The following is a 42,913-nucleotide window of genomic DNA, read 5'->3' on the forward strand; positions in this document are numbered from 1 at the left end:
GACAGCCTCTTTATTCCCAGAGCCTGAACCCTGAGGAGATCGTTCTACCGATCCGATAATGAGGCGCGGAAGCGATCCGGAAAACCAACTCGCCGCCGCCGGTGAAGGGGCTTCTATGCGAACCACCCCATAGCGTCAAGCAACTTTTATCAGGCCGTTATTTTTCTGCCTTACTTGCCTCGCGAAGCCCGAAAAATAAGGGCCAGCTCTCGCAGCCCCTGCCCGAATCAGTTGTTGTTGTCGGTCAGAATCCTCGCCGTCAGCAGCGGCGCGAACAGCTGATTCAGAATCGCGACAAACTTGCTGACCGGATTCGAGGCCGAATTCGCGATATAAATCAGGTCCTTGTCCTGCATCGGGAAATTCTGGGCGATGATGTAGCTCTCGGGATTCATCAGATTCAGACGATAGATCATCGGTGGCTCGCCCGCTGCGATCGCCGCAGCATCGTAGCGGAACAGGAACACCGCCTTGGGATCCGCCTGCGCATCATTGGGACCGCCAATGCGAGCCAATGCTTCGGCCAAGGACAGTCTCGGCGACTCGAACGGCACCTGCGATACCTTGCTGGTCGCTCCGAAGGCGCTGAAGCTGCGCGGCTCGATGACGAGTTCGATCCGGTCTCCCGGCAAGAGTGCCACATCGTCGCTGCTACCCGGGCGGATGTCGCCGAGCCGCATCTCCGCATATTGTCCGCCGCGGCTCAGGCGTATGACGGTGTCAGCCGCCGACGCCTTCGCGCCGCCTGCGCTCGCTACCGCATCGAGCAATCGCTCCCGCGCCGCCGTCAAAGGGATACGGCCGGTGCGCGTGACATCGCCCAATATGTAGATGCTGTTGCCGGGACTGTTCACCACCGTCACGAGCGCCTGCGGGCTCTGCGACTTGCCCTGCAGCGCCTGCTCGATCATCCGCTGCACGTCATAAGGCGTCGTACCCGCGACCATCAGCCGGCCGATATAGGGAAGACGGATCGTGCCATCGGCCGCCACCGTGACGACATTCAACGGCTGTGACCGTACGCTGGCGTCGGTCGCATCCTGGATCACCCCCATCTGGGCGCCGATGCCGCCGGTCAGGTTCTGGGTGCTCGCACCGAAGAGCGTCATGCCAACTTCATAGACATTGACCTGCAAAGCATCGCCCGGCGCGATCCTGTCTACTCGCCCTTCCCGCGACAGCGCCGCGAGCTGACCCACACCCCGCCCTGCCGGCTGCACCGCCAGCAGGCGCTTGAACGCCGCACCATCGAGGTCGACCACCTGGAACTTCAGTTCGGCTTCGGGATCCTTCGCCCCGCGCATGACCTGGCTTCCGGTTGGACCGCTCGAAGGGAGCGTCGCGCACCCGGACAGCAGGACCGCCAGGATCGACATCGAGCCGATCATTCGGAGGCGGAGAGAGGGGCTTGCGGGCATGGCAGACCTTGTGTCGTGATTAAGGAAAATTGTCGGGGGCGAGGAGAAGCGCGGGAGCGGCACGGCCGTCAAGCGCAAATCCTTTCCCTATGGCCGGCAGACGAACCGGGCGGCAGCATCATGCGGCGCGCATCTGGAGACCGTGGTGGACCTCGCAGGCTTCGACCACGCTGTCATAGAAGGTCAGGTTACCGCCATAGAGCACCGCCCCTCGCTCGCAATATTGCTGCAGCGTATGCGGATCGTGGGAGACCATCACCAGCGTCCCCTCCTCGCGGCGCTTCATCAGCTCTTCCTGCGACCTCTGCCGAAAGCGCTCGTCGCCAGCGCTGGTGACCTCATCGATCAGATAGCAGTCGAAATTGATCGCCAGCGAGATGCCGAAGGCCAGGCGGCTGACCATGCCCGACGAATAGGTCAGCACCGGCTGGTGGAAATAGACGCCGAGCTGGGCGAAATCTTCGACATAATCGAGCACCTGCTGCTCGGGCTGACGATAGATACGCGCGATGAAGCGGACATTGTCGCTGCCCGTCATGTTCGCCTGGAAGGCGCTGGCATAGCCGATCGGCCAACTGGTCGTCATGGTCCGCTCGATGCGTCCGGTGGTAGGCTGATCGACGCCGGCGATAAGCCGCATCAACGTGGACTTGCCAGCGCCGTTGGCGCCGCAGATTCCGATGCTCTCGCCGCGCTTGATCTCGAAGCTCAGATTGCTGAACACCTGCTTGCTGAACTTGCGGATATGGTAGGTCTTCGAAACATTGTCGAAGCGGATCATTCGAACGGCCTTCTCTTCAACACGCAACGCGGACCGACAAAATGCTGGACGAGTACCGTCCCGCCTGCAATGCGATCGAACATAGACGATGGCTGCGCAAACGCAAAACCCACGCTTCGCGATCGACGGCCGCATGCTCGACCGCCCCGGAACCGGCGTCTCGACCTATGCCATGGCGCTGGATGATGCGCTGCACCGCCTCGGGCACAGCGTCGAACGGGTCCTGGATCCCAGCTGCGGCGGCCCGATGCAGCGCGCACCCCGGGCCGACCGCTGGCTCCGCTGGGCCGACGCAATGATCGAACGACCACGCCCGCTCAAGGTTCGACAGTCGGAGGCCGGCCAACGCCTATGGAGCCGGGATCTGTTCCGCCTCGCACAGGTCCATTTCGATCTGCACGGCACACTCCTACGGCTGCGCACCAATGGCAGGCCCGGCGTCGTCCACTGGACCTATCCCCTGCCGATCCGGCTCGATGGCTGGATCAACATCTACACGGTGCATGACGCCATACCGATGCTCCACCCGGAGCTCAGCCAGATCGACGCGCTGCGCCATCGCGCCCTGCTGGGCGCGATCGCCGCACGGGCGGACCATCTGATCACCGTGTCCGACGCCGCCCGAGACGACATCGTGGCGACCCTCGACTGCCCACCCGACCGTGTATCCGCCTGCCCGCCCGGCCTCGAAGCGACGGAGGCTGATACTTCCCCGCCGTCGGGACTGCAGGCCGGCCGCTTCCTGCTCGCGGTGGGCAGCGTCGAGCCGCGCAAGAATCTCCTGCGCCTGGTCGAGGCCTGGCGCCGCAGCGGTGTGCCTCATCCGCTTGTCGTCGCCGGCCCCGACGGATGGCGCGCAGACGAGATTACACCGGCGCTGGACGGCGTACCCGGACTCATCCGCATGCCTTATGTCGAGCGGCCTGTGCTGCTGGCGATGATCGCCTCGGCACGCGCCCTGCTCTTCCCGACGCTGGCCGAGGGCTTCGGCCTTCCGATCATCGAGGCGATGCAGGCGGGAACGCCGGTGCTCACCTCCTGCGGTGGCGCGACCGAAGAGGTCGCAGGCGGCGCCGCGTTACTGGCCGATCCCCATTCGGTCGAGGATCTCGCCATGGCGATCGGCCGGCTCGAAGACGAGACTCTGCTGCGACGCCTCCGCTCCGGTGGCCTCGAGCGGGCCCGGCATTTTACGCTCGATGCCTTCGCCGCGCGGCTCGGCGCGCTGCACCGGCGGCTGGGAGCAGTCTGACCGTCACCGGCTGGCAAAAGCGGCGAGGACGGTCTAGTCGCCGGACAGCGACGGACGGAACGGAAGCGGATGACAAGGCTCAGCATCGGAATAGACGGCTATAATCTCGCGCTGCCGCGCGGTACGGGCGTCGCCACCTATGGCTTCGGCCTCACCGAGGCGATCCGCGAGATGGGGCATTCGACGCTGGGCGTGTTCGGCGTCGACGTCGGCACGCACAGCGATACGCGCGAACTGTTCTTCTACGACAGGGTCGGCCGCGAGCGGCAGCCCGAGACCAAGCGACAACGTCGCCGACGGACCCGCCGCGAACTGCTGCAGATGCTGCGCGGCGCCACCGCCGCCGAAGTGCCGATGACCGAGCGGGTTGAGAAACGGGCCTTCGCGGAGAAGCTACCGGCGTTCGACCGCCTCGTCAGCCTGGGAGGATTGTTCGAGATCGCCGACCGCCGACTGCAGCATCTGAACAGCTTCCTGACGCTGCACATCGCCAATCCCCCCGACATCATGCACTGGACCTATCCCGTCCCGGTGCGCATCGCGGGGGCGAAGAACGTCTACACGCTGCACGACCTCGTGCCGCTGAAACTGCCGTACACGACGCTCGACCGGAAGGATAATTACCACCGCCTTATCCGGCAGTGCGTCTCGGTCGCCGACCATATTTGCACGGTCTCGGAATCAAGCCGAAATGACATCCTGCAGCTGTTCCCGGACGTTCCCGCCGACAAGGTGACGAACAGCTATCAGACAGCGCCGGTCCCCCCAGCGCTCCTCGATCGTGATCCCGCCGAGGACGCACGGTTCATCGAGGGCATGTTCGCGCTGCAGCATCGTGACTATTTTCTGTTCTTCGGAGCGCTCGATCCGAAGAAGAACCTGATCCGGATCATCGAAGCCTATCTGACCAGCCAGTCGAAGACGCCGCTCGTGATCGTCGGCGCCCGGCATTGGGGGACCGAGCAGGAGAGCCGGGTCTTCGGCGGCGGCGGGATCGCGCTATATGGCGGACCCACCGCGAACACTATCCGCCAGCTCGACTATCTGCCCCGGTCGATCCTCCTGCGCCTCGCTCGTGGGGCGAAAGCGGTGCTGTTCCCGTCGCTCTATGAAGGCTTCGGCCTGCCTGCGCTCGAAGCAATCCGCCTGGGGACGCCGGTCATCTCGTCGACGACGAGTTCACTGCCGGAGGTGGTCGGCGATGCGGGGCTGCTCGTCGATCCCTATGATAGCAATGCGATCGCAGAAGCGATCCGCGCGCTCGATACCAACCCCGCGATTGCCCAGCGGCTGATCGAAGCTGGGCCGGCACAGGTCGCGAAGTTCAGCGAAGACGCCTATCGCCAGCGCCTTGCCGCCATGTACACAAGGGTGCTTCAGGCCTGATCGGGCCAGCGGCTACGCGCTTCGATGCCATGCGCGTCGAGGGCCTGCAGCTCGGCCAGCAGCGGTTCGAGCCGGTCGAGCGGCCAGGCATTGGGGCCATCCGACAGCGCCTTTGCAGGGTCGGGATGGGTTTCCATGAACAGGCCTGCGATGCCGACCGCCACTGCGCCGCGAGCGAGCACCGGCACATATTCGCGCTGTCCGCCTGACGATGCGCCCAGCCCGCCGGGCAGCTGCACCGAATGGGTTGCGTCGAACACGACAGGGCACCCCGTGTCGCGCATGATGACGAGCCCCCTCAGATCCGTAACCAGATTATTGTAGCCGAAGGAGGTGCCGCGCTCGGTGACGAGAATCTGCGCCTCGCGGCCGGCGGCCTCTGCCGCCGCACGCGCCTTGGCGACGACATGCGCCATGTCGTGCGGCGCCATGAACTGGGCCTTCTTGATGTTGGCCACCTTGCCGCAGGCGCCCGCCGCCTCGATCAGATCGGTCTGCCGCGCGAGAAAGGCAGGGGTCTGGACGATGTCGACCACCTCGGCGGCAGCGCGCACCTGTTCTGCATCATGGACGTCGGTGAGGAGAGGCAGCCCGGTTTCGGCGCGGACTTTCTCAAGAATACGCAGCCCCTCTTCCAGGCCGGGGCCGCGAAAGGAGGCGTTAGAGCTGCGGTTGGCCTTGTCGAACGAGCTCTTGAAGACGATCATCATGCCGAGCCGGTCGGCAATGACACGGAGCCGCTCGGCAACACCGAGCACGAGCGCTTCGGATTCGATCACGCAGGGGCCCGCAATCGCGAAGAGCGGTTCGTTCAGCCCGATCGGGCGGCCCAGCAAATTCATCGTCTGTCCTTTTGCACCGCGACCGGCACTGGCCGGTGCCGGTTTCTAGGCGCGGCGCTCAACCCTGTGCAATCGCAAAGCGCGGCCCGAGGACGAGGTCGGCGGGCTGCTCGCCCGGCGCCTCCTCGAAATGGCGATGATCCGCAGGCGACAGCAGCCAGCCGCGCCGTACCAGCCCGTCGCCGACGTCGGACCGCGCGGTGAGCCAGACGGTGGCGGGCGACAGCACGAGACCCACCGCGACCGGCAGCGTCCACAGCATGCCGTCGATACCCGCAATCATTGCGGCCGTAAGACCAAGCCCAAGCAGGATGTGCCAGCGGTAGAAGCGCATCACCTCGACGAAATCGAGCCCGTCGACCTCGCGGCGCTGGGGCGACCAGCCGCTCCGCCGACCGCGCAATATGTCGACGATCGCGAAGGTCTGGGTAAGCATGGTGACGGGGGCCATCACGACCGAGATCAGGATCTCGAGCAGCGTGCCCTTCACGACGTTCCGCCAGCCGCCCATCTGCCGCAGCAGATCGCGGTCGAGCGGCAGCGACAGCAGTGCCGCGACCTTTGGCCCGAGCAGCATCAGCAGGGTCAGGCCGAGCAGCCAGCCCGAAGAGATCAGCACATAGCCGTCGAAATCGGCCCGCAATGTTTCGAAGATCGCCGCACCGATCAGCAGCAGCCACAGCGGCGACGTCAGATAGGCCGACGCGCCCATCAGCAGTTGCAGCCGGTTGACCCAGTGAAATCCGGCCGTGTCGAGCAGGCGCAGATGCTGGAGATTGCCCTGGCACCAGCGCCGGTCGCGGATCGAATGGTCGATCATCGTCGGCGGGAATTCCTCATAGCTGCCCTCGGGCATCGCCACCATGTGCACCGCCCAGCCGCGCCTGCGGAGCAGCGCCGCCTCGACCATGTCATGGCTCATAATATGCCCGCCAAGAAGACTGTCTTCCGGCAGTTCGGGCAGGCCGCAGCTCTCGGCGAAGGCACGGACGCGGATAAGGGCATTGTGGCCCCAGAAGGTCGACTCGGTGCCCGACCACCAGCGCAGGCCGGCCGACGCCACCGGGCCATAGAGCGCCGAGGCGAACTGGTGCCAGCGCGCGAACATCGTATGGCCGTTGATCAGCTGCGGCACGGTCTGCAGCAACGCGATCGACGGGCGCGCTTCCATCGCCGTGGCGAGCCTCGCCATGGCAGCGCCGGTCATCAGGCTGTCGGCGTCGAGCACCAGCATGAAATCATAGGCCGCGCCGAAGCGGCGAACCCAGTCGGCGATGTTGCCCGGCTTGCGCGCGGTGTTCTGCTGGCGGCGGCGATAATAGACGCCCGATGCCGCATCCTCGGTCAGGCGGCGGAAGGCGAGATATTCGCGGGCATAGGCCGACTCATGGGAGTCGCTGAGCACGAAGAAGTCGAAGCGGTCGGCAGCGCCCACCTTCTCGACCGATTCCACCATCGAACGCAGGCGGCGAAAGACCGCACCCACCTCTTCATTGTAGATGGGCATCAGCACGGCGGTCCGCGCCCGAGGCAGCACCAGCGGGCTGCGCCGCACGCTTTCCATCGGTCCCCGGCCCAGCATCACGAACAGCCCGGCCACCGCGGTGAGAAAGCCGAAGGCGATCCAGGCGAACAGCCCGAAGAAGAGCAGGAAGAACCCCGCATCGATCCAGTCGATGCCGTCCGAGCGCAGCGGGGTGAACATCTCCTGCGCGGCGAGGAGACCGAACAAGAAGCTGCCGAGGATCAGGAACAGGCGGCGCTGGACGAGCGGGCCGACATAGCCGATCGGCTCCTCGACCCCGCCGGGTGGCAGGCGGCGCAAATCCTGGACGGGCATGTCCAGCGGGGCTTCCGGCGGAAGGTCCGGCTTCGTCCTCTGTCCCACTGAGGGAGCCGTCGGGCGACGGGGATCGTCTTCGGGTCGGTACAAGCTCACACTCTCATGTCGTTCGCGGCACCGCATGCAGTGCCGGGGTTGCACGTCGTTCAGCCTATGATGTCCCCAACGCGGCGGCCCATGGCAGGTTTCCTCGGCGGGCGACAGGCCATGATCAGCCGAACTGGTGGATCAGCGTCTCACTGAGCGGCGAACCGCCTTTTTCGAGCGTCGCCCGGAGATTGGCGCTTCCGGGTTCGCGCGCGACATCGACGATCAGGCGCCAGCGGGCCGCCTGTCCGACGACGGGATAGGCCGCGACGCTTAGGATTCGACCGCGATCGACCGAGACAGCTGGCGTCACCCCCGAGCCGCGATCGAGCCCCTTGAGCGTTGGCCCGGCGAAGTCCGTCACCAGACGCTGGGCACCCGCGATCGGATCGGTTCCTGGCCGACCCGCGACCCCGGTCCAACGATCGACGACGCGCGCGATCGGCGCGGTATAGGGCTCTCCTCCAAGCCAGCGCAGCCGATAGTCGTAAGCGAGCCGCATCCCTGCACGCGCCGGTGCTTTCGGCGTCCAGAAGGCGACGATATTGTCGTCGGTCTCGCGCCGGGTCGGAATCTCGTACAGAGTCACGGCACCGGGGCCCCAATCGCCCTTCGGCTCGACCCACAGACTGGGTCGCTTTTCGTAGAAGACGCCGTCGTCCTGATAATGGTCGAAGCTGCGATCGCGCTGGAACAGCCCGTAGGAACTTGCGCCGCGTTCGTCTGCGAAGAGGTTGACGGTCGGCCGATCGGGATTGCGCAAGGGCCGCCAAAGGCGCTCGCCAGAGCGATTGTGGATCAGCAGTCCATCCGAATCGTGGATCTCCGGCCGCCAGTCGATCCGCGCCTGCGGATTGCCCTCATCATACCAGAACATGCTGGTGAGCGGGGCGATGCCCAGCCGCTCGACGTCGCGGCGAAAGAAAAGGACGGCGGAGACATCCTGCACCACAGCGTCCCGGCCCTTGATGCAGACGAAGCGGTAGGCGCCGGTCAGGCTCGCCCCTTCGAGCAGCGCATAGATGGTAAGCCCCGCGTCCGTGCGTTCGAGCCAGAAGGCGGTGAAGGCGGGAAACTCCTCGCGCCCGTCGATGCCGGTGTCGATCGCGACCCCGCGCGCGGACAGGCCATATTGATCGAGCGGGCCGGCCGAGCGGAAATAGGACGCGCCCTGAAAGGCGAGCCAGTCCCCCACCCCGCCCCGGTTCATCACGCGGAAACCGGAAATGCCGGGCAGGACCTGCGGCGCTGCACCCTCGCCTGGGGCGACCTCGAACATGTCCTCGCTATGCTCGATCGGCCGCGCCCGGCCACGTTCGACCATGAACAGATCGACTGGCGTCGGCGCATAGCGACCCAGCGGGAAGAGCCGCACCGCATAGCCGTCATCGGCGAACAGCGAGCGATCCTCACGAAAGCGGATGCGGTTGGCGGCGTCATAGTCGACCGCATGGGTGCGCGGATCGGCCTGGTGCGGCGGGCGCGGCGGGCGAGCCGCCAGCCGCTCGGCCTCCGCCTGCAACCAGGCCCAGTCGAACGGCTGCGCGGCACCGAGCGCGGGCGTAACCGTTCCAACGCTGCGGCTTCGGCCGGGAGCCGCCGCCAGCGCCGGCCCCGCCGCCGTTAGGGCGCCGATCAGCGCCAGAATTTCACGTCTGTCGAACATCGCATTCCGCTATGAGTCGTTTCGGTTCCGGAGGATAGACCCCCGTCCCTCGCGAAAGTTCCTGTAGCGCAGCAAGCTGAACTGGCGCTGTAAGGCGGGCGGGGTCCCTCAGAGTTCACCCCACAACCACTCAGATACAGGGGAGCGGGAAATGTATATATCACCGCCAATTGTACAAAAGCGGATTCATATACATGACTGTGCAGCGAGGCAGATTGGTCAGCGGCGGGCGGTTGCAGGTTCCCGCTGAAATCCGTCGCATCCTCGGACTCGCAGATGGCGATCAGGTGTTGCTGCGCGTCGTCGACGGTGAACTGCATGTACGACCGGTACACAGCGCGCTAGGCCGGGTGCAGGCCCGACTGCGTGCTCATCTCCCGGCGGGCTCAAGCCTGTCCGATGAACTGATCGAAGATCGCCGCCGCGCTGCCAAGCATGAGTGAGGTTCGGCACGTCCTCGATGCCTCGGCTTTGCTGGCCGCGATTTTGGGAGAGCGGGGCGCAAAGGCGGTCGAAGCGCATTTCTCGGACGCCTGTATCAGCGCAGTCAACCTGTCACTTGCGTGGTGAAAGCCCGATTTCCCGCCTCTGATATGCATCGCGCCGGTCTCGACGAAGGCTGGGAGCCCAACGCTTTTGAACCGAAATGCTCCAAAACGGACGCATTTCCAGATAACCGAGCCAACCGCCCGCGTTGACCGCCCGGCCTCAGGCGGCAAAGAGAGCACATCGTTCCGCAGGGGAACGAGGGGGACATTTTCATGAAGGCGAATTACGGTTTTCTGCCGCTTTGCGCGGCCTTTCTTGCTGCGCCCTGTGTGGCGCAGACGGCGCCGGTCGCAGCACAGCCGATGACGACGGCACAGGCCGTTGCCGTGCTCGACGCGCCGGCGCCCGCGTCTGTGCTCCGTGCGGGCACCGAGGTGCCGCTGCTGCTGCGCGAGGAACTGACCACCAAGGAGAAGAAACTGCGCGTGGGCCAGCGCGTGCAGATGGAAGTCGGGTCCAACGTCAGCGTGAACGGCGTTGTCGTGATTCCCGCGGGCACGCCCGCGATCGGCGAGATCACCGAGGTGCGCAACAAGGGCATGTGGGGCAAGTCGGGCTATATCGGCGCACGCGTCCTGTCGCTACGTCTGGGCGATCGCCATGTCCGCCTGACCGGCACCTTCGACGATAAGGGCGTGACCGGGACCGGGGGCGTGATCGCCGCCGTGGCGCTGATCCCGGTCGCAGGCTTCTTCACCACGGGCACCAGCGCGATGATCCCGCTCGGCGCGGCAGTGAAGGGGTTCCTCGATGAGGATGTGTCCTTCCGCACCGCATCGGCGCCTGTGCAGCCGGTCGATGCGCCTGCCGTAGGCAGCCAGCCGACGCCGAGCCGTTAAGAGGACGGAATAGCGGCCCGACCGGTCGACTTGACCGGTCGGGCCTTATTGCTCGCTCCGAGGGCCATGTCCGCAAGGAGATCGCTGCCCAAGACAGCAACAAGCCCGGCGCTTGCCTGAGCCTTCGCTCAGGCCGCCGCTTCGAGAGCCTCGTTCGCCTCGAGCCACTCCGCCTCGACTGCTTCCAGCTCGCGCTCGACGTCGGCGCGGAGCTTCATCAGGTCGCCGGTCGTGCGCTTCGCGTCGGCGGGGCTGGCAGATTTGGGATCGAACATGGCGCGGTCAATCTCGCTGCGGCGCGCGGTGAGCTTCGCGATCCGCTGCTCCATATCGCGGACACTCTTGCGCAGCGTGGCCAGCTGCTCCCGCGCTGCAGCTGCGGCCTTCTTGTCCTTTTTGCCGCCCTTGCCGCCGCCCGCCGCGCCGTCGCCCTTCGGCTGGTTCCGGCCCAGGATCAGGTCGGTATAGTCGTCGAGCGTGCCGCCGAACTCCCTGGCGGTACCGCTGTCGACCAGCACCAGCCGATCGGCGGCGAGTTCGATCATGTGGCGATCGTGGCTGACGATCACGACCGCGCCCTCATAGGCGTTGAGCGCCTGGGCCAGCGCCTCGCGGGCGTCGACGTCCAGGTGGTTGGTCGGTTCGTCGAGGATCAGCATATGCGGCGCGTCGCGGGTGATCAGCGCCAGCGCTAGGCGGGCGCGCTCGCCGCCCGACAGCTTGCCGACCTTCTGCGTCGCCCGGTCGCCCGAAAAGCCGAAGCGGCCGAGCTGAGCGCGGACCGCTGCGGGCGTCTTGCCCGGCATGATCCGCGTCATATGTTCGAGTGGCGTGTCGTCGACGTCGAGTTCCTCGACCTGATACTGGGTGAAATAGCCGACGCGCATCTTGCCCGCCGCGTTCATCGCGCCGTCCATCGGCTTCAAATGCGAGGCGATCAGCCGGGCGAGCGTGGTCTTGCCGTTGCCGTTGCGGCCCAGCAGCGCGATGCGGTCGTCGGGATCGAGCCGCAGGTTGAGCCGCTGGAGAATCGGCTTCTCCGCGACATAGCCGACGGCGGCCATGTCGAGCGTGACGAGCGGCGGCTTCAGCCCGTCGGCCGGCGACGGGAAATCCATCGACAGGCTGGGATCCTCGGCCATGGCGACGATCGGCTGCATCTTCGCCAGCGCCTTGGCGCGCGACTGTGCCTGCTTGGCGGTCGAGGCGCGCGCGCTGTTGCGGGCGATATAGTCCTGCAGCTTGGCGCGCTGCGCGTCCTGCGACGCCTTGGCCGCAGCGATCTGCGCGGCGCGCTCGGCACGCTGCCGTTCGAAGCTGTCATAGCCGCCGGTGTAGAGGGTGGTCTTGCCGCCCTCCAGATGGAGGATATGGTCGACGACATTGTTGAGCAGGTCGCGCTCGTGGCTGATGATCACGATCATCGCCGGGTAGCTCTTCAGGAAATTCTCCAGCCACAAGGTCGCTTCGAGGTCGAGGTGGTTCGACGGCTCGTCGAGCAATAGCAGATCGGGCTCTGAGAAGAGCAGCGCGGCGAGCGCGACGCGCATCTTCCAGCCGCCCGAATAGCTGTCGAGCGGGCGCTGCTGCATCTCCTCGTCGAAACCGAGACCGACGAGGATGGTCGAGGCACGCGCGGGCGCGGTATAGGCGTCGATCGCGAGCAGGCGCTCATAGACTTCGCCCAGCCGGTCGGGATCCTCGCAGGTCTCGCTCTCGATGAGCAGCGCGGCGCGCTCCTTGTCGGCGGCGAGCACGGTCTCGATCGGGGTCGACGTCCCGCTGGGCGCTTCCTGCGCGATATAGCCGATGCGCAGGTCGCGCGGCTTGTCGAGATCGCCGTCATCGGCCTCGAGCGAACCGATCATCACCTTCATCAGCGTCGACTTGCCGGCGCCGTTGCGCCCGATCAGGCCGACCCGCGCACGCGGTGGCAGCGCGGCCGAAGCGCGGTCGAGGATGGTGCGGCCACCGAGGCGGACGGTGAGATTCGAGAAGTTCAGCATCGCGCGCCGATAGAGGATTTCGCAGCGCAACGAAACCGCGCGATGTGAAGCCCCAGCCGCACCGATTTGCGCAGGATCGAATCGCCATCGGCGCTTGAAGCCATAAGCAGGCTGCACCAATAGTCCCGGCCGACGATTCGAAGAACAGCGAGAGGGCGCATGACCGATCTTTACCCCGTTCCCGCCGAATGGGCCGCCAAGGCGAAGGTGACCAAGGCCTCCTATGCGGCGGACTATGCGCGGTCGATCGAAGACTCGCATATCTTCTGGCTGGAGCAGGCGAAGCGGCTCGACTGGGTGCGCTTTCCCACGAAGACCGATGAAAGCTCGTTCGACGAGGCCGATTTCCAGGTCCGCTGGTTCGCCGATGGCCAGCTCAACGTCGCCGCCAACTGCCTCGACCGGCACCTGGCCGAGCGTGGCGAGCAGACCGCGATCATCTGGGAACCCGACGTCCCGAACGAGGAGCCGCGCCGCTTCACCTATGCCCAGGTCCATGCAGAGGTATGCCGCTTCGCCAATGTGCTGAAGGCGCAGGGGGTGAAGAAGGGCGACCGCGTTACCGTCTATCTGCCGATGATCCCCGAGGCCGCCTTCGCGCTGCTCGCCTGCGCGCGGATCGGGGCGATCCATTCGGTCGTGTTCGGCGGCTTCTCGCCCGAGGCGCTGGCGGGCCGCATCCAGGATTGCGACAGCTCGGTCGTGATCACCGCCGATTGCGGTCGGCGCGGCGGCAAGCTGGTGCCGCTCAAGACCAATGTCGATGCGGCCGCCGCCCACGCCTCCAGCCTGGGCAAGGTGATCGTGATCCGCGCGACCGGCAGCGAGGTGCCGATGACCGCCGGGCGCGACGCCTGGTATCATGACCTGGCCGAAGGGGTGTCCGCCGACTGCCCGGCCGAGACGATGGACGCCGAGGATCCGCTGTTCATCCTCTACACCTCGGGTTCGACCGGCAAGCCGAAGGGCGTGCTTCACACGACCGGCGGCTATCTGCTCTGGGCCAGCCTGACGCACGAGATGTGCTTCGACTATCGTCCGGGGCAGATCTACTGGTGCGCGGCCGACATCGGCTGGGTCACCGGGCACAGCTATATCGTCTATGGTCCGCTCGCGAACGGCGCGACGACGCTGATGTACGAGGGCGTTCCCAACTGGCCCGACGCCAGCCGCATCTGGCAGGTGGTCGACCGCCACAAGGTCGAGATCGTCTTCACCGCCCCGACCGCGCTGCGCGCGCTGATGAAGGACGGGGACGAGTTCGTCACGCGCACCTCGCGCGCCTCGCTCAAGCTGCTCGGCACGGTCGGCGAGCCGATCAACCCCGAGGCATGGCGCTGGTATCACGACGTGGTCGGCGAAGGGCGCTGCCCGATCGTCGACACCTGGTGGCAGACCGAGACCGGCGCGGCGATGATCGCCCCGCTGCCCGGCGCGACCGACCTGAAGCCTGGCTCTGCGACCAAGCCGCTTTACGGCGTGGTGCCCGAGCTGGTCGATGCCGACGGCAAGCTGCTCGAAGGCGCGACCGACGGCAATCTGTGCATCACGCGCAGCTGGCCGGGGCAGATGCGCACGGTGTGGGGCGACCATGCGCGCTTCTTCCAGACTTACTTCTCCACCTATGCCGGCAAATATTTCACCGGCGACGGCTGCCGCCGCGATGCCGACGGCTATTATTGGATCACGGGCCGGGTCGACGACGTGATCAACGTATCGGGCCACCGCATGGGCACCGCGGAGGTCGAATCGGCGCTTGTCCTGCATGCCAAGGTGGCGGAGGCCGCTGTCGTCGGCTTCCCCCACGACATCAAGGGCCAGGGCATCTACGCCTATGTCACGCTGAATGCGGGCGAGGCGGCGAGCGAGGAACTGCGCAAGGCGCTGCGCGACTGGGTGCGGACCGAGATCGGCCCGATCGCCACCCCCGACGCGATCCAGTTCGCGCCCGGCCTGCCGAAGACGCGCAGCGGCAAGATCATGCGCCGCATCCTGCGCAAGATCGCCGAGGGCGATGTCTCTTCGCTGGGCGACACTTCGACCCTGGCCGATCCGGCGGTGGTCGACGATCTGGTTGCCAACCGGGTCAAAAGCTGATTCCTTCGGCGGCGGCGCGGCGTCCTGTCGCGCCCCCGACCCGGGAGAGACGCGCATGACCGATGCCCAGCTCCGTTACGACGCCGTTGCCCGCAGCCTCCACTGGACGATCGGCGCGCTGATCGTCGTCAATCTGATCATAGGGATCGGCCATGAGCCGCTGCGCCAGTTTCTGCCGGCAATGCCGTTCCATAAGGCGATAGGCATGACGGTCCTGGCGCTGAGCCTCGTCCGGCTCGGCTGGCGGCTGACCCACCCCGCCCCGCCCTTGCCCGCCAACATGGTGGGCTGGGAGAAGGTCGCAGCGCATGCGATACACTGGATATTCTATGGCCTTATGATCGCTCTGCCGATGACGGGCTGGATCTTCAGCTCGGCGAGCAAATATCCGATCAGCTGGTTTGGCCTGTTCGAGATCCCCAAACTCGCTGTCGAGAAGGGGTCAGCGCTCGCCGAGATTACGAATGAGGTCCACGAATTGCTCGGCTATGCTTGGATAGCGCTGCTCCTGATCCACGTCGGCGCTGCGCTGCGCCACCATTTCGTCCTGAAGGACGGCATGATGGGGCGGATCTGGGGGTGAGATACGCCAGCCCGTTGCTATGATTTTCAGGACGACTGATATGCTGATGGCGCTGTTGCGGCTGGACCGCGATTTCTGAAATGCTATGACCGAGGCGGTCCAGCGTCTTGCCGAGGATGGGTTGCGGCTGGACCGCGATTTCTGAAATGCTATGACAATCCCGAGGGGTTGGAAGGGCGGCCGAAGGTTGCGGCTGGACCGCGATTTCTGAAATGCTATGACCAAAGTTGGGCAGGGCCGGTCTCCGGACTGGTTGCGGCTGGACCGCGATTTCTGAAATGCTATGACAGCATGCGCACCCGCTGCTTCTGTCGGACAGTTGCGGCTGGACCGCGATTTCTGAAATGCTATGACCGGCGGCGTGGGCGGGCGCGACCCGGCCATGTTGCGGCTGGACCGCGATTTCTGAAATGCTATGACCAGCTCGTTCCTGATCTGCTCCAGTTCGTCGTTGCGGCTGGACCGCGATTTCTGAAATGCTATGACAGCTGCCGAATTCGCTTGGGTCGAGCCTGAGTTGCGGCTGGACCGCGATTTCTGAAATGCTATGACAATGTCATTTGGGACCCGTGTTGCGGTTCGGTTGCGGCTGGACCGCGATTTCTGAAATGCTATGACTCAACCTCTACACGGACGCGGGACTGGCTAGTTGCGGCTGGACCGCGATTTCTGAAATGCTATGACGTTGGCCGCACCGCTAAACTCGCCTGCGGTGTTGCGGCTGGACCGCGATTTCTGAAATGCTATGACCATTGAAATCGAAGCCGAGGTCCTGTGCGAGTTGCGGCTGGACCGCGATTTCTGAAATGCTATGACGTAACGCTGCAAGCGCGTCGTCGATCGCTTGTTGCGGCTGGACCGCGATTTCTGAAATGCTATGACTGCCGGTGCCGCCGCCAAAGGGCTGCACCAGTTGCGGCTGGACCGCGATTTCTGAAATGCTATGACATCGGCTTCGCCTTCTTCGCGGCGATGGCGGTTGCGGCTGGACCGCGATTTCTGAAATGCTATGACGGCGGAGGAGGGGGTTGGGAGCGCCGCGCGGTTGCGGCTGGACCGCGATTTCTGAAATGCTATGACGCAGAAGGCCTACACGCCGGAGCAGCTGAGTTGCGGCTGGACCGCGATTTCTGAAATGCTATGACTGCCAAGCCCCGGATCAGCGGCGACGACGAGTTGCGGCTGGACCGCGATTTCTGAAATGCTATGACTACCGGCGAACGAACCGAGCGCCAGCCGAGTTGCGGCTGGACCGCGATTTCTGAAATGCTATGACGTTCGGCTCATCCGGCTGCAGGACGGGGAGGTTGCGGCTGGACCGCGATTTCTGAAATGCTATGACCGATGATCCATTGGGACGTCTGCATCATCTGTTGCGGCTGGACCGCGATTTCTGAAATGCTATGACGCTGCGCGATGCGGGCGACATGCTGGCGCGTTGCGGCTGGACCGCGATTTCTGAAATGCTATGACAACAAGCTTTTCGATCACGTCAGCGTTCAAGTTGCGGCTGGACCGCGATTTCTGAAATGCTATGACCGACGAACCCCATGATGCACGCGACGAGGAGTTGCGGCTGGACCGCGATTTCTGAAATGCTATGACATGAGCCGGTCGGTGAAGCGCATCGCCAAGTTGCGGCTGGACCGCGATTTCTGAAATGCTATGACAATTTCAAATTACCACCTGTCGACGGCGCTGTTGCGGCTGGACCGCGATTTCTGAAATGCTATGACCAATGCTGTCAACGAAGCACATGAACTCGTGTTGCGGCTGGACCGCGATTTCTGAAATGCTATGACGCATGTGCCCCGCCCCGACGCTGACACCGGTTGCGGCTGGACCGCGATTTCTGAAATGCTATGACGCCCGCATTCAAGCATGCGGGCCATTATATGTTGCGGCTGGACCGCGATTTCTGAAATGCTATGACGCAAGCAGCCCAGCAAGGCTAGCCAACTCGGTTGCGGCTGGACCGCGATTTCTGAAATGCTATGACCCTGGACGGCTATACATTTCTTGCGGGTCAGTTGCGGCTGGACCGCGATTTCTGAAATGCTATGACCTGTAAGTCCTCCGGCCCCGCAGACTCAGGTTGCGGCTGGACCGCGATTTCTGAAATGCTATGACTTTCGCCGCCATGAAGCCGACGACCGCCGCGTTGCGGCTGGACCGCGATTTCTGAAATGCTATGACCAGGGGTTCGATACGTTCGGCCATGCCGCGTTGCGGCTGGACCGCGATTTCTGAAATGCTATGACACGGCGCCGGCGCGGCACGAGCGACCGGCCGTTGCGGCTGGACCGCGATTTCTGAAATGCTATGACGCGCTCGGCGGCGGTGCAATGCGGGGTGTCGTTGCGGCTGGACCGCGATTTCTGAAATGCTATGACCGACGCCGTGCGCGGCCTGCGCGAAGCGAAGTTGCGGCTGGACCGCGATTTCTGAAATGCTATGACGCGAACGGCTTCTTCCATTTCCAGTCGTTGGTTGCGGCTGGACCGCGATTTCTGAAATGCTATGACGGTCATGCGCCTCATGTTTGCCAAATGGCCGTTGCGGCTGGACCGCGATTTCTGAAATGCTATGACCGCCGACAATATGTTCCTGAAACAGTTTCAGGTTGCGGCTGGACCGCGATTTCTGAAATGCTATGACTTCGGCGGGCTGGGTTCGAGCGGGACAGTGTTGCGGCTGGACCGCGATTTCTGAAATGCTATGACTTCCGTTCCCATGTTCCCACTCGCGGCGGAGTTGCGGCTGGACCGCGATTTCTGAAATGCTATGACGCGGAAATACTCGATCTCGAAACCGGACACGTTGCGGCTGGACCGCGATTTCTGAAATGCTATGACCTCGATCGGTTCGTGCCCGATGGTGGGCAAGTTGCGGCTGGACCGCGATTTCTGAAATGCTATGACGATCGCGACCAGCTGGTCGACCATGTCTCGGTTGCGGCTGGACCGCGATTTCTGAAATGCTATGACCCTCATCCGCGACAACAGCAAGCCGAACCGTTGCGGCTGGACCGCGATTTCTGAAATGCTATGACTGATGGGTGTCTAACTGGTTGAAGTAAAACTGGAAAGACACCCGTCGGCTCTGGCTAATTTCAGCCGAAACCTCAAAACATGACGAACTGATCCGGATTTTTCCGTTGCAGTTGTCGGCGCTGGCTCGAGAAGCGGATGATGTTCTCATATTGCTTGTCCGTGAAATTGAGAATGTGGATTTCCCCGCGCTCGGGCAAATGCGCCTCGATCCGCCGGAGATAGGTCTCATACTGCTCCTTGCCGTTGCAGAAGCGAGCATAGATCGAGAACTGGCTCATCTCAAAGCCTTCATCGAGCAGAAATTCCCGGAATTTGGTCGCCTCGCGCGCACGTTCCTTCGTGTCGACGGGCAGGTCGAACATGACGAATATCCACATCAGCCGGTAGCCACTCAGATTCATGCTTCTGCCGCCACCGACCGACCAAGCGAGGCCCAGTCGAGCGGTTCCGGAGGATCGAATAGAGCAAGAGCCGATTTGCGCTCCTCGAAACTCCGGGCGAGCGATTGCGCAAGCCGCTGCGTCGCGACCGATACTGGCGACACCGCCCCGCCCAATCGCAGATCATAGCCGATCAGTCGTGCCAGGCTCTGCTTTGTGTCGGGAGTGACGGAATCCAGACCTTTGTCGATCATTCCGCGAACGAGCCCATCCACCAACGGGCGAAACGGCTCCACGAGATCGTCGGCGAGCGCGAATCCATTGAGCCGATTATGATGGTGCAGCCCGATTGCCGGGTGCAGCCCAGCCGCGATGATCGATCGGGCAACGCAGGATCGCATGATCGTGTAGCCGTAGTTCAGCAGAGCATTGGCGCCTTCCGCCTGCTGATCCCGACGGAAATCGCTACCCATCAAAGCAGGCCAGTATTTCCGGGCTGCCTGTGCCTCCAGATTGTCCGGATCGCCGGAACGTACGCGCCGCGCCATCATGGCCAGAGCATTGGCTTCGTCCCTCCCATAGGCAGCGAGCAGCGAGGCTTGCATCATGATCTTCGCCACAATGATCTTCTGCCACAGCTGCTTGAACATGGGGCGTGGCGCATCCCATTGCGCTCGCATCCGGCCGGCCTGCGCATGATGGCCATCGATTGGAGACATGATGGCCAGCGGTGCGTGGTTGGCGGCGCACATGACCATGATAGCGCCGCGTTCGGCCAGAGCGACGACCAGGCTCGTCGTCCAGGTAACGCCATGCGCATGGACGATGATCGCCTGAATATCATCGAGCGCCACCCGCCCCTGCTCCTGCCGATCAAGACTAACGATCAAAAATCCGCGATAAGCGGACAGGTGCAGATCATCCGTAGCAATATCGACGATGCGATCCATTGCAAGCCTTCCGAGATGAAAGCCTCAAATCATGGACAACTATAGACTAACGCGGGCCGGGATCAAAGATACGCCCGAGTTCGTCAATACGAACCTGCCGCGCCTTCAGCTTCTTGAGCCCTCCAGCCGTAGGCGAGGAATATTTGAACGGATCGATGTCATTAGGTTTCGAGTCCCGTTCCTTAAGCGGTCCTGCCTCCTGGTGGGCGGCGATCGTTATCTGCCCTCCCGCACCGAATTTGACGACGCGCATGATCTCTCTGGGCCGGCCATCCCGTTCGACGGCAATAAGGTCATTCTGGCGGAGGCTCATGATCTTCTTCGCCGCCGGGTGCGGCCTTTCAGGCTCAGAATCCCGCCGATGTGCGTCGAACATCGACACGACGGACGAGACCCATTTGCCATCCGGCATCCGCCAGACATCGAAGCGCGCATTCGCGTCACCCTTATAGCCCTTGTATTTGCGCCCCTCCCCGTCCGAGATCGGGATGACGTTCAGGCCTTCCCTCACCCTGACCCGGCGAATTCCGCGGAAGACGGAGTGCGTCTTCGAAAATGCCACGAGCGCCTTCTCGAATTCTTTCCCCGCCAGACCTTCGGTCGCGCCCCACAGAGCGTCCCGTAAGGCAGGATCAGCAATGCGCCCCGGATCGAGTATGTCGGCCGGCTTCAGGCCGAGCAGCGGCACGCGGTGAACGACAATAGGCAGGCCGCTCTCGCTTACCATTCCTGTGAGGCCATAGGCGGTGTCGTTATGGAGCCGGGCGGCCGTCGCATCGCGCCCCTTCTGTGGAACTCGCTTGCGACCATGATCCGCCTTGTGGCTGACGACCACGCGTCCGAGCGAGTCCCGCAAATCTTCGCGGAATGTCGCCCAGGGCCTGGGCAGATCGACAAACAGACGGTCCAGATTCTGATCCTCTGCTCTGCCCGCCGCCCTTGCGATCTCGTTCAGCAGCGAGCGCGAAGTCACGCCTACGACGGCGGCGTCAATTGCGTGATGACGATGATCGAGACGGTTCTTCGGCGCGCCGCTATGCGGGTTCTCGACATAATTGTGGTCGGGCAGCAGCTCATTCAGTCCCCACAAACGCCGCAGCATCGCCGTCATCCGACCGGGAATGACGTACACGCCCTTTGCCCCCTCTCCCGGCAGTCGGTCAGAAGGACGCTCGGGATAGAGGCTCGAAAGATAGGTGCGCGCCATGCGCGACAGATATTGCGTATCGGTCAATTGCCGGGCGATGAAGCCCCCATCCTTTTCGAAGCGCTCCATGGCATCCGGGGCAAAGCGCCATTGCTTGGACTTGTCGAGGCGCGCAACCTGCTCGGCGATGACGGCCCAGCGTTCGGTATGGCCCCAGGCCTCCCAAGGCGTCCTGTTTCCCTTCTCCCGGTTGCAGCTGCGATGTGCCACGACCTTGTTCGCGGCGCTGTCGTCAAAGGATCGCGAGAAGGGAATGATATGTTCGATTTCGGTTTCATCAGAGAACAGCGCCCGCTGGCCGATATGTCGGCCGCAGAAGGGGCAGCACCGATCAAGCGGGTTGGCCGGATTCAGGTCTTCCCACAATTTGAGCAAGGCACGGTTTGAGCCGCTGTCGCGCTGATCGCTCTCGAGCAATTTGCGCGATCGGGCTTCGGCCGCTCGCGTGTTGGCACCGATCTTTCGGTTATGCTCTGCCTTCTCCTTCTCGCTCAGCTTCAATTCTCGCGCCAGTTCGACCACGATCTCGTCGGGGCGACCATGTACCTTGATGATCGCATTCAGCAGGCGTCGCAGCTGGTTCAGGCCGATATGCACGGTGGGATTGGTGATCCTGCCCCAACGGGCCTCCTCGCCATCCTCCGGATCGAGCGATCCAGGGGGAATCTCGCGCGAGAGTATTTCGCCATAATAGGGCAGCTCGTCGAGAACTTCGCCGGTCCGAAAATCGCTATGCGACAGGCCGAGTGCGGCCTCCACCGCCTCATTGTAGGTCAGCGGACGACCGTCGATTACGCCATTCTTCAATGTGTCGAGGATCAACCGCGTTGCTGTCTCTCCCAGCCGGCCATGTCCTTCAGCTAGGCGTACGCGTCCGATCGCCTCGGCCTGCTCGGCTGTTACGCCATGTGTCGCCATCAGCCACTCATGAAGCCGGACAGGGTCTTCCTCTTCCGCCACGGCTTCTATGATGGACCACTGAACCCCCGGCTCGAAATGCATCCACCGCGAACCGAAGCATTTTTTGTCGCTGAACGACGCAGCGATTTCGTCGCCGACGAGCCCCGTTCGGTTTTCGCTGGCCTTGTTGAAGCTCTCGCCGTCGGCCAGCTTGATGAGCTTCCCAAGACCAGAGAAACTGGCCGTCTTCGCGGACCTCAGCTTAAGAATGATCTTGTCCCGCTGATCGAGCGTCAGCTTGCGCGATGGTGCACCCGCCCGAGCGATCTCAAGCTGGTTCACCTCTTCGTACAGACGTCGCTCCTGAAACAGCGGATGCGCCTTGGGCAAGCGCGGCTCCTCATGGAAGAAGGTGCAGCCACCCACCTTGGGAGCCTTCAGGGGCCGCTGGAAGAAGATAATCCGCCGCAGCCGGTCGCGGACGACGTCAGTCATCTGATCCGGATGATAGGCCGACTGTGAAGACCAGATGGCATCGAACTCGGCTTCCAGGTGGCGCCTTTCAGGGTAGAAATCATAGCCATCGCCTTCGACTCGCATACGCACGCGTAGCGCCGGAAGCCTGTTGGGATCCGTCGCCGCACCGGCCAGCATGAAGAGAAACTCCCCGTAAGTGCGCGCACCAGCCTGCTCGATCGCCGCGTCCAGCGCCTTGGCGCCGCCCGCGATCTTGCCGCCTTCCTTGTCATCGCCGGATTTGCGCTCCGCCTTCCGATTGGACTTGAAGCCGCGCCGCTGGTTGAGATGAAAAATCGCCCGCCCCACATGATGCAGACTCAACGGCCCATCCAGCGCCGCAGCGCGCAAAGCATAGGGGTCGATCCCGGCAAGCGCCTTGCCCTCCTGCGCATCGGCAGGCATGAGGCCGGTATCCGCCAGCGCATCGAGCAAGGCGGATCGACGGCGCAGATAGCGATCGCGCCGCCGCCGCATCGCCCGCGCATCTCGCCGGTCAACAGCCAGCGAAGCGCCCGACTTGGGATCGCGCCCATCGGAAAATATGCGAACGCCGATATCGCGGACCGCATCAGGTTTTCCCTGCGCATCAAGGCTGAAAAGGCACCAGCCGATGCTGTTCGTTCCTATATCCAAGCCTAGCCGGGTTGCCATGCATCACCCCCCTGTATTTCCTAGCGTAATTGGTATTCATCGACTTGACGAACGCAAGCGCCATGATATTCTGATGCTTCAGAAATCGCAGGTCTGGTTGTTAACAAGCAACTTGATTGCACCAAATAAGGTGGGGGCTACGGCCCCCACTTTTCGTTCGGGCTCTCTCGCCCCAACACCGAACGCATCAATCCTCCCTGCCCCCGCAGGACTCGACATCCCTTGCGCGATGCTCTAAGGGCCGCGCCTTCACGTTCCTGTCGGGTTTCGACCCGGTGGGGATTGTACCGTCCGAGACAGCAGGTGCGGGGGATTTGCCCCGCTTAATGTCCTGCCTAGACGGGGAAAAGTTTACCGGCCTCGTGCCGGGTCTGCCCAGCGCTCCCGCGCTCGGCCAGGCGACCGACCCCTCGGACGGGTCATGGAACGGCGTATCGGTTCCGTGACTCAGGGCCCCGGCGGATGTGCTGCCGGGGTGGTTCTAAGGAGTAAGGCATGGATCGAGCTCAAAAAGCCGAGCTGGTCGCCGAACTGAAGAGCAGCTTCGAGGCAACGAGCGTGGTGATCGTCACCCGCAACCTGGGCCTCACCGTCGCGCAGTCCACTGCGCTGCGTACGAAGATGCGCGAAGCCGGTGCCAGCTACAAGGTATCGAAGAACAAGCTCGCCCGCATTGCCGTCGAAGGCACGATCTACGAGACGATCCACGATCTTCTCGTCGGTCCGACCGCGCTGAGCACCTCCGTCGATCCCGTCGCACCCGCAAAGGTGATCGTGGATTTCGCGAAGACCAACGACAAGTTGGAAATCGTCGGCGGCGCTATGGGCGAGACCGTCCTCGACGTGGCTGGCGTGAAGGCGCTGGCCGAGCTGCCGTCGCTCGACGAACTGCGCGCCAAGATCGTGGGCCTGGTCCAGGCACCCGCGACCAAGGTGGTCCAGATCGTCCAGGCCCCGGCCGGCCAGCTGGCCCGGGTGTTCGGCGCTTATGCGGCGAAAGAAGACGCCTGAACTTTCGATATCGACTGACTGAAATATTCTGGGCCCGCGCGGCCCGCATGGAGACTTATCATGGCAGACCTGCAGAAGCTTGTTGACGATCTTTCGGCTCTCACCGTTCTCGAAGCCGCCGAGCTTTCGAAGCTCCTCGAAGAGAAGTGGGGCGTTTCGGCCGCCGCTGCCGTCGCAGTTGCGGCTCCCGCCGCTGCCGCCGCCCCGGCCGCCGAAGTCAAGGACGAGTTCGACGTGATCCTCACCGGCGACGGTGGCAAGAAGATCAACGTCATCAAGGAAGTCCGCGCCATCACCGGCCTGGGCCTGACCGAAGCCAAGGCGCTCGTCGAAGGCGCGCCGAAGGCCGTCAAGGAAGGCGTCAACAAGGAAGAGGCCGAGAAGGTCAAGAAGCAGCTCGAGGAAGCCGGCGCGACCGTCGAACTCAAGTAAGCTTCCTTCCGTCCATCGGACGGATCGATCCTACAGGAAGGGCGGCCCCTCGATCGGGGGGCCGCCCTTTCTTTTTGCGTCAGGTGCGCCCTGGCAGTCAGGCGAGCATGCGCACTTCAGGCTCGCGGGCGTAGAAGCGCTGCTGCGCCGCCGCGACGAAATTGTCGCCCAGCGCTGTCACGCCATCGCCCGGTTCGACCCCGGCCTTGTCGAGCAGCGGCTTCGCCGCGTCGCTGGCGCCGATCGCCTTCAAATGGCCGAAGGCGTCCATCACGAACTGCACCGCCGCCGCTTCCTTCACCAGCGCCTTGCAGCCCTCGTCCGACAGGATGACCGCCACCGCGTCGAACAGCTGGCTCGGCGTTCCGGCAAGCTGGCCGTCGGCCTTGCGCTTCGTCCCGTCGGCCAGCACCGCGCCACCGACCTTGGGCGAGACGAGCACCGCCTTGCCCTTCTCGGCCTCGATCGCCGCGACGACCGCGTCGATCTCCGCCCCGTCGCTGCCGTCGGCATAGAGGATGCCGACCACACGCCCTTCGAGCGTCGCCTTCATATTCTTGTGGATCGACAGCGCGTCGGAAGGCGCCATGTCGACCGGCTCGCGCGCGGCCACAGCTTTTTTCGGCAGATCGATGCCGAGCCCATCGGCGACCCGCTTCGCCAGGTCCTCGTCGACATTGCGCAGGTTCGCCACCATGCGCGGGGGCACCTGATCGAGCAGGCCGACCTTCGACAGTTCGAACACGAAGGAGGATGCGATATGCGCCTGCTCGCTCTCGGTCTGCGACCGGTAGAAGAGCCGCGCCTGGCTATAATGATCGGCGAACAGCTCGGCACGGACGCGCAGCTTTTCGCCCTGCTCGTCGGGCCCGGTCGCGGCGTCGGTGGTGACGAAGCCCCGCTCTGCGCTCTCACGCGGGCCGCCCTCCTCGCCATGAGCGGCGAGGCTGTTGGGCTCATAATTGGCGCGGCCCTTGGGGACCATCGTCTGCATCTTCCCGTCGCGCTGGAAATTGCCGAACGGGCAGCGCGGCGCGTTCACCGGGATCTGGTGGAAATTGGTCGTCCCCAGCCGCGAATTCTGCGTGTCGAGATAGCTGAACAGCCGCCCCTGCAGCAGCGGATCGTTGGAGAAGTCTATCCCCGGCACGACGTTGGACGGCAGGAAGGCGACCTGCTCGGTCTCCGCGAAGAAATTGTCGGGATTGCGATTGAGCGTCAGCGTGCCGATGATCCGGACGGGTACATCCTCCTCCGGGATCAGCTTGGTCGCGTCGAGCACGTCATAGGGCTGCGCCTCCGCAAAGGCCTCGTCGAACACCTGGATGCCCAGATCCCATTGCGGGAAGGCGCCGCTGTCGATCGCCTCCCACAGGTCGCGACGCTGAAAATCATTGTCGGCGGCCTGCAACTTCAACGCCTCGTCCCAGATCGTCGACTGCAGCCCCAGCCGCGGCTTCCAGTGAAATTTGACGAAACTCGCCTTGCCCTCGGCATTGACCAGCTTGAACGTATGCACTCCGAAGCCCTCCATCGTGCGGAAGGCGCGCGGCAGGGTGCGATCGGACATCGCCCACATCAGCATATGGGTCGTCTCGGGCATCAGGCTGGCCCAGTCCCAGAAGGTGTCGTGCGCGCTGCCGGCCTGCGGATAGGCACGGTCGGCCTCCATCTTCACCGAATGGACGAGGTCGGGGAACTTCATAGCATCCTGGATGAAGAAGACCGGGATGTTGTTGCCGACCAGATCCCAATTGCCCTCGCGGGTGTAGAATTTGACCGCGAAACCGCGCACGTCGCGCGGGGTGTCGACCGATCCGGCGCCGCCGGCGACGGTGGAGAAGCGGACGAACACCTCGGTCTGCTCGCCCTTGGCGAAGACCGCCGCCCTGCTCAGGTCGAAAATGTCGGCGGTCGCCTCGAACACGCCATGCGCGCCCGATCCGCGCGCATGGACGATCCGCTCGGGGATCCGCTCATGATCGAAATGGAAGATCTTCTCGCGCAGGACGAAGTCCTCGAGCAGGGTCGGCCCGCGCGCGCCCGACTTCAGGCTGTTCTGATTGTCGCTCACCAGCACGCCATGGTTGGTCGTCAGCACCGCCGCGTCGCCCGTTGCACGCTGGTGCGTTTCGCCACCGCTGCCGGTGGTGGTCTTCATATCGCTCATGGGGTGGTCCTCGCTCTTCGCTGTCTCAAGGGCCCAACGAAGCGGCGGACGAAAAGTCCCATGCGGCGCAACAAGCCTGAAGCCGCTATCTGTCGGTGGTCATCACCCGCATCGGCTTGCCCGCGCCGCCGCTGCGCAGCGTATCGGGGGTGACGACGACGGTGGTGCCGACGGTGACAACCGCAGCCATCGCCTTCTGGATGCCCACCGGCACGGTCAGCCGCGCGCGCTCGTCCGGGGTCACCTCGACCGGCCCCTCCAGCGTCTCGCCCGGCATCGGCAGCTTCATCCAGCGATAGAGTTCGCCGTCGATCGCGCCGAGCGTATAGGCGGTGGTGCCCGTCACGCTCCCCGCGATCTTCACCGGGGCCGAGCCGATCGGCACGCCGTTGCGCAGCACCAGCATCCGCCGGTCGGCCGCGCTGATCACGATCGACACCGGCCCGGTCGTCGCGCGCTCGGGCTGCCACAGCGTCCCGCCGAACAGGTCGGGCTCGGCCCGGCCGGGATCGGCGGACAGGATCGACGGCGTCGGCGCGAAGCGCGGCACATCGGCATCGGCGGTGACGATCACCGTCAGGCCGAGCTTCGTCACCTCATAGAGCTTCTGCGCGAAGCCCAGCGGCAGGCGGACGCAGCCATGCGAGGCCGGATAGCCGGGCAGATTGCCCGCATGCATCGCGATCCCGTCCCAGGTGAGACGCTGCATATAGGGCATCGGCGCGTCATTATAGAGGTTCGATTTATGCTCGACCTTCTTCTGGAGGACGGTGAAGACGCCGGTGGGGGTCTCATGCCCCTTCTTGCCGGTGGAGACGGTGGAGATGCCGATCGGCACCCCGTTGCGATAGGCATAGGCCCGCTGCCGGGCGATACTGACGACGATCACGACCGGCCCCTCGGGCGCGACCTGCGGCGCCCACAGAAACTGCCCCGGCTTCATGGCCTCGACCGTCTGGTGGACGGTGGCATCCTGCAGCGACGGCGGCGCCGCCGCCAGCGCGGGCGCGGCCAGCACGGGCAAGGCGACGAGCGCGGCCAGCGAAGCGGCGGCGGCGAAAAGACTTCTCGGCATCCATCCCCCTGTCAGGCACCCGGTGTGGGCGTTGGGCGAGATATAGTGAGGGCCGCGCCAGGGTTTAAGCCATTGCCCGACTTGAATATGCTGCTCGATTGAGCCATATCTCTGCTCAAAGGAGCAATTCCTATGACGGTCATGATGACTGGAGCGACGAGGCGCGGAGGCAAAACCTCGCCTCGCACACCTTTCGCCTACAAAGCACTTTATCGGGCGACGCCGCTCGACCGGATAGAAATGGTCAAGATCGGCGTGTCGGCCGTGGATGCAAAACGGCTGATCGGGTCGCTCGCCTATGATCAGGCCTTCTGGTTCGAGGCGCTGAATCTAAAGACAGCGACGGTCAACCGGAAGGCAAGCGCCAATCAGGCACTGTCGCCCGAAGATGGCGAACGTGTGATCGGTCTCGCCAAGCTCATCGGCCAAGTGGAAGCGATGGTCGAAGATAGCGGCGGCGATACGAAGTTCGACGTCGCCAGTTGGCTCGCGGCCTGGCTGCGCGAGCCACTGCCCGCGCTTGGGGGCGTTCGACCGATACATCTGCTCGACACAATGGAGGGCCAGGCACTGGTCGCCCAGATGCTGACGCAGGTGGAGAGCGGGGCGTATGCATGACGCGACTCGCCTGGCGGATCGCGACCGACACCCGACACTATGAGGCCGACGATCTTTCCGGCACGGGTGCTGAGCGAAGCGGCGGCCGCTGGAACGAGGCAGGGGTGCCCATGGTCTACGCCGCCAGCAACCGTGCGCTCGCCTGTCTGGAAACGATCGTCCACCTGAATGCCGGCGGCCTGCCGTTCAACCGCTATCTGGTGGAGATAGCGGTTCCCGATGTGCTTTGGGACGAGGCCATCGCCACGTCGCCAGAGATGCTGCCGGTCGGCTGGGAGGCGCTGCCGGCCGGCCGCGCCAGCATGACCTTCGGCACCCGATGGGCGACAGCCCGCACATCGGCTCTCCTCATCGTTCCGTCGGCCATCGTGCCCGAAGAATCGAACATTCTTCTCAACCCCCGCCACCCCGACGCACGACACGTCGTGGCGCGTAAGATTCGCCGCTGGACCTACGACCCCAGGCTGACGTCCGATCCGCCCGGACGCCAAGGCCAGTAGCGCCGCCCGAGCTCCCTGCCCCCGCCCCCTTCCCAAAGGGGTGCACTGCGACTATATGGCGCTCTTCATCACATCGGCATTTGCCTGGCGCTGACCGCGCGGGTGCCGCCCTTGGCCCTCCGGGACACGGATCGTCTGGCGAACGGTCCGCGACGAATTGGAGACGGTTTTCCAAGGGTTTCCATAACGCTGGCAGTGCGGTTCCGATCAGCCCGGACCCGCACTTTTCGTCGTGGGGTGCCCCCTGCGAATCGGGCTGCGGGCCGCTGAAAGGCGGACAATTTTTGTGACGCGAGGAAAGATACGCATGGCCACCCAGGCAGTTCCGTCGACCGCCAAGAAGCGCATCCGCAAGGTCTTCGGGAACATCCACGAAGTCGTCCAGATGCCGAACCTCATCGAGGTGCAGCGCGAATCCTACGAGCAGTTCCTGCGCTCGCGCCCGGCCGACAATTATGTGTCGGGCCTGGAGAAGACCCTGCGCTCGGTCTTCCCGATCCGCGACTTCGCCGGCACGGCCGAGCTGGACTTCGTCCAGTATGAGCTGGAAGACCCGAAGTACGACACCGAGGAATGCCGCCAGCGCGGGATGACCTATGCGGCGCCGATGCGCGTCACGCTGCGTCTCATCGTGTTCGAAGTCGATCCCGATACGGACACCCGCTCGGTCCTCGATATCAAGGAGCAGGACGTCTACATGGGCGACATGCCGCTCATGACCGAGAACGGCACCTTCCTGATCAACGGCACCGAGCGCGTCATCGTGTCGCAGATGCACCGCTCGCCGGGCGTCCTGTTCGACCATGACCGCGGCAAGACCCACGCGTCGGGCAAATATCTGTTCGCCGCGCGCGTCATTCCCTATCGCGGCTCGTGGCTCGACTTCGAGTTCGACGCCAAGGACATCGTCAACGTCCGCATCGACCGCAAGCGCAAGCTGCCCGTCACCACGCTGCTGCGCGCGCTGGGCGACGCCACGGTCGAGATCACGCCCGAAAAGGGCACGTTCGAGGTCGGCGACGTCGTCGGCCTGTCGGGCGTCTCCAATCCTTGCCGGGTCAAGGCGGTTGCTGGCAACCTCGTCACCGTCGAGGATCCCAACGGCGCGATCATCGTCGGTGGCCTGATCCAGACCGCCGAGGGCGAAAAGTCCGCCCGTATCGCCCGCATTCGCCTGCAGGGCATGAACGGCGAGGAGATCCTCAACCAGTTCTACAAGACGCAGCGCTTCGTGCGCGGCGACGGCGGCTGGAAGGTTCCCTTCGTCGCCGAGAACTGGCGCGGCCAGAAGCCGGCGTTCGACGTCGTCAACGCCGACACCGGCGAGGTCGTATTCCCGGCCGGCACCAAGATCAGCCCGCGCGCGGCGAACAAGGCCGGCAAGGACGGTCTCGCCACGCTGCTGATCCCGACCGACCAGATTTTCGGTCGCTTCTCGGCCTATGACCTGATCGACGAGTCGACCGGCCGCATCTATATCGAGGCCGGCGACGAGCTGACCCCGGAAAATCTGGAATCGCTCGACAAGGCCGGCTTCGACCATGTCGACCTGCTCGACATCGACCATGTCTCGACCGGTGCCTGGATCCGCAACACCCTCAAGGCCGACAAGGTCGAGGATCGCGACCATGCGCTGAGCGAGATCTACCGCGTCATGCGCCCCGGCGAACCGCCGACGAAGGAAACCGCCGAGGCCCTCTTCGCCGGCCTGTTCTTCGACAGCGAGCGTTATGACCTGTCGGCCGTCGGCCGCGTCAAGCTCAACATGCGCCTCGAGCTCAACACCCCCGACACGGTCACCACGCTGCGCTCGGAGGACATCCTCTCGGTCGTCAAGACGCTGGTCGACCTGAAGGACGGCAAGGGCGAGATCGACGACATCGACAATCTCGGCAACCGCCGCGTGCGTTCGGTGGGCGAGCTGCTCGAGAACCAGTATCGCGTCGGCCTGCTGCGCATGGAGCGCGCCGTGAAGGAGCGCATGTCGTCGGTCGACGTGTCGACGGCGATGCCGAACGACCTGATCAACGCCAAGCCGGCGGTCGCTGCGGTACGTGAATTCTTCGGCTCGTCGCAGCTGTCGCAGTTCATGGACCAGACCAACCCGCTGTCCGAAGTGACGCACAAGCGTCGCGTCTCGGCGCTCGGGCCGGGCGGCCTGACGCGTGAGCGCGCGGGCTTCGAAGTCCGCGACGTTCACCCGACTCATTATGGCCGTATCTGCCCGATCGAAACGCCGGAAGGCCCGAACATCGGTCTGATCAACTCGCTCGCGAGCTTCAGCCGGGTCAACAAATATGGCTTCATCGAGACGCCGTACCGGAAGATCATCGACGGCAAGGTGACCAGCGAGGTCGTCTATCTGTCGGCGATGGAAGAGGCCAAGCACACGATCGCGCAGGCGAACGCCGAGCTCGACGCCGAGGGCCGTTTCGTCGAGGATCTCGTCTCCGCCCGCGAGGGTGGCGAGTTCCTGATGGCGCCGCGCGACCAGATCACCCTGATGGACGTGAGCCCGAAGCAGCTCGTGTCGGTCGCGGCCTCGCTGATCCCGTTCCTGGAGAACGACGACGCGAACCGCGCGCTCATGGGATCGAACATGCAGCGCCAGGCGGTGCCGCTCGTCCGGGCCGAGGCGCCGTTCGTCGGCACTGGCATGGAAGAGACCGTCGCCCGGGATTCGGGCGCCGCGATCGCGGCCAGGCGTTCGGGCATCGTCGACCAGGTCGACGCGACCCGTATCGTGATCCGCGCCACTGGCTCGGTCGATGCCGGCAAGTCGGGCGTCGACATCTACACGCTGATGAAGTTCCAGCGTTCGAACCAGTCGACCTGCATCAACCAGCGTCCGCTGGTGAAGGTGGGCGACGTGGTCCACGCCGGCGACATCATCGCCGACGGCCCGTCGACCGAGTTCGGCGAGTTGGCGCTGGGCCGCAACGTCCTCGTCGCGTTCATGCCGTGGAACGGCTACAACTATGAGGACTCGATCCTGATCTCCGAGCGGATCGTGAAGGACGACGTCTTCACCTCGATCCACATCGACGAGTTCGAGGTGATGGCCCGCGACACGAAGCTCGGGCCGGAGGACATCACCCGCGACATCCCGAACGTCGGCGAGGAAGCGCTGCGCAACCTCGACGAGGCCGGCATCGTCTACATCGGTGCCGAGGTCGAGCCTGGCGACATCCTGTGCGGCAAGATCACCCCGAAGGGCGAAAGCCCGATGACGCCGGAAGAGAAGCTCCTCCGCGCCATCTTCGGCGAAAAGGCCTCGGACGTTCGCGACACCTCGCTGCGCCTGCCCCCGGGCGTGGCCGGCACCGTCGTCGACGTGCGCGTGTTCAACCGTCACGGCATCGACAAGGACGAGCGCGCGATGGCGATCGAGCGCGAGGAGATCGACCGCCTGACCAAGGACCGCGAGGACGAACGCGCGATCCTCAACCGCGCCAACTATGCGCGGCTGAAGGAAATGCTGCTCGGCCAGATCGCGACCGCGGCCCCCAAGGGCATCAAGAAGGGTTCGGAGATCACCGAGGCCCTGCTCGAGGAGGTCGAGAAGCGCGAATGGTGGAAGTTCGCCGTCCAGGACGACGCCCGCCAGGCCGATCTCGAAGCGGTGAAGGCTCAGTATGACGAGGCCGTCGGCCTCATCGTCAAGAAGTTCGAGGACCGCGTCGAGAAGCTGCAGCGCGGCGACGAGCTGCCCCCGGGCGTGCTCAAGATGGTCAAGGTGTTCGTCGCGGTGAAGCGCAAGCTGCAGCCGGGTGACAAGATGGCCGGCCGTCACGGCAACAAGGGCGTCATCTCGCGCATCCTGCCGCAGGAGGACATGCCGTTCCTCGCGGACGGTACCCCGGTCGACATCGTGCTCAACCCGCTGGGCGTGCCGAGCCGCATGAACGTCGGACAGATCTTCGAGACCCATCTGGGCTGGGCCGCGCGTGGCCTGGGCAAGCAGGTCACCGAGGCGCTGGAAGCGTGGCGCGAGGCCAATCCCGACGCGGCGCCGGGCACTGCCCCGTCGCCGGTCGTCGACCGCCTGAAGATCATCTACGGCGAGCAATATCACGCCGAGATCGACAGCCTGTCGGGCGATCAGGTCGTGGAGATGACGAAGCTGCTGAAGAACGGCGTGCCGATGGCGACGCCGGTGTTCGACGGTGCCCGCGAAGCGGACGTCGCCGAGATGCTGAAGCGCGCGGGTCTCGACGAGAGCGGCCAGGTGGAACTGTTCGACGGACGCACCGGCGACCAGTTCGACCGCAAGGTCACCGTGGGCTACATCTACATGCTGAAGCTGCACCACCTCGTCGACGACAAGATCCACGCACGTTCGATCGGGCCGTACAGCCTCGTCACCCAGCAGCCGCTGGGCGGTAAGGCGCAGTTCGGCGGTCAGCGTTTCGGCGAAATGGAAGTCTGGGCGCTCCAGGCTTATGGCGCCGCCTACACGCTGCAGGAAATGCTGACGGTGAAGTCGGACGACGTGGTCGGCCGCACCAAGGTCTACGAAGCGATCGTCAAGGGCGACGACACCTTCGAGGCCGGCATTCCCGAGAGCTTCAACGTGCTGGTCAAGGAAATGCGCTCGCTGGGTCTCAACGTCGAACTGTCCTCGATCGAGGAGCAGAGCGACGAGGACGGCATGGCGGACGCCGCGGAGTGACGGCAGCGGCGCCGGTTCCGGCCGGCGCCCGCCTCTCCCGCCCCGAAAGATCGACCCTCCAGAGGGACTGAAACATGAACGAACTGACCAATTTCGCCAATCCGATCGCGAAGCCCGAAACCTTCGACCAGATCCGGATCGGCATCGCCAGCCCGGAGCGTATCCGCAGCTGGTCCTTCGGCGAGATCAAGAAGCCGGAAACCATCAACTATCGCACGTTCAAGCCCGAGCGTGACGGCCTGTTCTGCGCGCGCATCTTCGGTCCGATCAAGGATTACGAGTGCCTGTGCGGCAAGTACAAGCGCATGAAGTACAAGGGCATCGTGTGCGAGAAGTGCGGTGTCGAAGTCACCGTATCGAAGGTTCGCCGTGAGCGGATGGGCCATATCGAGCTCGCTGCTCCGGTCGCGCACATCTGGTTCCTGAAGTCGCTGCCGTCGCGCATCGGCCTGCTGCTCGACATGCAGCTCAAGCAGCTCGAGCGCGTACTGTACTTCGAGAGCTATATCGTGATCGAGCCGGGCCTGACCCCGCTCGAGAAGTTCCAGCTGCTGACCGAGGACGAACTCCTCGAGGCGCAGGACGAATATGGCGAAGACGCCTTCTCGGCCGGTATCGGCGCCGAGGCGGTCCGCCGCATGCTCGAGGAACTCGATCTCGAGGGCGAGAAGGAACAGCTGCTCAAGGAACTGGCCGAGACCAAGTCCGAGCTGAAGCCCAAGAAGATCATCAAGCGCCTCAAGGTCGTCGAGAGCTTCCTGGAATCGGGCAACCGTCCGGAGTGGATGATCCTCGAAGTGATCCCGGTCATCCCGCCGGATCTTCGCCCGCTCGTTCCGCTCGACGGCGGCCGTTTCGCGACGTCGGATCTGAACGATCTCTATCGCCGCGTGATCAACCGTAACAACCGCCTCAAGCGGCTGATGGAACTGCGCGCGCCGGACATCATCGTCCGCAACGAAAAGCGCATGCTGCAGGAAGCCGTCGACGCGCTGTTCGACAATGGCCGCCGCGGTCGTACGATCACCGGCGCCAACAAGCGTCCGCTGAAGTCGCTCAGCGACATGCTGAAGGGCAAGCAGGGCCGCTTCCGTCAGAATCTGCTCGGTAAGCGCGTCGACTATTCGGGCCGTTCGGTCATCGTGACCGGTCCGGAACTCAAGCTGCACCAGTGCGGCCTGCCGAAGAAGATGGCGCTCGAGCTGTTCAAGCCGTTCATCTACGCCCGCCTCGACGCCAAGGGTCTGTCGATGACCCTGAAGCAGGCCAAGAAGTGGGTCGAGAAGGAGCGCAAGGAAGTCTGGGACATCCTCGACGAGGTGATCCGCGAGCATCCGGTTCTGCTGAACCGCGCGCCGACGCTCCACCGTCTGGGCATCCAGGCGTTCGAGCCCGTGCTGATCGAGGGCAAGGCGATCCAGCTGCACCCGCTGGTCTGCTCGGCCTTCAACGCCGACTTCGACGGTGACCAGATGGCGGTCCACGTGCCGCTGTCGCTGGAAGCGCAGCTCGAAGCCCGCGTCCTGATGATGTCGACCAACAACATCCTGTCGCCCGCGAACGGCAAGCCGATCATCGTGCCGTCGCAGGACATGGTGCTGGGTCTCTATTATCTGTCGATGCTCAAGGAAGGCGAACCGGGCGAAGGCGCCCTGATCTCCGACATGCAGGAAGTCCACCAGGCGCTCGCCGCCAAGGCGGTAACCCTGCACACCAAGATCATCAGCCGCGTGCCGCAGACCGACGAGAACGGTCAGCAGTATATGAAGCGCGTCGAGACCACGCCGGGCCGCATGCTGCTCGGCGAGACGCTGCCGAAGAGCCACAAGGTTCCTTTCGAGACGGTCAACCGCCTGCTGACCAAGAAGGAGATCGGCGACGTCATCGACATCGTCTATCGCCACACCGGCCAGAAGGAGACGGTGCTGTTCGCCGACGCGATCATGGCGCTGGGCTTCCGTCACGCTTTCCAGGCCGGCATCTCGTTCGGCAAGGACGACATGATCATCCCCGAAGCCAAGGAGAAGGAGGTCGAGGAGACCCGTCTGCTGGTGAAGGACTTCGAGCAGCAATATCAGGACGGCCTGATCACGCAGCAGGAGAAGTACAACAAGGTGATCGACGCCTGGTCGCGTTGCGGCGACCGCGTGGCGGCCGAGATGATGAAGGAGATCTCGGCGGTCAAGAAGGGCGATGACGGGCGCGAGAAGCCGATCAACGCGATCTACATGATGGCGCACTCCGGTGCCCGTGGTAGCGCCGCGCAGATCAAGCAGCTCGCCGGCATGCGCGGCCTGATGGCCAAGCCGTCGGGCGAGATCATCGAGACGCCGATTATCTCGAACTTCAAGGAAGGCCTGACGGTTCTCGAGTATTTCAACTCGACCCACGGCGCCCGCAAGGGTCTGGCCGACACCGCGCTCAAGACGGCGAATTCGGGTTACCTGACCCGCCGTCTGGTCGACGTGTCGCAGGATTGCGTGGTCGTCGAGGTCGATTGCGGTACCGACCGCGCGCTCGACATGAAGGCGATCGTCCAGGGCGGCGCCACCATCGCGTCGCTCGGCGAGCGCATCCTGGGCCGCACGCTGGCCGAGGACATCGTCGACAGCAAGACCAACCAGGTGTTGGTCGCGGAGGGCACCCTCCTCGACGAGGCAATGGTCGCGCAGATCGAAGCGATCGGTGTTCAGGGCGTCAAGATCCGCAGCCCGCTGGTCTGCGAATCCAAGGGCGGCGTCTGCGCGGCGTGCTACGGTCGTGATCTCGCCCGCGGTACGCCGGTGAACATCGGTGAAGCGGTCGGCGTCATCGCGGCGCAGTCGATCGGCGAGCCGGGTACCCAGCTGACGATGCGGACCTTCCACATCGGTGGTGCGGCCCAGCTCAACGAGCAGTCGAACCTGGAATCGGTTGCCGACGGCACGATCGAATATCGCGAACTGCGCACGATCGCCGATCCGCGCGGCCGCCGCGTCTCGCTCAGCCGCAACGGCGAACTGGCGATCATCGACTCCGAGGGTCGCGAGCGTGCGACGCACCGCCTGCCTTATGGTGCGCACCTGCTCGTTGCCGACGGCGCGAAGATCACCAAGGGCGAACGCATCGCCGAATGGGATCCGTTCACCATGCCGGTGATCACGGAAACCGGCGGTACGATCAAATATCAGGACCTGATCGACAATCAGACCCTGACCGAACAGACCGACGAAGCCACCGGCATCAGCCAGAAGGTCGTCATCGAATATCGCGTCACCAGCCGGAAGGAAGACCTCCGTCCGCGCCTGACGCTGCTCGACGAGGCCTCGGGCGAAACCGCGCGCTACATGCTGGCGCCGGGAGCGATGCTGTCGGTCGAGGACGGCCAGACGGTGCATGCGGGTGAGGTTCTCGCCCGTGTCAGCCGCGAGTCCGCCAAGACCCGCGACATCACCGGCGGTCTTCCGCGCGTGGCCGAGCTGTTCGAAGCCCGCAAGCCGAAGGAAAACGCGATCATCGCGAAGGTCTCCGGCCGGGTCGAGTTCGGCAAGGACTACAAGGCCAAGCGCAAGATCATCATCCGTCCGGACGATGGTTCGGAGCCGGTCGAATATCTGGTGCCGAAGTCGAAGGTCATCGACGTGCAGGAAGGCGACTACGTCAAGCGCGGCGACAATCTGATCGGCGGTTCGCCGGATCCGCACGACATTCTCGAGGTGCTCGGCATCGAGCCCCTGGCCGAATATCTCGTGTCGGAAATCCAGGAAGTCTATCGACTGCAGGGCGTGAAGATCAACGACAAGCACATCGAGACGATCGTTCGTCAGATGCTGCAGAAGGTCGAGATCACCGACGGTGGCGACACCACCCTGCTGCCTGGCGAACAGGTCGACCGCGAGGAAATGGACGAGATCAACGCCAAGGCTGAAGCCGAGAACCGCCAGATTGCCCATGGCAAGCCGGTGCTGCTCGGTATCACCAAGGCCTCGCTCCAGACACGCTCGTTCATCTCCGCCGCGTCGTTCCAGGAAACGACCCGCGTCCTCACCGATGCCTCGGTGCAGGGCAAGGTCGATACGCTGAACGGCCTCAAGGAGAATGTGATCGTCGGCCGACTGATCCCCGCTGGTACGGGTGCGGGCATGAGCCGACTGCGCGTCACCGCCAACAGCCGCGACGCCGCACTGCGCGCCTCGCAGCGCAACTGGCAGGAGTCGCTGATCGCGCCGCAGTCGGCCGCCGAGGAGCATGCCGCCGAGCTGCGCCAGCCGGTTCAGGCCGATCTGGGCGACGATCCGCTGGGCGAGGTCGTGGGCGAGACCCACGGCACCGACGCGGATGCGGGCGACTATCTGAACAAGGAATGATCCACCCCGCCCCCGTGGCGGTCAGGACGAACAGCCCCGCCGGAGCGATCCGGCGGGGCTTTTTCGTGGTCATCGCGGTGTAAGCGCGGCCGGCGCTTCGCCGTGCCCCGTACAAACGAGGTTCAACGGCTCCGCGGCCTGCCCGGCACTCGCCAGCGTTACGACAGCACCGGCGAAAAGACCTTTGATCAGACTTATCTGTCGCATTCTCGCTCTCCTCGTCTTTCAAGCCCGCCCCAGAACGGCAATCAGAAATCCAATATCAGAGCGATGGCGAGCAGCAGCCCCAGCCCCTCGCCTATCGCCGCGAGCGCCGTGAGGCCAGCCCCGGAAAAGCCGGTGTCGAACTGTATCGCGAACCAACGCGCCTCGACTATGAGGTACAGGATCAGCGCACAGCCCATGACCCCCGCGCCAGACAGCATGGCGGGCGTACCGCCCATCCCGGCCAGGATCGATCCACTGCCGAGGAGCAGGGCGAAAACTGCCGCCGGATAGCATCGAGCGTAGAAGGGCAGCCGCAGCGTGGCGCGATCGACCGGCAAACCACGCCGCCAGACGAAGTGCAGCGACATCAAAAGGGCAAAGATCGAGAAGACCAACAGGCGGAAGATCAGCGCGCTGCTATCGTCGTTGATCATCCCGGCCAGCCCGCGCCTGGTCGCCACCAGCCGGTCGGTCTCACCGAGCGCCGTAGCCCACAGATGCGCGAGGAGCAGGGTGAGCGTCAGAAACAGGGGCGGGCCGAGCGCCGCCGCATATTGTTCCTCGGATGGCAGCTCGAGCTGGCGATCGGCATAGCCCATCATCGATAGCGGCCGCAGCAGCGCGCGCCCTGCATGGCTCGCTCCGGGAAGCCTATCATGGCTGCCATCGCCATACGCCCAGGAACTTCCCGAACAGGCAGCTTCGGGGATCTGCCGGAGGGGCAAGCGCATCCGGCAAGGGCTGGTTGAACCGATCGACGCGATCCGAAAAAGGTCCGGTGCGGCGAGCGCTTCATCAGTTGTTAAACATTATAGCCAAGGATTTGTCCGGATAGCGCAGCGAGCGAAGCTGGAGCAGAACGCCCCGACACTCAGGGATTGGTTCCAGCCTCGCTCCCGTGGACAGAATCAGGCGGCTGGGGTCCGGCTTCGTACCATGGGTCGGCCGAAATCAGGAAGAGGCCGCCGGGCCCCGGCCCTTCCGGAGGAGGGGCGATGGCGAGAGCATGGAGCGAGTCCGGCCAGAGCTTCAAAACCGGAAACCCCGGCCATATGACGGGATGACCAGCCCGCATGTCCAGGGCACAGAGGCCGTCCGCCATCCAGCTGAAGCCGCGTTGCACGAGTGCCATCGCCAGGCTCGTCTTGCCTGTTCCGGGCGGCGACCAGAGCAGGAAAGATCGCCGGTGATAGGCCAGGCAAATGGCCGATAACGGCGTGAAACCCTGCTGCAGACAAATACGCGCGGCCGGGGTGCCGCGCAGAAAATCGAGAGCCCGCGGCAAAAAGGTGTCGTCCTTTGTCGAGATGGTGATGCTGTTCCGGTCGGTCAGCAGATAGCTTGCGACGCCCGGCACGCGAAATAGGAGTGAACCCAGCCCATCGATCTGCAGCAACGGCCGCGACAGGACAGGGTTTTCGAGAACGTCGGGCACATTACCGGTATCGAGAAAAATCGAATGGCCGGAAGCATGCGGTCGCGAAATTCCGAAAAACGGACATTCGAACGGGGAATGGAAGCTCTGTCCTAGAGCGGAATAGATATAGCCCAAGCGCACCCGCTCCCATCGTCCCTCGAGAAGGTTGCAATGCATCCAAGCACACGCTGCATCAAGCCTCCCCCCTTTCTCAACGGTGCCATCAGGAATGACGCCGCCGTCCCTGTTCGCTCTCCTGCCTGTATTTCGCTGCCCCTGCCTATCTGCCCAGTTCACCATCCGCAATTCTTGGATGTCGATGAATATCGCGCAAGTTGAATCTTCCCAGATCTCGATAGAGGATCCGAATTCGAGCCCAGCCGAAAGATCGAAAATTTTTAGAATTATCGTCATAAAAGTGTAACAACAAAAATCTTTCCGATTCGCGGTTTTGTGTCATCATGGTGCAACAAACAGCGTTTTCGATTCGGAGGTTTTGCCAGATGTTCAAGGTTGTTCTTGCTGGTGCCGCGCTTGCTCTTGCGGTTCCTGCCCTTGCACAGCCGACCGAGGTCGCCGATCCTTATGGTGCCGGGTCGATCTCCAAGGGCCGCTACACGGCGGTCGAGCGCAAGCTGCAGGCTGCCTATGAGAAGGGCGATCGCTCGCCCGAGGTGCTGCTCAATCTCGCGGCGATCCGGCTTCAGGAGAAGCGGGCGACGGAAGCCCGCGATCTTTACAAGGCCGTGCTGAGCCAGCCCAATGCCGACATGGCGACGCTCAATGGCGCCGCCGGTTCGCATGATGTCGCGCAACGTGGCCTTGCCGGTGCGCTGGCGATGCTCGACTGAGGCGGCGAAAGTCGAACGAACGTCAGGGCCTGCCGGGCAACCGGCGGGCCCTTTTCTTGTGCACTGTCGCATCGACAGCGGAACCGTCATGCGCATCGGCAATTGTCCCGATATGCGTGCATGGCTCATCAGCAATCTCGCCTCGGGATCGACCGACGCAGCGACGCTCGACCAGTTGCCCGCGCTCTTTCCGACCTTGGACTTCGTCGGTCACAGCTGTTTTCCCGACGCCCCCCTCACCCTGTGCCATGGCCGGTCTCGACTCGCCTTCCTCGCAACGCGAGCAAAGGCGGACAGCCGTGCAGAGGGAGAGTGGGCGGCATGATCCGGCTGTTCCATGTCAGCGATCTCCACTTCGGCTGTGAGGACCGCGAAGCCCTCGCCTGGTTTGCCGACTGCGTGCGGCGCGAACGCCCCGATGCGGTGGCGGTGACCGGCGACCTGACGATGCGCGCGCGCCGGTCGGAATTCGCCGCCGCTGCCGAATGGCTCGAAGACCTGGCCGTGCCGCTGACGATCGAACCGGGCAATCATGACCTGCCCTGGAACCCGCTGACCAGGCTGCTGCAGCCCTATCGGCGCTTCCGCAAGCTCGAACGCGCACTCGAACGGCCGATCGACCTCGGCCATGTGCGGATCGTGCCGCTCAAGTCCACCGCGCGGATGCAGGCGCGGCTCAATTGGTCATGGGGCTTCGTGGGACGGTCGTCGCTGGAAGCAGCATTGAGGGAACTCGGCGCGCTCGCAGAGCATGAAATCGGCATCGTCGCGACGCATCACCCCCTCATCGATCAGGGCCACCTCCCCTCTCAGGGACGCACACTGCGCGGACCGAAAGCCGCCGCCCGTCTGGCCGAAGCGGGTGCGCGGCTCATCCTGAGCGGGCATGTCCACGACCCCTTCGACGCGATCGCAGAGAGCGAAGCCGGGCCGATCCGCATGGTCGGCGCGGGCACTCTGTCGCAGCGCACGCGCGACACCCCGCCCTCCTTCAACCGGATCACCATTGCTGGGGACTGCATCGAGGTCGAGTTGCACCGAATGGGCGCCTGAACCGGTCCCACGCAACGGTGATCAGATCGGGGGGGATTGGCCTGCCACCGCAGGATCATAGGCCGAGATACCGGTCGGCCCACGCTTGCCCTGGCGCAGCGCCCGTTCGGCGGATGCGAGCAGCCGCTCGAGATCGGCGCTTTCCTGCAGATCGACCGCATAGCCGATATTGGCCGTAATGATGATGTCTTCGCCGGCCACCGCATAGCTTTTGTCGAGGGTGGAAACGATCTGCTGCGCCAGATGTTCGGCTTCGCGCCCATCGGCCATGTTGGGCTGAATCACGACGAAGTCGTCGCCGTTGAGGTGGATCACCAGATTGTCACCGCGCACCACTCGCCGCAGCCGCTGCGCCACCGCCTTGAGCAGCGCGTCGCCCGCCATATGCCCATAGGTCTCGTTGACGGGTTCGAGTTGGTTGATGTCGACGCAGTGGACGGCGATCAGGTCGCTGTCGTCGGAGCGCCCGACGATCTCGTCGAAGCGCTCGCGCAGCACCAGGCGGTTTGGAAGGCCGGTGAGGTCGTCCTGCCGGGCCAGCGTCTCCATCAGATGGCGCATCGAGATCTGCGCCGCTGCACCACGATAGCGCTTGATCATGGAAAGGAGACCACCCGTCAGGAACAGCGCCATGAGCAGGCCCGTTCCCCAATGCGCCACGCCAGGCGTCAGCAGCGCGGCGATGATGGTGGGGACGACCGCCAGCACGCTCGCGCTGAGGCTGATCCAGAGGCGCAGCGGCACTGTCGCCGCGACACCTGCGGCATAACCGAAGACCAGCGCTACGATCAGCAGATGCTGTTCGATAGCGACCGTCGCATAGCCCCATCCGCCGAACATGCCGAGCGCCGCCGCAAAGGCGATATAGCCATAGCCGAAGCGCCGCTCGATCGAGCGGGCGACGTTGAGCCCCAGTCCGGAATCGAAAACGCGCCGCCGGAAACCGAACAGCGCCAGAAGGCGCATCGACGAGGCGAGCAGCCCGATCGCATAGAGCAGAAGCAGCACCGGATCGTCCGACAGCAGGGCGAGATAGGCCCCGGTGCACACGAAACACAGGGTCATGATGAGCGCTGGCACAGTATATTCGAACAGCGACTGGACCAGTTCGATATAGGTCGCGGCGGACAGCCTCTCCCGACCGGCGGCCGCAAGGCGGCGACGCCCCGTCAGAAGGGTACGCATGGACATCACTCTTGCTCCAAAGCCCGAAGTGCGCCGCCCTGACGCACCAGCTCCTTCACTATTGCTAGCAGAGGTCATCAGCGGCCGTAATTACGCAATATTGATTAAGAACGTCAGTTCTCCGGCGCGATGCCGTTACAGCGGATCCCGGCACGCGCACCGGGACCAGTCGCTTATGGCTGAGCCGGTGCGTAGCGGGGCGGAGCACAGGCCGCTGTGCATCAGGTCACAAGCGCGGCGGACACAAGAAAACAGGCCCCCGAAGGAGCCTGTTCTTTCCGATAAGCCATTGAGAATGGCGCGAGTGACGGGGCTCGAACCCGCGACCTCCGGCGTGACAGGCCGGAGGTCATTCAATGATTTTGAG

29 protein-coding genes, 1 pseudogene and 1 CRISPR repeat array are annotated in these 42,913 nt (G+C 64.0%); of the genes and pseudogenes, 15 read left to right on the plus strand and 15 right to left on the minus strand.

Annotated features, from left to right (window positions below):
• Nucleotides 1-227: 227 nt before the first annotated feature.
• On the minus strand, nucleotides 228-1,304 hold the full coding sequence (locus ACNI3R_RS19685; RefSeq protein ID WP_426186696.1) for a polysaccharide biosynthesis/export family protein: 1,077 nt from the start codon (nucleotides 1,302-1,304) through the stop codon (nucleotides 228-230).
• 232 nt (nucleotides 1,305-1,536) lie between these two features.
• Entirely contained in the window at nucleotides 1,537-2,199 is a 663-nt protein-coding gene (locus tag ACNI3R_RS19690) for an ABC transporter ATP-binding protein (protein ID WP_296625979.1), read from the minus strand.
• Between the two features lie 88 nt (nucleotides 2,200-2,287).
• Here ACNI3R_RS19690 and ACNI3R_RS19695 point away from each other — a divergent pair, with 88 nt between their 5' ends.
• Both ACNI3R_RS19695 and ACNI3R_RS19700 read left to right on the plus strand, forming a co-directional pair.
• Nucleotides 2,288-3,451, plus strand: coding sequence for a glycosyltransferase family 4 protein (locus ACNI3R_RS19695; RefSeq protein ID WP_426186699.1), 1,164 nt, complete (start codon nucleotides 2,288-2,290; stop codon nucleotides 3,449-3,451).
• A gap of 69 nt (nucleotides 3,452-3,520) precedes the next feature.
• Nucleotides 3,521-4,837, plus strand: coding sequence for a glycosyltransferase family 4 protein (locus tag ACNI3R_RS19700; protein ID WP_426186702.1), 1,317 nt, complete (start codon nucleotides 3,521-3,523; stop codon nucleotides 4,835-4,837).
• Here the strand turns inward: ACNI3R_RS19700 and kdsA are convergent.
• The 3 genes from kdsA to ACNI3R_RS19715 form a co-directional block, all read right to left on the minus strand.
• Nucleotides 4,828-5,679, minus strand: a complete 852-nt coding sequence (kdsA, locus tag ACNI3R_RS19705) for a 3-deoxy-8-phosphooctulonate synthase (protein WP_426186705.1) — start codon at nucleotides 5,677-5,679, stop codon at nucleotides 4,828-4,830. The genes ACNI3R_RS19700 and kdsA overlap by 10 nt on opposite strands.
• 58 nt (nucleotides 5,680-5,737) lie before the next feature.
• Nucleotides 5,738-7,645, minus strand: coding sequence for a glucans biosynthesis glucosyltransferase MdoH (gene mdoH, locus ACNI3R_RS19710; RefSeq protein ID WP_426186708.1), 1,908 nt, complete (start codon nucleotides 7,643-7,645; stop codon nucleotides 5,738-5,740).
• 88 nt (nucleotides 7,646-7,733) lie between these two features.
• The gene (locus ACNI3R_RS19715; RefSeq protein ID WP_426186711.1) at nucleotides 7,734-9,275 is read right to left on the minus strand and encodes an OpgD/OpgG family glucan biosynthesis protein; all 1,542 of its coding nucleotides are present in this window, start codon (nucleotides 9,273-9,275) and stop codon (nucleotides 7,734-7,736) included.
• A 194-nt stretch (nucleotides 9,276-9,469) separates the two neighbouring features.
• On the opposite strand from ACNI3R_RS19715, the gene ACNI3R_RS19720 reads away from it, so the two are divergent.
• A complete protein-coding gene (locus ACNI3R_RS19720) occupies nucleotides 9,470-9,718 on the plus strand; it encodes an AbrB/MazE/SpoVT family DNA-binding domain-containing protein (protein ID WP_426186714.1) in 249 nt (82 codons plus the stop codon).
• A gap of 318 nt (nucleotides 9,719-10,036) precedes the next feature.
• Nucleotides 10,037-10,663, plus strand: coding sequence for a hypothetical protein (locus ACNI3R_RS19725; protein WP_426186717.1), 627 nt, complete (start codon nucleotides 10,037-10,039; stop codon nucleotides 10,661-10,663).
• A gap of 128 nt (nucleotides 10,664-10,791) precedes the next feature.
• Here the strand turns inward: ACNI3R_RS19725 and ACNI3R_RS19730 are convergent, their stop codons facing one another.
• Nucleotides 10,792-12,669, minus strand: coding sequence for an ABC-F family ATP-binding cassette domain-containing protein (locus tag ACNI3R_RS19730; RefSeq protein ID WP_426186720.1), 1,878 nt, complete (start codon nucleotides 12,667-12,669; stop codon nucleotides 10,792-10,794).
• A 159-nt stretch (nucleotides 12,670-12,828) separates the two neighbouring features.
• On the opposite strand from ACNI3R_RS19730, the gene acs reads away from it, so the two are divergent.
• Both acs and ACNI3R_RS19740 read left to right on the plus strand, forming a co-directional pair.
• Nucleotides 12,829-14,766: an acetate--CoA ligase gene (acs, locus tag ACNI3R_RS19735; protein WP_426186723.1), complete on the plus strand. Its 1,938-nt coding sequence runs from the start codon at nucleotides 12,829-12,831 to the stop codon at nucleotides 14,764-14,766.
• Between the two features lie 55 nt (nucleotides 14,767-14,821).
• Nucleotides 14,822-15,349 (plus strand): cytochrome b, encoded by a 528-nt coding sequence (locus ACNI3R_RS19740; protein WP_426186726.1) that lies wholly within the window; start codon nucleotides 14,822-14,824, stop codon nucleotides 15,347-15,349.
• 54 nt (nucleotides 15,350-15,403) lie between these two features.
• Nucleotides 15,404-18,401: a CRISPR direct-repeat array (repeat unit 36 nt; unit sequence GTTGCGGCTGGACCGCGATTTCTGAAATGCTATGAC).
• Between the two features lie 72 nt (nucleotides 18,402-18,473).
• Here ACNI3R_RS19740 and cas2 read toward each other — a convergent pair.
• From cas2 to ACNI3R_RS19760, 4 genes and pseudogenes are all read right to left on the minus strand, one after another.
• Nucleotides 18,474-18,803, minus strand: coding sequence for a CRISPR-associated endonuclease Cas2 (gene cas2 / locus ACNI3R_RS19745; RefSeq protein ID WP_426186729.1), 330 nt, complete (start codon nucleotides 18,801-18,803; stop codon nucleotides 18,474-18,476).
• Nucleotides 18,800-19,732, minus strand: a complete 933-nt coding sequence (cas1, locus tag ACNI3R_RS19750; protein WP_426186732.1) for a type II CRISPR-associated endonuclease Cas1 — start codon at nucleotides 19,730-19,732, stop codon at nucleotides 18,800-18,802. The genes cas2 and cas1 overlap by 4 nt, the downstream gene beginning before the upstream one ends.
• 46 nt (nucleotides 19,733-19,778) lie before the next feature.
• Complete coding sequence (cas9, locus tag ACNI3R_RS19755) at nucleotides 19,779-23,009, minus strand: type II CRISPR RNA-guided endonuclease Cas9 (RefSeq protein WP_426186735.1); 3,231 nt, start codon at nucleotides 23,007-23,009, stop codon at nucleotides 19,779-19,781.
• A 100-nt stretch (nucleotides 23,010-23,109) separates the two neighbouring features.
• Nucleotides 23,110-23,193, minus strand: a pseudogene (locus ACNI3R_RS19760) (hypothetical protein); the annotation flags it as partial.
• A gap of 311 nt (nucleotides 23,194-23,504) precedes the next feature.
• Between ACNI3R_RS19760 and rplJ the strand changes: the two are divergent.
• Both rplJ and rplL read left to right on the plus strand, forming a co-directional pair.
• On the plus strand, nucleotides 23,505-24,020 hold the full coding sequence (gene rplJ / locus ACNI3R_RS19765) for a 50S ribosomal protein L10 (protein ID WP_426186738.1): 516 nt from the start codon (nucleotides 23,505-23,507) through the stop codon (nucleotides 24,018-24,020).
• A 60-nt stretch (nucleotides 24,021-24,080) separates the two neighbouring features.
• On the plus strand, nucleotides 24,081-24,452 hold the full coding sequence (gene rplL, locus ACNI3R_RS19770; RefSeq protein WP_426186741.1) for a 50S ribosomal protein L7/L12: 372 nt from the start codon (nucleotides 24,081-24,083) through the stop codon (nucleotides 24,450-24,452).
• A gap of 97 nt (nucleotides 24,453-24,549) precedes the next feature.
• Here rplL and ACNI3R_RS19775 read toward each other — a convergent pair whose 3' ends face one another.
• Nucleotides 24,550-26,622, minus strand: a complete 2,073-nt coding sequence (locus ACNI3R_RS19775; protein ID WP_426186744.1) for a catalase — start codon at nucleotides 26,620-26,622, stop codon at nucleotides 24,550-24,552.
• A gap of 85 nt (nucleotides 26,623-26,707) precedes the next feature.
• Nucleotides 26,708-27,697, minus strand: coding sequence for a L,D-transpeptidase (locus ACNI3R_RS19780; RefSeq protein ID WP_426186747.1), 990 nt, complete (start codon nucleotides 27,695-27,697; stop codon nucleotides 26,708-26,710).
• Nucleotides 27,698-27,829: 132 nt separating this feature from the next.
• Here ACNI3R_RS19780 and ACNI3R_RS19785 point away from each other — a divergent pair, with 132 nt between their 5' ends.
• From ACNI3R_RS19785 to rpoC, 4 genes are all read left to right on the plus strand, one after another.
• Nucleotides 27,830-28,315 carry an antitoxin Xre/MbcA/ParS toxin-binding domain-containing protein gene (locus ACNI3R_RS19785; RefSeq protein ID WP_426186750.1) on the plus strand — a complete coding sequence of 162 codons (486 nt, stop codon included), beginning with the start codon at nucleotides 27,830-27,832 and terminating at the stop codon, nucleotides 28,313-28,315.
• A complete protein-coding gene (locus tag ACNI3R_RS19790; protein WP_426186753.1) occupies nucleotides 28,312-28,815 on the plus strand; it encodes an RES family NAD+ phosphorylase in 504 nt (167 codons plus the stop codon). Before ACNI3R_RS19785 ends, ACNI3R_RS19790 begins: the two co-directional genes overlap by 4 nt.
• A 307-nt stretch (nucleotides 28,816-29,122) precedes the next feature.
• Nucleotides 29,123-33,487, plus strand: a complete 4,365-nt coding sequence (gene rpoB / locus ACNI3R_RS19795) for a DNA-directed RNA polymerase subunit beta (RefSeq protein ID WP_426186756.1) — start codon at nucleotides 29,123-29,125, stop codon at nucleotides 33,485-33,487.
• A 74-nt stretch (nucleotides 33,488-33,561) separates the two neighbouring features.
• Nucleotides 33,562-37,833, plus strand: coding sequence for a DNA-directed RNA polymerase subunit beta' (rpoC, locus tag ACNI3R_RS19800; RefSeq protein ID WP_426186759.1), 4,272 nt, complete (start codon nucleotides 33,562-33,564; stop codon nucleotides 37,831-37,833).
• A 248-nt stretch (nucleotides 37,834-38,081) separates the two neighbouring features.
• On the opposite strand, the gene ACNI3R_RS19805 is transcribed toward rpoC, so the two are convergent.
• Entirely contained in the window at nucleotides 38,082-38,642 is a 561-nt protein-coding gene (locus ACNI3R_RS19805) for a hypothetical protein (RefSeq protein WP_426186762.1), read from the minus strand.
• 269 nt (nucleotides 38,643-38,911) lie between these two features.
• Entirely contained in the window at nucleotides 38,912-39,592 is a 681-nt protein-coding gene (locus ACNI3R_RS19810) for a hypothetical protein (RefSeq protein WP_426186765.1), read from the minus strand.
• Between the two features lie 368 nt (nucleotides 39,593-39,960).
• Here ACNI3R_RS19810 and ACNI3R_RS19815 point away from each other — a divergent pair, with 368 nt between their 5' ends.
• From ACNI3R_RS19815 to ACNI3R_RS19825, 3 genes are all read left to right on the plus strand, one after another.
• The gene (locus ACNI3R_RS19815) at nucleotides 39,961-40,308 is read left to right on the plus strand and encodes a hypothetical protein (RefSeq protein ID WP_426186768.1); all 348 of its coding nucleotides are present in this window, start codon (nucleotides 39,961-39,963) and stop codon (nucleotides 40,306-40,308) included.
• Nucleotides 40,309-40,396: 88 nt separating this feature from the next.
• Nucleotides 40,397-40,633, plus strand: a complete 237-nt coding sequence (locus ACNI3R_RS19820) for a hypothetical protein (RefSeq protein ID WP_426186771.1) — start codon at nucleotides 40,397-40,399, stop codon at nucleotides 40,631-40,633.
• The gene (locus ACNI3R_RS19825; protein ID WP_426186774.1) at nucleotides 40,630-41,361 is read left to right on the plus strand and encodes a metallophosphoesterase family protein; all 732 of its coding nucleotides are present in this window, start codon (nucleotides 40,630-40,632) and stop codon (nucleotides 41,359-41,361) included. The genes ACNI3R_RS19820 and ACNI3R_RS19825 overlap by 4 nt, the downstream gene beginning before the upstream one ends.
• 21 nt (nucleotides 41,362-41,382) lie before the next feature.
• Here the strand turns inward: ACNI3R_RS19825 and ACNI3R_RS19830 are convergent, their stop codons facing one another.
• Nucleotides 41,383-42,546 (minus strand): diguanylate cyclase domain-containing protein, encoded by a 1,164-nt coding sequence (locus tag ACNI3R_RS19830; RefSeq protein ID WP_426186777.1) that lies wholly within the window; start codon nucleotides 42,544-42,546, stop codon nucleotides 41,383-41,385.
• Nucleotides 42,547-42,913 lie beyond the last annotated feature (367 nt).

Origin of the sequence: Rhizorhabdus antheiae, from assembly GCF_049889055.1 — a bacterium.
Taxonomy (GTDB): Bacteria; Pseudomonadota; Alphaproteobacteria; order Sphingomonadales; family Sphingomonadaceae; genus Rhizorhabdus.

Bases quoted from the DNA above. Each gene is read 5' to 3' on its own strand.
- cas1 (WP_426186732.1), bottom strand. From the start codon at position 19,732: ATGGATCGCATCGTCGATATTGCTACGGATGATCTGCACCTGTCCGCT.
- ACNI3R_RS19825 (WP_426186774.1), top strand. From the start codon at position 40,630: ATGATCCGGCTGTTCCATGTCAGCGATCTCCACTTCGGCTGTGAGGAC.
- ACNI3R_RS19715 (WP_426186711.1), bottom strand. From the start codon at position 9,275: ATGTTCGACAGACGTGAAATTCTGGCGCTGATCGGCGCCCTAACGGCG.
- cas2 (WP_426186729.1), bottom strand. From the start codon at position 18,803: ATGAATCTGAGTGGCTACCGGCTGATGTGGATATTCGTCATGTTCGAC.
- rpoB (WP_426186756.1), top strand. From the start codon at position 29,123: ATGGCCACCCAGGCAGTTCCGTCGACCGCCAAGAAGCGCATCCGCAAG.
- ACNI3R_RS19820 (WP_426186771.1), top strand. From the start codon at position 40,397: ATGCGCATCGGCAATTGTCCCGATATGCGTGCATGGCTCATCAGCAAT.
- ACNI3R_RS19815 (WP_426186768.1), top strand. From the start codon at position 39,961: ATGTTCAAGGTTGTTCTTGCTGGTGCCGCGCTTGCTCTTGCGGTTCCT.
- ACNI3R_RS19695 (WP_426186699.1), top strand. From the start codon at position 2,288: ATGGCTGCGCAAACGCAAAACCCACGCTTCGCGATCGACGGCCGCATG.
- ACNI3R_RS19785 (WP_426186750.1), top strand. From the start codon at position 27,830: ATGACGGTCATGATGACTGGAGCGACGAGGCGCGGAGGCAAAACCTCG.
- ACNI3R_RS19805 (WP_426186762.1), bottom strand. From the start codon at position 38,642: ATGATGGGCTATGCCGATCGCCAGCTCGAGCTGCCATCCGAGGAACAA.
- kdsA (WP_426186705.1), bottom strand. From the start codon at position 5,679: ATGAATTTGCTGGGCCGCCCGATCGGGCTGAACGAACCGCTCTTCGCG.
- ACNI3R_RS19790 (WP_426186753.1), top strand. From the start codon at position 28,312: ATGACGCGACTCGCCTGGCGGATCGCGACCGACACCCGACACTATGAG.
- ACNI3R_RS19690 (WP_296625979.1), bottom strand. From the start codon at position 2,199: ATGATCCGCTTCGACAATGTTTCGAAGACCTACCATATCCGCAAGTTC.
- ACNI3R_RS19775 (WP_426186744.1), bottom strand. From the start codon at position 26,622: ATGAGCGATATGAAGACCACCACCGGCAGCGGTGGCGAAACGCACCAG.
- rplJ (WP_426186738.1), top strand. From the start codon at position 23,505: ATGGATCGAGCTCAAAAAGCCGAGCTGGTCGCCGAACTGAAGAGCAGC.
- ACNI3R_RS19685 (WP_426186696.1), bottom strand. From the start codon at position 1,304: ATGCGCGGGGCGAAGGATCCCGAAGCCGAACTGAAGTTCCAGGTGGTC.
- rpoC (WP_426186759.1), top strand. From the start codon at position 33,562: ATGAACGAACTGACCAATTTCGCCAATCCGATCGCGAAGCCCGAAACC.
- ACNI3R_RS19725 (WP_426186717.1), top strand. From the start codon at position 10,037: ATGAAGGCGAATTACGGTTTTCTGCCGCTTTGCGCGGCCTTTCTTGCT.
- ACNI3R_RS19730 (WP_426186720.1), bottom strand. From the start codon at position 12,669: ATGCTGAACTTCTCGAATCTCACCGTCCGCCTCGGTGGCCGCACCATC.
- acs (WP_426186723.1), top strand. From the start codon at position 12,829: ATGACCGATCTTTACCCCGTTCCCGCCGAATGGGCCGCCAAGGCGAAG.
- ACNI3R_RS19780 (WP_426186747.1), bottom strand. From the start codon at position 27,697: ATGCCGAGAAGTCTTTTCGCCGCCGCCGCTTCGCTGGCCGCGCTCGTC.
- mdoH (WP_426186708.1), bottom strand. From the start codon at position 7,645: ATGCGGTGCCGCGAACGACATGAGAGTGTGAGCTTGTACCGACCCGAA.
- ACNI3R_RS19740 (WP_426186726.1), top strand. From the start codon at position 14,822: ATGACCGATGCCCAGCTCCGTTACGACGCCGTTGCCCGCAGCCTCCAC.
- ACNI3R_RS19830 (WP_426186777.1), bottom strand. From the start codon at position 42,546: ATGCGTACCCTTCTGACGGGGCGTCGCCGCCTTGCGGCCGCCGGTCGG.
- cas9 (WP_426186735.1), bottom strand. From the start codon at position 23,009: ATGGCAACCCGGCTAGGCTTGGATATAGGAACGAACAGCATCGGCTGG.
- ACNI3R_RS19720 (WP_426186714.1), top strand. From the start codon at position 9,470: ATGACTGTGCAGCGAGGCAGATTGGTCAGCGGCGGGCGGTTGCAGGTT.
- rplL (WP_426186741.1), top strand. From the start codon at position 24,081: ATGGCAGACCTGCAGAAGCTTGTTGACGATCTTTCGGCTCTCACCGTT.
- ACNI3R_RS19700 (WP_426186702.1), top strand. From the start codon at position 3,521: ATGACAAGGCTCAGCATCGGAATAGACGGCTATAATCTCGCGCTGCCG.